This is a genomic window from Nocardiopsis sp. L17-MgMaSL7 (genome assembly GCF_003182025.1).
Taxonomy (GTDB): Bacteria; Actinomycetota; Actinomycetes; order Streptosporangiales; family Streptosporangiaceae; genus Nocardiopsis; species Nocardiopsis prasina.
On sequence record NZ_QGTF01000016.1, the window covers coordinates 5425 to 63095 of the forward strand.

Sequence of the window (57671 nt, forward strand, 5' to 3'; positions counted from 1 at the left end):
GACGGCGTTGGGTGACGTGGTCGAGCGGCACGAGGTGTTGCGGACGGTCTACGGGGAGAGCGGGGGCGAGCCCTTCCAGCGGGTGTTGGGGCTGGCGGAGGGGTTGCCGGGGTTCGAGGTGGTGGAGTGCGCTCCCGATGGGGTGGACGCGCTGGTGGGGGAGTTCGCGCGAACGCCGTTCGACCTCGCGGTGGACCGGCCGGTGCGGGTCCGCTACTTCGGCTGTGGTCCCGGTGGGTCGGTGCTGGTGGTGCTGATGCACCACATCGCCACGGACGGTTGGTCCGAGGGCGTGCTCGTGCGGGACCTGGGGCGGGCCTACGCCGCGCGCCTCGCTGGCGGGGCGCCCGAGTGGGAGCCGCTGCCGGTGCAGTACGCGGACTTCGCCCTCTGGCAGCGGGACGTCCTGGGCTCGCCCGAGGACCCGGACAGTCTCCTGTCACAGCAGACGGACTTCTGGCGGGACGCGCTGGAGGGGGCGCCCGGATCCCTGGAGCTTCCCTTCGACCGTGTACGTCCGGACACGCCCACGGGCCGGGGCGCGCAGGAGGCCCTCGACCTCGACGCGGACCTGCACGCACGCCTGCTGGAGGTGGCCGGGGCGCACGGTTGCACCCTGCTGATGGTGGTGCAGGCGGCGCTGGCGGTCGCGCTCTCCAAGGCCGGTGCGGGGGACGACGTGCCGTTGGGCACCCCGGTGGCCGGTCGTGACGAGGAGGCCCTGGAAGACCTGGTGGGGTTCTTCGTGAACACCCTGGTGCTCCGCACCGGGGTCCGACCGGACCAGACGATCTCAGAGCTCCTCGCGCAGGTGCGCGAGGCCGACCTGCGCGCCTACGCTCACCAGGACGTCCCCTTCGACCTGCTGGTCGAGGCCCTCAACCCGGAGCGCGTGCCCGGACGCCACCCGCTGTTCCAGGTCACGGTCGCCGTGAACGGGGCCCGGGGGGAAGGCGCGGACCCGGAGTTCGCCGGGGCGGTGACGACGGAGCTGGTCCCCGTGGACACGGGTGTGGCCAAGTTCGACTTCGCGGTGGGCTTCGTGGAGCGCCGGGACGGCTCGGGTGGGGCGGCGGGGCTGTCCGGTGTTGTGGAGTACGCGTGTGACCTCTTCGACGCCGCCACGGTCCGTGCCCTGGGCGCGGTCCTGGTGCGGGTGTTGCGCGCCATGGCCGGGGACCCGGAATCGACCGTGGGCGAGTGCGTCGAGCTGACGGAACCGGAGCGGGTGGCTCTGACCGATCGCGGTACGCCCGCGGTGAGCGCGGTGGCGACCGTCGGCGACTCACCGTCCGGCCCGCTGACTCCGCGTCAGGAGATCCTGTGCGGGTTGTTCGCGGAACTGTTGGGTCGGGAGTCGGTGGAGCCGGGGGAGAACTTCTTCCGTTCGGGTGGTAACTCGCTGCTGGCGCTGCGTCTGGTGTCGCGGGTGCGGTCGGTGCTCGGGGCCGAGGTGAGGGTGCGCGACTTCTTCCGTGATCCGACGGTGGCGGGTGTGGACCGGGTGATCGCTCGGGGGCGGGCGGTGGCGTTCCGGCCGGGGTTGGTCTCCGTGGAGCGTGGGGAGCTTTCTCCGTTGTCCTTCGCGCAGCGGCGGCTGTGGTTCGTGAACCGGCTCGAAGGGGCGAGTTCGACCTACAACGTGCCGTTGGTGGTGCGGTTCGGTGCCGGTCTGGACGCCGCCGCTCTGGAAGCGGCGTTGGGTGACGTGGTCGAGCGGCACGAGGTGTTGCGGACGGTCTACGGGGAGAGCGGGGGCGAGCCCTTCCAGCGGGTGTTGGGGCTGGCGGAGGGGCTGCCGGGGTTCGAGGTGGTGGAGTGCGCTCCCGATGGGGTGGACGCGCTGGTGGGGGAGTTCGCGCGAACGCCGTTCGACCTCGCGGTGGACCGGCCGGTGCGGGTCCGCTACTTCGACTGCGGTCCCGGTGGGTCGGTGCTGGTGGTGCTGATGCACCACATCGCCACGGACGGTTGGTCCGAGGGCGTGCTCGTGCGGGACCTGGGGCGGGCCTACGCCGCGCGCCTCGCTGGTGGGGCGCCCGAGTGGGAGCCGCTGCCGGTGCAGTACGCGGACTACACGCTCTGGCAGAACGAACTCCTGGACGAGCGGGACTCCGAGGGTGTGGCCGCGCGTCAGCTCGACTTCTGGCGGCGGTCCCTCGACGGGGCTCCCGAGGTCCTCGAACTACCCCTGGACAGGACCCGACCCGAGGTCCCCTCGCACCGGGGTGAGAGCGTCCACTTCGAGGTGGACGCGGAGCTGCACACCGCCCTGGCGCGTGTGGCCAAGGAGCACGGCTGCACGCTGTTCATGGTGGTGCAGGCCGCGCTGGCGATCGCGCTGTCCAAGGCGGGGGCGGGCGAGGACATCCCGCTGGGCACCCCGATCGCGGGACGCACCGAGCCCGCGCTGGACGACCTGGTCGGGTTCTTCATCAACACGCTCGTCCTGCGCACCGACGTGTCCGGGGAGAAGACCTTCGCCCAGATCCTGGACGGCGTCCGGGAGACCGCTCTGGCGGCCTTCGACCACCAGGACGTCCCCTTCGACCTGCTCGTGGAGAAGCTCAACCCGGAGCGCTCGACCGCGCACCATCCTCTCTTCCAGGTCACGGTCGCGCTGAATCCCGCCTCCACGGACGCCTCCGGCTTCGACGGTGCGGAGGTCACCTCCGTCACCACGGGTGTGGCCAAGTTCGACCTGGCCGTGGGTTTCGTCGAGTACCGGGACGGCGGAGGCGCACCCGCCGGGCTCGGGGGCACGGTCGACTTCGCTGTCGACCTCTTCGACGACTCGACTGTTCGAGCGCTGGTCGCGATGCTGGATCGGGTGCTGCGAGCGATGGCCGGGGACACCGGGGCGGTGGCGGGTGCCGCGATCGGGTTGACGGACGAAGAGCGCGCGGCCCTGACCAACAGGGGCACGCTGACCGTGTCCGAGCCCGGTGGTGACGACGAGGCTGCGGCCTCTGGTTCGCTGACTCCGCGTCAGGAGATCCTGTGCGGGTTGTTCGCGAAACTGTTGGGCCGGGAGTCGATGGGTCCGGGGGAGAACTTCTTCCGTTCGGGCGGCAACTCGCTGCTGGCGCTGCGACTGGTGTCGCGGGTGCGGTCGGTGCTCGGCGCCGAAGTGGGGGTCCGGGACTTCTTCCGTGATCCGACGGTGGCGGGTGTGGACCGGGTGATCGCTCGAGGGCGGGGGGTGACCTCCCGTCCGGAGCTGGTCCCCGCTGATCGCGGGGAACTGTCTCCCCTGTCCTACGCCCAGCGCCGACTGTGGCTCGCGAACCGGATCGAGGGCGCCTCCGCCACCTACAACGTGTCCGTCGCCCTGCGCCTGCGCGGGCCCCTCGACTCCGGTGCCCTGCGCGCGGCACTCGGCGACACCGTTGACCGCCACGAGATCCTGCGCACCGTCCTCACCGAGCACGGGGAAGAGCTCCACCAGCAGGTGCTCGGAACCGGAGAGGCCCGTGCCCGGCTGGGCTTCGAGACAAGTGAACGCGCCGAGTCCGACGTCCCCGGCGCGATCGAGGAGTTCATCGGCCGGACCTTCGACCTGGCAGAGGACCTGCCGGTGCGTGCCGCGCTGCTCCGTGTCAGCGACCAGGAGTCGGTGCTCGTCGTGCTGATGCACCACATCGCGACCGACGGTTGGTCCGAGGGCGTGCTCGTCCGCGATCTGTGCCAGGCCTACACCGCGCGCCTCGCTGGCGGGGCGCCTGACTGGGAGTCGCTGCCGGTGCAGTACGCGGACTACACGCTCTGGCAGAACGAGCTCCTGGACGAGCGGGACTCCGAGGGTGTGGCCGCGCGTCAGCTCGACTTCTGGCGGCGGGCCCTCGACGGGGCTCCCGAGGTCCTCGAACTGCCCCTGGACCGGCCCCGACCGCCGACCCCCTCGCACCGGGGCGACAGCATCGTGTTCGACCTGGGCGCGGACCTGCGCGACCGACTGGAGGAGATCACCCGCGCCCGCGGCTGCACCCTGTTCATGGCGCTCCAGGCCGCCTTGGCGGTGACCCTGAACCGCTCGGGGGCGGGCGAGGACATCCCGCTGGGCACCCCGATCGCGGGACGCGCCGACCCCGCGTTGGACGACCTGGTCGGGTTCTTCGTCAACACGCTCGTCCTGCGCACCGACACCTCCGGCGACCCGTCCTTCACCGACCTGCTCGAACGCGTGAGGGAGACCGACCTGGCGGCCTTCGACCACCAGGACGTCCCCTTCGACCTGCTCGTGGAGAAGCTCAACCCGGAGCGCTCGACCGCCCATCACCCCCTGTTCCAGGTGATGATGGTCCTCCAGAACAACGCCGTGGTGGAGCCCCGCCTGCCCGGGCTCCGTGCGGACCGTGAGCCCTTCGGCTGGAAGACGGCCAAGTTCGACCTCACCTTCGCCTTCGGGGAGGGGCCCGACGGCCTGACCGCCGTCGTGGACTACGCCACGGACCTGTTCGACCGCCGGACCGCCGAGGACCTCGGCGAACGCCTGATCCGGGTGCTGAACGCCGTCGCCGACGACCCCGAAGCCAGGATCGCCGACATCGCGGTGCTGACCGGGGACGAGTTCCACGCGCTGGTGCACGAGGTCAACGACACCGCGGCGGGTGAACCCTCGGCTCTCGTGCACGCGCTGTTCGAGGAACGGGCCGCGGCGGCACCCGACTCCCTGGCGCTGGTCTTCGAGGGCACCGAGGTCACCTACGCCGAACTGAACACCCGCGCCAACCGGCTCGCCCGACACCTGCGCGAGAACGGCGTCGCCCCGGGCAGCATGGTCGGCGTGCTCATGGAGCGCGGTGTCGAGTACGCCGTCGCGCTGCTGGCCGTGCTCAAGGCCGGTGCCGGGTACACCCCCCTGGACCCGGCCTTCCCCGACACCAGGCTGGCGGCGATGGCGTCCGCGTCGGGGACCCGCCTCGTTCTCACCCGCGCCGGCCTGCTGCGGCGCGAGATCGGGACCCCGCACGCCATCGCGGTCGACACGGTCGGGGCGCAGATCGACGGACACGACGGGGACGACCTCGCCCTGGACCTTTCGCCGCTGAGCACGGCCTGCGTGATGTTCACTTCCGGATCGTCCGGTGTCCCCAAGGGGGTGCTCGCCCCGCACCGGGCCATCGTGTCCACCTTCACCGGTCAGGACTACGCCGACCTGGGCCCCGACCGGGTCTGGCTCCAGTCCGCACCCGTCTCCTGGGACGCCTTCGTGCTTGAGTTCTGGGGAGCGCTGCTCAGCGGATCGGTGTGCGTCCTGCACCCCGGTCAGGTCCCCGAGGCCCCGCGCATGGCCGAGCTCGTCGCCAGGCACGGCGTCGACTCGCTCTTCCTCTCCACGGGGCTGTTCAACCTCGTCGTGGACGAGTATCCCCAGGTCTTCGAGGGCGTGCTCCAAGTCCACGTCGGTGGTGAGAAGCCGTCCGCGGAGCACATGCGCCGCTTCCGCGCCGCCTTCCCCGACACCCGTCTGCGCAACGGGTACGGGCCGGTCGAGAGCATGGTGTTCACCCACTCCCACGAGGTCCGCGACCAGGGGGACGGCCCCGTGCCCATCGGGGGACCGCTCGCCAACCGCCGCGGCTACGTCCTCGACGAGCGTCTGCGCCCGGTACCCGTTGGAGTCCCGGGTGAGCTGTACGTGGCCGGGGACGGACTCGCGCACGGCTACGTGGGACTTCCCGGCCTGACCGCCGAACGGTTCCTGCCCGACCCCTTCGGCGGGCCCGGCTCCAGCATGTACCGCACCGGGGACCTCGTCCGCTGGGTCGAGGCCGGTCGAATCGAGTACCTGGGCCGCGCCGACGACCAGGTCAAGGTCCGCGGGTTCCGGGTCGAGCCGGGAGAGATCCAGGCCGTCGCGGCCGCTGTGCGCGGTGTCGCCCAGGCGTTCGTCACGGCCCGCAGGGACCACAGCGGGGTCATGGCCCTGGTCGCCTACGTCGTCCCCGCGGCGGGCACGGTCCTGGAAGGCGCGCAGGTCCGGGCCGCCGTCGCCGAGGTCCTGCCCGACTACATGGTTCCCTCCGCCGTGATGGTCCTGGATGAGCTCCCGCTGACCGCCAACGGCAAGCTGGACAGGAGGTCCCTGCCCGAACCCGACTTCGACGCCGCGGGTTCCGGCCGTGCCCCCCGCAATCCGCGGGAGGAGATCCTGTGCGGGTTGTTCGCCGAGGTCCTGGGCCTGGACCGGGTGGGGATCGATGATTCGTTCTTCGACCTGGGCGGCCACTCCCTGCTCGCCACCCGGCTCATCGCACGCGTCCGCTCCGTCCTCGGCGCCGACGTCGAGCTGCGCGAGCTGTTCTCCTCACCCACCGTCACGGGCGTCGCCCGCCTGGTCGAGGCAGCCGGGGACCGCCCGGCCCGACCCAGGGCGGTGCCCCAGACGCGGCCTGCCCGCCTCCCGCTGTCCTTCGCCCAGCGCAGGCTGTGGTTCCTGCACCAGATCGACGGCCAGGAACGCGCCTACAACATCCAGACCGTGCTGCGCCTGGACGGTCGACCCGACCCTGACGCGTGGACGGCCGCGCTCGCGGACGTCGTCCAACGGCACGAGGCGCTGCGCACGGTCCTGCCCACCGACCAGGGCGAGCCCTATCAGTACGTCACTGACGGCTCCGCGATCCGCCTCCAGGTGCGCGGAGTCGAGCCCGAGCAGATCCCGGACGTCCTCAGGGAGATCGACACGCACGTCTTCGACCTGGAGGACGGCCCGCTGGTGCGCGCCGACCTGTTGCTCGCGGGGGAGGACGAGTCGGCCCTGGTGGTGCAGATGCACCACGCCATCGGTGACGGCTGGTCGCTCGCGCCACTGCTCCGGGACCTTCAGGAGGCCTACGAGGCGCGCGTCGGGGGGCGCGCCCCCGCATGGAGGGCGCTGCCCGTCCAGTACGCGGACTACACCCTCTGGCAGAACGACCTCCTGGGCGATCCCAGCGACCCGGAATCGGCCCACAGCCGACAGTCCCGGTACTGGGAGCGGGCCCTGAGCGGGTTGCCCGAGGTCGCGGAGTGGCCGCTCGACTTCCCCCGGCCAGCCGAGGCCCGCCACGCGGGCGGCACTGTCACGGCGGACCTGACGGACGAGGTCCACGAAGGGCTCCGGCGGGTGGCCCGCGAACACGACTGCACACTCTTCATGGTGGTGCACGCCGCGCTCGCCGCCCTGTTCACCAGGATGGGCGTCGGCGACGACGTCGCCGTCGGCACACCGGTGGCGGGCCGGACGGACCCGGCGTTCGACGACCTGGTCGGGTTCTTCGTGAACACGCTGGTGCTGCGCACCGACACGTCCGGGTCCCCCACCCTCGCCGACCTGCTGGCCCGGGTCCGCGAGGCGGACCTGGCCGCGTTCGACCACCAGGACCTGCCCTTCGAGCACGTCGTGGAGCTCGTCAACCCCACCCGCAGCACCGCGCACCACCCCCTCTTCCAGGCCATGCTCTCCCTGGCCACGGGCGAGGTCTCGGCCGGACCGGGCGCCTCGGGACAGGACACCGACCGCTACGGGCGGGCGGAGATCGACACCGCCAAGTTCGACCTCGGCCTGACCTTCGCCGACCGTTCCCCGGACGGCACCCGTCCCGCGGTCCTCGCACTGGAGTACGCCACCGGCCTGTTCACGGAACGGACGGCGCGGTCCCTGCTCCTGCGTCTGGTGGCCGTGATGGAGGCCTTCGGCGCCGACACCTCCCAGGGCCTCGACGAACTCGACGTCCTCATGCCGCACGAGCGCGTCGGACGGCCCGCCGAGACGCCCCCTGACCCCGGAGAGCGGCACCCGGCCTTCCTCGAAAGGCTCGCGGAACAGGTGCGACGCACGCCGGACCGCACCGCGGTGCTCTTCGGCGACACCGGACTCACCTTCGGCGAGCTGGACGCGCGGGCCAACCGCCTCGCCCACACGCTGATCGGTCTGGGCGCTGGCGCGGACCGTCCGGTGGCCCTCCTGATGGGGCGTTCGGCCGACCTGGTCGTCGCCATGATCGCCGTCCTCCGGAGCGGCGCACCCTTCCTGCCGCTGGACCCGCGCAACCCCGCGGGACGGATCACCGCCATCCTGGAGGAGGCCGGCGAGGGACTGCTGCTGACGGACGCGCGGAACCGCGCGCACGAGGCGGTGCGGGCGCTCCCCGATTCCACCCACGTACTGGTCGCCGACGAACAGGCGGCCGCGCCGGACGCGCCCGCGACCGACCCCGGTGTCTCCCGGCACGCCGGCTCCCTCGCCTACGTGATCTACACGTCCGGATCGACGGGCCGACCCAAGGGCGTGGCCGTGACCCACGCCAACCTCGCCCACCTGGTCGCCTCTCTGGAGGAGAGCGGCTACCACCTGCCCGAACCCGGGGTCTCGGCCTGGACCGCGAGCGCCGCGTTCGACGCCTCCATCCAGCAGTGGGGCGCGATCTGCCGGGGGGACACGGTGCTGGTCGTCGCCGACGAGATCCGTGACGAACCGGACTCCTTCGTCCGCGAGGTGGCCCGGCACCGTGTCACCTACCTGAACCTGACCCCCACCCACTGGGAACTGGTACGCGACAGGCTTCTCCCCCGACCGGCCGGGGCCTGGCCGCTGCGCCTGGCCCTGGGCGGGGAGGCCGTGCCCGCGCAGACGTGGACCGATCTGGCCGCCGGGGCGGACGACGTCACCGCGTTCAACCTCTACGGCCCCACCGAGACCACGGTCGACGCCACGATGGCCGAGGTGACCGGCGCGCACCCGCACATCGGCCGGGGCCTTCCGGGCACGCTGACCCGCGTCCTGGACGAACGGCTGCGACCGGTGCCGGACGGCGTCGTCGGTGACCTGTACCTGGCCGGTGACGGCGTGGCACGCGGGTACCTGCACAGGCCCGGCCTGACCGCTGGACGGTTCGTGACCGATCCCCACGGCTCACCCGGCTCCCGCATGTACCGGACCGGAGACCGGGTCTCCCGGACCCCCGACGGCGACATCCGCTTCCATGGGCGTGAGGACGACCAGGTCAAAATCCGTGGCTTCCGCATCGAACTCGGCGAGGTCGAGGCCGTGCTCTCGGCGCACCCGGCCGTCGCCCACGCGGTCGCCGTGGTCCGTGAGGACCGGCCGGGCGACCCGCGGCTGGTCGCCTACCTCGTGGCCGAGGACGGCCACGGGATCGACACCGAAGCTGTGGCCGCGCACACCGCGCGATCGCTGCCGGAGTACATGGTCCCCGCGGCCACCGTCGTCCTGGACACCCTCCCGCTGAACTCCAGCGGCAAACTGGACCGGCGGGCCCTCCCCTCGCCCCAGTACACGCCCACCGCCGTGGGACGCGAGCCCCGCACACCCCGAGAAGAGGCCTTCTGCGCGCTGTTCGCGGAGATCCTGGGCCTGGACCGGGTGGGGATCGACGACTCCTTCTTCGACCTCGGCGGGCACTCGCTCCTGGCCGCCCGGCTGGTCGGCCGGGCCGCCGCGGACCTGGGGATCGAGCTCAGGGTCCGGGACGTCTTCCGTTCGCCGACCGTCGCGGCGCTGGCGGGCGAGCCGGGCGGGGGGCAGCAGGTCACCGGCGACGCCCCGGTGGAGAACACCGCGGGCGCGTTGGAGGTCCTGCTTCCCCTGCGCAAGCACGGAGAGCGCCCCCCGCTCTTCGCGGTGCACCCGGGCGCGGGGATGAGCTGGTGTTACGCCAGCCTGGTCCAGCACCTGCCCGGCGACCAGCCCCTGTACGGACTGCAGACGCGGGCGCTCACCGTCCCGGGTGAGCTGCCGAGCAGCGTCGCAGAGATCGCCGAGGACTATCTGGAGCGCGTCCGCTCCGTCCGGCCCCACGGCCCGTACCGGCTGCTGGGGTGGTCGTTCGGCGGCCTCGTCGCCCACGAGATGGCGGTCCGCCTCCAGACCGCGGGCGAGGAGGTGTCCTTCCTCGGACTCATGGACTCCTATCCCGTACCGCCCGGTGCCGAGCGCACCGACTTCTCCCATGACGAGGTGCTGGCCATGATGCTCGACGTCCCATCCGGCGTCGGCTCCGTGGGAGCCCCGATCGACCGCGAGGACGTGGTCCGGCGGGTACGGCAGGGCGATCCCGTCCTGGCCGAGTTCGCCCCCGCCGACCTGGCAGCCCTCGTGGACGCCGCGGCCAACCACGCGGTCGTCATGAACCATCACACTCCCGGAACCTTCACCGGGGACACGGTCTTCTTCCGCGCAACGCGCGGAAGGAACGAGTACTCGCCCGAGGTCGAGTACTGGAAGGAGCACATCGACGGCCGTATCGAGGTCCATGACATCGACTCCACGCACATGGGGATGACCCGCCCGGAGTCGGTGGGACTGATCGGTCGACTGGTGTCCGCCCAGATGGAATCCATCACCTTCGAACAGCTGAGGAGCTGACGATGAACAACCCGTTCGACAACGCCGAGGGCACTTTCTACGTCGTGGTCAACGCCGAGGGCCAGCACTCCCTGTGGCCGTCCTTCGCCGACGTCCCCGCTGGCTGGGACGTCGTCGCGGGGGAGGACACCCGCGAGGCCTGCCTGCGCTACGTCGAGGAGAACTGGACCGACATCCGGCCCCGTAGCCTGGCCGCCGTCTGACCGAGTACCACCGCTGCACCCTCTGGTGCGGGCCCGCGCGACGGGCCCGCACCCGGACACACCGGCGGCCCGGCGGCGCCACCCGCGCCGCCCTTGCCCCTGTCCCCGCCCGCGCCCCTCCTCCCCACCAGCTGGTAGCACCAGGAATCGAGAGTAGAGACCATGTCCGTACAGACCAGACCGGGCAGACCGGTCCGTGGCCTGGGCCGCGACTTCAACCGCTTCTGGGTCGGGAGCATGAGCAGCAGCGTGGCCGACGGCATCATGGCGACGGTGCTTCCGCTGATGGCGGCCATGTTCACCAACGACCCCGTCCTGGTCGCCGGGCTGGCCTTCGTGCGTTTCCTGCCCTGGCTGATCTTCGGACTGTTCGTGGGCGCGCTCGTCGACCGCCTCGACCGGGGCAAGGTGCTGATCGTCGCGAACCTGGTGCGCGCCGCCACCCTGGTGGCGCTCGCGGTGGTCGTCGCCGCGGGCAACGCCACCATCCTCACCCTCTACGCGGTGATGTTCGTCGTCATGTCCTGCGAGGCGTTCTACGACATCGGCGGACGCGCCCTCATGCCCGAACTGGTCGCCAAGACCTCCCTGGACCGGGCCAACAGCCGCATCGTCGGCGGCCGGGTGGTCGTCCAGGACTTCGGTGGGGCTCCCATCGGAGGCCTCCTGATCGTGGTCGCCGCGGCGCTCCCGCTCGCGGTCAACGCCGGCGCCTACCTTCTCGGCGCCCTCATCCTCATCGGCCTGCCGCTGAGCGCCCGACGCCCCCGGGCCGCGGTACGGGACGCCCGGACTCCGGCGGTCTCCATCCTCGCCTCGGTCCGCGAGGGGACCACGTTCCTCTGGAACGACCGGCCCCTCAGGTACCTGGCCCTGCACGGCTCGCTCGTGGCCATGGGCTTCATGCTCCAGTCGTCCGTGCTGGTCCTCATCCTGCGGGTGCACTTCGGGGTACCGGAGGCGCTGTACGGCGTGTTCATCTCCTCCGCCGCCGTCGGGGCGCTGCTCGGAGCGCTCTCGGTCTCGCGCGTGGTCGCCTTCCTGGGGCGCTTCCGTACCCAGGTCATCGCCTTCACGGTCATGGGGGTGGGCTGCATCGGGTTCATCGTGTCGCCCAACGCGTACGTGGCCGGGTTCTTCTGGGCCCTGATCGCGGTGGCTATGGCCCTGTCGAACACCGTCACCATCGGGGTCGCCCAGCTCGCCATCCCCGCCGAACTGCGCGGACGGGTGCTGGGGTCCGTGCAGATCTTCGCGATGACCTTCAACGCCGTGGGTGCCCTCATCGGCGGTTTCCTCGGCCGCGTCGACCTGCGCCTGCCGTCACTGATCGGCGGGGTGGTCGTCATCACCGCCACCCTGCTCCTCCTGCCCGCGTTGCGGACCATGGCACGGCGCGCGGACGAGGCCGAGGACAGGGACCGTCAGGAGGCGGAGAACGGGGAGTAGGCGGGCGTCCCGCACCGGAGCGCCCTGCGGAGAGGGACTCGGACGGCGGCCCCGGTCAGGACTGGCCGGGGTCGAGTGCGGCGTCGAAGGCGGTCACCAGGAAGACGTCGTCGTCCGGGCTGTGGTCGAAGATCAGCGCGGTGCTGCCCGAGGACAGGACCTCCCCGCTGATGGTGCGTACGGGGATGGAGATGGAGGCGCCGCCCGCGGTGGTGATCTCGGCCTGGCCGAAGTCCTCGCGGGCCTCACCGATCCGGATGACGCAGGTGCGCCCGACCAGCTCGTGCTTGGAGTCGCCGCCGCGCGCGGGCAGGAAGCGCTGGAACCCCATGACCACGCCGCTGGTGACCGCCCAGGCGACGACCAGGGCGATGACCAGCACCACGGCGCCGAGGGCGTACAGCAGGGGGGTGGAGGTGGTGTCGACGAGGGTGGTCAAGATGCTTCCCATCATGCTCGCGAACCAGGCGACACAGATCAGCAGAGTGAGGGCCACGGTCACCGGAACCCGGCCGAGTCCCGCCCTGCTGAGGAACGCGCTCAGTCCGACGGCGTCGCCGTTGGAGTCCACGCTGTCGAGCAGCTCGGTGTCGGCGGCGCCGACGATCACGAAGATCCAGTAGCCCAGGACGACGAAGAGCATCGGTGTGAACAGGACCGTGGGGAAACCGAAGGCGGCACCCAGGAAAACGCCCATCCCGTGCCCCCGCCCCCACTGTTCGAACCGTCCCGGAACTCTACCGAACGCCCCAGTTCAGGACGGCCCCCGGGGCCTCTCCTGACCGGTTGTGGTCATGTTCGCGGCCTGTCCTGATCCGGCCACGCGGCGGAGCGCTCGATCCATGGGAGTGCTCGTGAACAGGGCGGAGCGGCGTCCGGGCCCGTCCAGGGGACGTGAACGACGAGGGGCCCGTGACCCGGAGTTGACCGTTGCCCGGGAGCCTGGACCCGGCAGGAGCAGCCCCCACCCTGTGAAAGGGACATCCCCCACGTGAACAGCGCATCCCCCGACCGGGCGTTCCCCGGGAAGAAGGCGAAACCACCGATGGGGCGGGACTTCCACCGCTTCTGGGCGGGAAGTCTGTCCAGCAACCTCGGCGACGGGATGACGCTCGTCGCGTTGCCGCTGGTGGCGGCCATGCTGACCAACGACCCCCTGCTGGTGGCCGGGCTGACCGCCGTCCGCTTCCTTCCCTGGCTGCTGGTCGGCCTGGTCGCGGGAGTGGTGGTGGACCGGGTCGACCGGGTGCGCCTGATGGTCCTGACCAACGTCGGCCGGGGCGGCGCACTCGTGGCCCTGTCCCTGCTGATCGTCACCGGTCACGCCTCGATCTGGGCGCTGTACGCGGTCATGTTCACGGTGATGGTCTGCGAGGTGTTCTACGACCTCGCGGGGCAGGCGATGCTGCCGGACATCGCTCCGGTCGGTGCGCTCGAACGCGCGAACAGCCGCCTGGTGGGCGGGCGGACGGTCACGCAGCAGTTCGCGGGCGGCCCCATCGCCGGCTTCCTGTTCGCGGTGGCGGCGTTCCTGCCGCTGGCCGTGAACGCCGGAGCCTATGTCCTGGGCGCCCTGGTGTTGCTCGGCCTGCCGTTGGCGGTGCGCCGCCCACGCCGCCCCGAGGGCTGTGCCGAGGAGAGGGAGGGGAAGGGTGCGGTGCGCTCGGTTCTCGGTGACATCGGTGAGGGTCTGGCCTTCGTCTTCCGTGGCAGCTCCCTGGGGCCGATCCTGGCGTTCAACGTGGTCATGAACATGGCCTTCGTCGCCCAGTCCTCGGTCATGGTGCTCCTGGTCCGGGACCACTTCGGGGTCCCCGCGGCCCTCTACGGCGTCTTCCTGGGCACCTCCGCAGTGGGTGCGCTGCTGGGCGCGACCACGGTCAGCCGGATCGTGGGTCGACTCGGCCGGTTCCGCACGGAGGTGGCGCTCTTCACCCTGGCGGCCGTGGCCAGCGTCGCCTTCGGCCTCGCCCCCAACGCCTACGCGGCAGCGGTGGCCTGGACGGTGATCGGGTTCGCCCTGACCTCCTCCAACATCGTGATGCTCAGCGCCATCCAGCTCATCGTCCCCGGTGCCCAGATGGGCCGGGTGATGTCCTGCGTCCAGGTGTCCGGTGCGGGCTTCTCCCCGATCGGCGCCCTGCTGGGCGGGGCGCTCGGCCGGGTCGAGCTGTCCTACGTTCCGGTGGCCGCGGGCGTGGTGGTCCTCGTCGCCTTGCTCCTGTCCGCGTCCGCGCTGCGCCTGGTCACTGCCCAGGCCGACGAACACGAGGCCGCTGCGATGGCCGAGGCCTCGGGAAAAGTCGCTGACCTGGGTGAACATGAGCCGGAAGTCGGGCAGGAGAAAAAGTAGGAACAGTTCCGAGGAGTGTGTCGATTCCGGCCCGCCCCGTTCGACGTACGGGTGAGAGCGGGGAACGGACCCCGTTCCACACCCGAAGAGCGGAGAGCACCATGCGCTACCTGATGTCGATCATGAGCACACCCGAGTCCGAGGCCGCCGACTACGAGGTCGGCCCCGAGGTCTACGAGGAGATGGGGAAGTACAACGAGGAGATGCTCCGGGCCGGGGTCATGCTGACCGGTGAGGGGCTCGCGCCCACCTCCGCCGGGGCCGAGGTCGTCTTCCGCGACGGTGAGGCCACCGTGCTGGACGGGCCCTTCACCGAGGCGAAGGAGTTCGTCGCGGGGTACTGGGTGCTCCAGGTGTCCTCGCACGCCGAGGCGCTGGAGTGGGCCAGGAGGTGCCCGCACCCCGCCAAGGGCGAGCCCGGCGAACTCAAGCTCCAGCTGCGCCGGATCGCTGAGCTGGAGGACCTGGAGGACATGCCCGAGGAGGTCAAGGAGCACGAGCGTGAGCGGCGTGCAGAAGAGGAGAACCGCCAGGGCTGAGCTCCGCCCCGGGGTTCCGGACCCCGTCGGAGTCCGTCCGCCCGACCGAACTCGCCCGTAACGAACGCGAACGTGGCCTCCTCCTGGAACGCCCGGGTCTGGACGGTCAGGGGCGGTCCTGTGAGTGGCGGGCCCGGTGGTTCGCGACGTTGAGTCGGTTCCCGCACAGGCTCGGAGTGCAGTAGCGCCGTCGCCCCGCACGGCTGGTGTCGACGAACATCCCCTCGCACAGGGGTGAGGCGCAGTACCGGAACCGGTCGTGGCTCAGGACCTCGAGGACACCGAGGAGCCCGGTTCCGACGAGCACCGCCAGCCGGTCCGCGAACGAGGCGTCCGGCACGATGCCGACGTACCACCGCCACCGGCCGTCACCGTCGCGCTCCAGGGAGGGGCCGCCAGCCGCCCGCGCGACCAGGTCGTTGGCGGCTTCGGCGGTCTCGTCCTCGTCCTCCGTCTCCAGGATGCCGCGGACCCGGCTCCGCAGGGTCAGCACCTCCTTGAGGTCGTCCGGGCTCGGCTCACCCCAGTCGACACCGTTCTCGGCCAGGAACTCCCGAAGCGCCCCGGTGCCGGAGAGCGTGTCTCCGGCACCGCGGACCTGGGGAGAGGTGTTGACCAGGTCGGTGGCCAGGGCCGCCCCGGGGATGTAATCGGTGAAATCTATTTTCAAGCCTTACTCCATGCTAGCGTAAGTGTTGAAAATAGATTACACGCCTTACATGGAGGTTCGCTGTGTCGACCGGCACCGACAACTGGCAGCTCACCGACCGCGTCCGCCTCTCCGGCGGCGAGGTCCTCACCGGGGTCTTCGGGGACGGCGGCCCGCCCGTGGTCCTGGTCCACGGCACCCCGGCGTCGTCCTACCTCTGGCGCGGGGTCGTCCCCGCCCTCGCGCGGGAGCACACCGTCCACGTGTGGGACATGCTCGGCTTCGGAGGCTCCCGCCCCGCACCGGGGGTGGCCCCGTCGATCGCCCGGCAGGCCCGCGCCCTGGCCGAGCTCGTCGAACACTGGAACCTGGAGGCGCCGGACCTGGTCGGACACGACATCGGTGGCGGTGTGGTCATGCGCGCCCACCTCGTCGAAGGGGTCCCCGCGCGCCGCCTCGCCCTGCTGGACGCCGCCGTCATCGGCCCGTGGAACACCCGTTTCACCGAACACATGCAGCGTCACGCGGACGTCTACGCGACCATGGAGCCGAGCGTGTTCGCCGACATCATCACCCCCCGCGTGCACACTGCCACCAGCCGTCCGATGCCCGACGAGGTCGCGGCTGCCTACCTCGCGCCGTGGGCCGGTGAGGAGGGGCAGCGGCGCTGGATTGATCAGGTCGCGGCTGTCAGCTACCGCGACACCGAGGACGTCGTGCGCCGGCTGGGCGAGGTCACCGTGCCCACCCTGGTCCTGTGGGGAGAGGACGACAGCTGGATGCCCACCGCGATGGGCGACGAACTCGCCGCGGCGATCCCGGCCGCCGTCCAGGAGCGAATCGCGGGGGCGGGCCACTTCCTCCCCGAGGACGCTCCGGACGAGACCGCGGAGCGGCTCCTGCGCTTCCTCGGTCCCCGGTGAGGACCGGCGCGGCACCGCCTGACCCCGGTTCTGCTGTGGGCAGGAACCCTGGCGTCGGCCCGGATCACCGTCCAGACTGGCCGCATGACGAGACTTCTGGTTCTGGGCGGTACGGAGTTCGTGGGGCGTGCGGTCGCGGAGGCCGCGGTCTCCCGGGGCTGGGAGGTCACCGTCTTCCACCGGGGGACGCACGCGGCGCCAGCCGGGGCCGAGGTCCGGCACGGTGACCGCACCGAGCCGGGCGGGCTCGCCGCCCTGGAGTCGGGGGAGTGGGACCTGGTGGTCGACACCTGGGCGAAGGCTCCCGTGGCGGTGGCGGACGCGGCCCGTCTGCTGCACGGCAGGGTCGGCCACTACTCCTACGTCTCCAGCCGTTCCGTGTACGTCTCGCCCGCCGCGCCCGGAGCCGACGAGGACGCCCCCGTGGTGGAGGTCTCCGTCGACGACGACGGCACCGACTACGCGCGGGCCAAGCGCGGCGGTGAGCTGGCGGCGGAGGCGGTGTTCGGTGACCGGTCGCTGTTCGTCCGCGCGGGGCTGATCCTGGGCCCGCACGAGAACATCGGTCGGCTGCCGTGGTGGCTCAGCCGGATCGCCAGGGGCGGGCCGGTGCTGGCTCCCGGGCCGAGGGACCTTCCGCTCCAGTACGTGGACGCGCGTGACCTCGCTGCCTGGACCCTCGACGCGGCGGAGAAGGGGCTGAGCGGGCCGTACAACATGGTCAGCCCGATCGGACACACCACCATGGAGGGCCTCCTGACGGCGTGCAGGGAGGTGACCGGCTCTGACGCGGAATTCCGCTGGACCTCACCCGAGGTCATCGCGGAGGCCGGGATCGCCCCGTGGCGGGAGCTGCCGGTGTGGCTGCCCCCGGGCGAGCTGCACGGGTTCCTGCACCAGGGGAACGTCGAGCGTGCTTTGGCCACCGGCCTGCGGTGTCGGCCGGTGGAGGATACGGTCGCCGACACCTGGGCGTGGCTGGAGTCCGTGGGCGGGGAAGCGGAGCAGCGCCCGGACCGTCCCAGGGTGGGCCTGGACCCGGAGGTCGAGGCCCGCGTCCTGGGCCGCTGACCCGCCCCCGAGGGCGGGGTCAGGCGGAGCCCATGCGGGCGGCTGCCATGCGTAGCGCGAGGGGCAACCGCCCGCAGTGGTCGACGATGCCTTCGCTCGACTCGCGTGCCGCAGCCAGTGTCTCCGGCCCCGCGACGAGCTGGAGCAGCTCGATGGACGACTTCTCGGACAGCACGTTGAGGTGGACACGGCGGGCGTCGAACAGCGCGACCATCGAGACCAGTTCGTGTCGGCTGGTCACGAGGACGGTGTTGCTCCGGCCGCCCGGTAGCAACGGAGAGACCTGTTCGACGGAGGCGGCGTCGTCGAAGAGGACCAACAGCCGCAGGTCCGCGGTGATCGAGCGGAAGAGCTTGGCGAGGTCGGGAGAACCGCTGGGCAGATGGCGAGGGTCGGTACCCAGGCTGCGCAGGAGCTGACGGAGCGCGTCGTCGGAATCGACTGGCCCTCCGCGGCGGCCTGATCCGTCCAGGTCCACGTAGAGCTGTCCGTCGGGGAACCGGTCCCGGATCTCGTGGCCCCAGTGGGCCGCGAGTGTGGTCTTTCCGACCCCGGCGACTCCGGTGACCAGGAGGAAGGGGGCGGGCCGTCCGTTCAGTTCGGCGTCGAGCGCGCCGAGTTCCGAGGCCCGGCCCACGATGCCGTGGGCGCAGCGGGGCAGTTCGGCGGGCCGTACCCGGGGCGGGGTCTCGGAGCGTTGGCCCGGTGGGTCCTCCGCATGACCGGTCACCACACCCCTGGTCGAGGTGAGTTCCCTGTGGAGCCGTTGGACCGGTGCGCTGGGTTCGACCCCCACGCGAACCCGGAGCAGGTCGCGCAGCTCCGCGTAGACCTCCAAGGCCTCTCCTGCGCGGCCGCGGGAGTGCAGAGCGGACATGAGCAGTCCCGCAAAACGTTCCCTGGTGGGGTGTTCCGCGCAGAGAGTGCGCAGTTTGGGTATGGCATCGAGTGCGCGGCCTCGCTCGACCTCCACCTCGTACAGCGCCTCGAGCGCGTTCAGGCGTTCCTCCTCCAACGCGGGTCGCAGGTGGGTGACCAGCGCTGGCTCAACACCGCTGAGCGCGGGTCCTGTCCAGAGTGAGACCGCCGCGCGCAGGTCCCGGGCCGCGTCGTCGAGCCGCCCGGCGGCGTGGCCCGCCCTGGCCTGATCGAGGAGGCGTTCGAACAGAGCCACGTCGACCGCCTCCGCCCCGACGAGGAGTCGGTACCCGAAGCTCTGGCGGACGATGGTGTCCGCTCCCAGGCGTTTCCGTAGCTCGTGCACGTGGCCGTGGATCTGGGAACGCGCGCTGCGCGGTGGATCCTCGCCCCAGACCAGGTCGATGAGCCGTTCGTCGGGGACCACGGTGTTCGGCTGGAGCAACAGGGCCGCGAGCACCGTACGGCGCTTTCGCCCGCCGATGTCCACGCTTCCTTCCCCGATGAGGGCCTCTACCGGGCCCAGCAGCCGGTACCGGATACCGGAAAGGTTGGTTTCCAACCGATTCCCCCTTTGTCCGCGCAGATTTCCGCCCCCGCGGTCACAGCGGAGCATAGGTCAGGCGAATCAACGAGTCCATGGGTATTCGGATGAAGAAGGGTATTGTCCGAGATTGGCCAGGGCTTGTATATCGAATTTTGGATCTTTTGGTCTCTCTTTCGCCTGAAAAGTACTTGTATAACCCATGCGAAGGGCGGCGCGGTGCACATGCCCCGGGCCGCCCATCCTCGTGTGGATCAGCCGCAGTTCGTGTTCGTGGCCTTGCCTTCGGTACCCGAGATGCGTCCCATCCAGCTCACGCACTTGCCGGCCGCGCTCAGGTAGATCGGTCCGGCGTAGCTGGTGAAGTGCCCAGCCTCGTACTTGTCGTAGTGGTTGCCCGACGAGCCGATCTTCAGGCCCGCCTCGATGAGTACGGCGGCGCCGGTGCTGACCCGCTTCGTCACGACGCAGTTGTTGCCGTTGGCGGAGTTGTAGGTCAGGAAGACCGTGCCCTTGCTTCCGATGTTCCTGTGGTTGACGACCTTGTAGCCGCTGCCGCACTCGTTTCCGTAGGTGGCGATGGCAGAGGCGGCGGAGGCTGGGGCGGCGGTGGCGAAAACGCCGCTGACGCCGATCCCCACCGCCAGTGCGACGGCTGCGGTCTTCCTGAGGGCGTTCTTCATGGATCTCCCCTGGTGTCTCGGTGAATACGGGAATGTATGAGGAGGATCGAGGTTCAGCCGCAGTGGTGGTCCGGGCTCTCGATCGTCGCCGTGCCGATGGTGCCGCCCCAGTCGATGCACGTAGCGGGTGCCGACACGTAGACGGGTCCCGCGTAGGTGGTGTAGTTGCCCTTGTCCCGCTTCCATGTGGAGGAGGAGGACAGTTTGATGAACGCGTCCATGGGAGCGGCGGCGCCCGGTGAGGTGCGCACGGTCACGACGCAGTTGTTGCCGTTGGAGGAGTTGTAGGTGAGGAACGTCGTCCCGCGGTTGTTCGGGAACTCGATCTTGTTGATGACCGTGTAGCCGCTGCCGCACTGGGCGCCGTAGGTGGCGGCGGATGCGGGGGTCGCGGTGGCCACCATGCTCGCGGTGGCGACGCAGGCAGCGGCGGCGGCCGCGGCGGCCTTCTTCAGAACGTGCATCATGGCTCTTCCCGTCGTGCGTCCGTGCGCCGCCCGTTGCGGCGCGGGGCGTGGATCAGCCGCAGTTGGTCCCGTTGCGGTTCTCGTTGGTGCCGCTGATGTTCCCGTACCAGTCGACGCACTGCCCGGCTGCTTCGCGGTAGACCGGTCCGGCGTAACTGGTGTAGTTGCCCTCGTCCTGCACGGCCTGGCTCGGGGAGTCGCTGGTCCGCTTCAGTCCGACGACCATCTGAATGGCCGAGCCCGACCCCTTGCGCACGGTGACGGCGCAGTTGAAGCCGTTGGAGGAGTTGTAGGTCAGGAAGACGGTGCCCTTGTTCCCGATGTTTGCGTGGTTGACAACCTTGTAGGCGCTGCCGCAGACGCCGTTGTAGGCCACGATGGGGGCGTCCGCGGCAGCGGCCGGCGTCGCCATGGCTGCGGACCCCAGCGCGAGGGCCGCCGAGAGCAGCATGACCGACCGGAGGTTCTTGATCATGTGGGTGTTCGCTCCTTGTTTTCCCGAGCCCGCAACGAACGGGCACGGGAGGGATGGTGGCAGCCGCGGCTTCGAGCTGACTTCGAATCCGCTTTCCTCCGGCTTCGGAAGGCACACGTGTGGGGGCCGTGTCCCATCGGACACGGCCCCCACCTGCGATGATGTTCTCTCCTCCTGAGGCCCCTTGACCGGATCCGGTCAGGCCTCCAGGTCGGGTTCGCCCACGTCACGGGTGGCGGCCGGGAGCCGCTCCCGGTTGTCCTCCGCGTCCACCCGGTGGGAATCCCTCTCGGTCAGCTCAACCCGGACAGCAACTCGCTGGCGAGCGGGTCGCCGAAGCTGAACCGCACTAGGCCACGGGAGCACGAGCGTTTCACCGTCGCGGCGGTGGCTGCGAGCCCGTCCCAGGGTGGGCCTGGAGCCCGAGGTCGAGGCCCGGGTTCTGGGGGCTGTGAGGTTCCTGGAAGCTGGCCTTCGGGTTGGGGCGAGGCAGGAAGAGTTCACCCAGGACCCCAGGTGAGAACCGGGGTCCTGCGTCATGCCTCTGGTCAGCTGAGTCGAACTCCGGCGAGGAGCGCGCGCCACTCCGACGACGCGAACGCCAGGTGACCACGTTCCCTGTTTTGGTGTCGCGGACGGCGGCGCCGGTGGGGAGGTCCGCGACCTCGACGCAGTTCTGAGGATTGCTGTAACTGGACTTGTGGAAGGTGAGTTCGGTGGTGTGGGGGTACAACGTCGGAACCTCCGCTGGGGGTGGGGCAGTGACTGACTCATACTCGGTCCCACCCGCTTCTACACCCGTGGCAGAGGAAAAGCCCCGATCCCCTGTACACCTAGAACTACATACGCACATCCGCGTGCGGGGCAGCGAGGCACCGTGTTCGCGGGATGCTTCTGGTAGGAACGCCAGTGGCCCCCGGTCAACTGACCGGGGGCCACTGGCGTTACCGCTACGGGCGGATCGCAGTGGACAGCAATGCCGCCCACTCCTGGGCGGGGAACTCCAGGTGTCCAGCTTCCTGGTTCTGGGTGTCACGCACGGCGGACAGACCAGGGACGTCAGCGACCTCGACACAGTTCTGCCCGGTGGCGCTGCTGTAGCTGCTCTTTCGGAATGCCAGTTGGGATGCGGCAGGCATGACGGTCCTCTACTCGATCAGGTTCTTCAGGAAGTCGCGCGACGCTTCGACGCTCAGCGCCTGGGCGTGCACTCGGTCGTACAGCATCTCGTAATGGTCCAAGACCACGGGGTCCTCCGGGAACAGGCCGCTCACCGACTGCTCCAAGTACACCGTGGACGGGTCCGCTGGGAAGTCCAGGATGACAAACTGGCCCGTCATCGCTGCGTGCGGCCCACTGCTGTACGGCAGGATCTGAATCTGAACCCGGGCATCGGGCTTTTGGACTTCAAGAAGGTGTTCCACCTGGCTGGGGAGGACAGCGGCGGGAATTCGGTGAAAGGCGGCTTCATCAAGGATCGCCCACAGCTTCGGTCCTGCATCAGGGCTGAGGAGCGCTTGCCGCACCATCCGAGCCTCCACGCGCCGTTCAATTTGGCGGGTGTCGGTGACACCGGCGCTGATGACGGAGCGGGCGTACTCCTCTGTCTGGAGCAGACCTGGAATGTAGAAGGCCTCGTATGTGCGGATGCGGGAGGCCTCAGTCTCCAGGTCAACGTAGGCGCCAGAGCCGAGGATGTCGGAGTAGTTCACCCACCAACCCGTCTGTGATGCCTCGGTGGCGGTGCGCACGTAGGAGGCCCGCTCCGCCTTGTCAGTGACGCTGTAGACGTCCAGAAGTGCGAGCAGGTCATCGGTGTGGAGCCGCTTCCACTGCTGAGTTTCCAGCCGAGTGAGCTTGGCGGCAGACCACGGCCGGTCGGGTCTCAACGCTTTCGCCTTCTTTGCGACGGCGTCCACAGTGAGGCCGCTCTCCGCCCTGAGTGCATTGAGCTGCCGTGACAGGCGCTTTCTTCGCAGTGTGGGGCTGGCGGCCAAAGTGTCGTCCCTCCTACGGACGTGGGGTGGCTGGGCTCCTGATCCTACGCTCCGTGCATGAAAACCCGACATTTGTCGCACCATTCACATTGTGTGGTTGATTCACGCTGATCTTATTATCCATGTGACGTGGATATTGCAGATTTGCTCTTCATGGGTCAGCATGGGAGGCACCAAGCTCCCCGCTGGGCTTCCCACCCGGCACGGTCCTTACCGGAGGTGTGCGCCCATGGCGCCCCGATCCCTGAAGCTCTCCGCGCTGGCATGCATGTGCCATCTCGCGTCCGGAGCGTTCCATCGCCGTCGTCCCAGGCAGGCCGCGCGTGTGCGTGCCTTCGCCGCGAACCCCGGCCGCACCACTTCTCGCTCTCAGGGGCCGCTGATCCCCTCGCCGCGGCGGCCGATCGATTCCGCCCCCATGCAGGTCCTGGAGGCTGTCATGGCCGGGTTGCGGCGCTGGGCGGTTGCCCTGTGAGTGCGCTCTCTCCCGAACTGACCCACCGTGAGTCGACGGTCCCCCTGGCCATCTGCATCAAGCCGTTCCACGCCCACTACTTCTCCCGAACCGTGGGAACGCCCTTCCGAAGGCGCAAGGACGCCTTCGCCGGACTCCCCGGCCTTATGCCTCTAGTGCGGGCGGTCCTGGACACCAGCGCCGCCGAACGCAGCAAGGACCACCAGTTCCTGTTCACCCTCCTGGGCTCGGTACTGGCCAACAACGCCCTCGCCCACGCTCTGTCGAGTGAGCACGGCAGCACCTACTCACTCACCGTGGACAGGGGCGCGACCGGGACGACGCTGACCTGCCAGGACCAGGACACCCGTCACCTCATGGCCCCCGGCCCGCTCACCGCCAGCAACTTGGACCCCCTCGGCCCCACCACTGGCCAGGGGATCGGTTTGGGGCTGATCAACGCCTTGGCGGACCGGTGCGGAGACAACGACGACTCGAAGCTCCGGCAGGTCTGGTTCCACCTGTCCCACTCCCTGGCTGACAGCCCCCGGACGCGGATCAACACCGAAGAAGCTGAGGTGGAGTGCTGATGTTGGACGTCGACACCAGGGACATGCTGGCCGTTGCCGAGGACGCCCTGACCGCGCCCACCCATCTCACTCCCGCGCAGCTGGATGTGTGGCACAACCACACCCTTCGCAACCGCATCCCCCTGGTACTGGAGGCCCTGCGGATCGCCCGGGAGGAGAGCGACGCCGAGGTGGCGATGCAGCTGATCGACCAGGCCATCCACGACCACCCCGCACCCACCCGGGTTCCCGGCAACAGGCCGGTAGCGAGCGCGGTCCCGAAGCAGAGCGACCCCTGCGAGAGTCTCCCGGTTCCCGAACACGTGCTCTGCGCCCTGCTGCACAAGCACTGGAACATGACCATCGAAGGCAAGCACCCGAACGAGGTCTACGTGGCGCGCCGTCCCTTGGGTTGGACCGGTGACGGTGACCCCTTTGAACGCATCACCGCACCCAATCGCACCGAACTCCTGCGGCTCCTCGCCCACCGGCACCTGGGCGTCCACAGGAGCGATCCCGAACCTCCGCCCGCTGCCTGAGAGCCCCCGAAGCCCTTCCATGAAAAAGCTCTGGCGGGTGCGACAACACCCCCAGAGCAGGCCGACAAGCACCACCCCGTTGAAGAGAAGAGATTGCCGACATGCCCATTGTGCCGCACACCCATGCCCCCAACCACTCGATCACCCCACCCGCCGTGCCTCGGTGGGAGTGCCGCGTCTACCCGGGCCAGCTCACCCAGATCCGCCAGGTCCGCGCCGACCTTGCCGTGGACCTCAACCGGATGACCAGCCTTCCGGTCGAGGCGCGGGAGGAGATGGTGTTGTGTCTGAGCGAGATGTTCGCCAACGCCTGCGAGCACTCCCGTTCGGGGCAGGACCCCGACGGACAGGTCGTGCGGACCCTGGAACTGCCCCGTCCGGGCACGGTCCGTGTCTCGATCATCGATGACGGCACCCGCACCAACACCACCTCGGACTCTTCTCCGAAGGTTCCGCGTCGTCGTACGCGCAAGGGGTGGAATCAGGCCGAACGTGGCCGGGGCCTGCTGCTGCTCGGTCACCTCGCCACCCGGTGGGGGATCCGGCCGGTGCTGGACTTCCCGTTCTGCGCCGGGCTGGGCACTGTGATCTGGGCCGAGTTCACCCACCCCGCACTGGCCTGCGGTGGGGACACCTGTGGCGGGGCTGCACGATGAGCGGATCTCAGGTCAGCGCGCAGATCCGGTCGGTCCTGACCGCACCCCGAGGCCACCGCTTCCCCCGGACGAACGCACGTTCACCCCGGCCCGCCGTCCCGGCCCTGCAATCAGAGTCCGCCTGGACCGAGACGCATCAGGACCGCCAGGAACGCCTTCTACGCCAGATGGGCGACAACCCCCGGGGGGCCTACATGCTCGAACACGGCCCCGTCCCGCACTGGGTGCGCGTGGCTCGCCAGCACCGCGAGCAGGCCGCGCAAAAAGCGGCCGAGGCCGCATCCCTTGCCGAGCCGGAACCCGCTTTGCCCCGGGGCCGCCACAGGGCACCTCGCCCGTGGTGGGGATGGCCCGCCACCGCCATCGGTTCCACCCTCCTCCTGGGCCTGAACACCCTGGAAGTCCTGGGTCAGAACCTCACCCACCACACCGGCATCCTGACCTGAACCGACCGGAGGTCGGGGCCCGGAACTCACCGGGCCCCGACCGTCCCCGCTTGCGAGAAGCAGAACGGCCCCCAGAGAGTTCTGAGGGCCGCCGGGTCCCCCACAGGCGCGGGGGCAGTCTCGTTGGCCTGCGCGTTCACGAGCGCTGAGGCGTCATTTCCGCGCGTAACTGAGAATCAGCTGTTACACCCAATCCCACATGTGCACCTCCACAAGTCGACGGAATCATAGCCCAACTCCGTCAGACTAACTACTTCTCGCGAATGTGGGCAATCGCGGCTATCAGAAATAGAGGCGCATTTTCTGGGTGATTGCCTCGGTGTCCGCTCGGCTGGTATCGGTAAGCTGCGGCTTTCCACTCTGTGAGGAAGCGACGGCCCCGAGCATTTTCGGCCACGTGGTCGCAGCTGAAGGAGCACTGCGGAGGGAGCTCGCTCCGAGGGTCGCCCCCCGCGTTACCCTCCACGCCATGCTCTTGGACTCGATCACCCTCCAGGCCGACGACCCCTCCATCCTGGCCCGCTTCTGGTCGCATGCCCTGAGGGTGCCGATCGTGCGTGGAGAGCCATTCGGCCTGCTGCTCCCGACCTCGGGTGTGCCGCTACGCGTCATGGCGGTCCCGACCTCCACACCTCGGTCCGCGACGGCCATCACGCGGCTGCACCTCGACCTCAACGGCGGGAGCGACCACCGGTCCTGGGCCCGAACCCTGTGCTCCCTGGGCGCCTCCCCCTGCGACGTGGGGCAGGGGGACGCTGCATGGGAGGTGCTGGCCGACGTCGAGGGAAACCTGTTCTGCGTGATGCCCGGCGATCGCTATGAGCAGGCAGGAGCCGGACTGGGATCACTGCCAGTGGACTCCGCGCGCCCTCGGTCTGATCGGGACTTCTGGGCCCGGATCACCGGCTGGACACCCGCCGAGGGGAATGCACCGGAGCTGCGTCCCCCGCACGGTCTCGGCATCCACTTGGCGTTCTGTGACGAGCTCGGCCCCAAGCCCGCGGCCGAACCGAACCTCATGGGCCTGGCCCTGCGTCTCGACGAGGACGAACGGGAGGCCGACGCCCTGGAACTGTTGGTGAAAAGGGGCGCGGTTCGTGTGGAAACCGAGGACGAGGCCCCCTGGCATCTGCTGACCGATCCTTCGGGGAACGAGTTCAGGCTTCTGAAAGCGCCGATCTGAGTTCTCGTGTTCGGGCCGTGAGTGGGCGATCGGTATCGGATACCCGCGATGCCGTATTCAGCCTGATGAGCGGTGTACTTCGCCGACAGTGCTCGAACGAAGGGGCCAATGATATCTGTGTCCGTTTTCCGGCAACGTGCAGAAATGACAGGTCGTCCCCGCAAACCACCGAGCCCCCGAGGGCATCCCACGGAGTGACATCCCCCGACCTTGGAGCACCCATGGCCCACACGTCCTCCGGTGACAGCAGCCCCGGAGCCGCCCTCACCGTCGCCATCCTCACGCTCGTGTGCTGCAACCTGATCGGCGGCGTCGTCGGCGTGGCCTTCGCGGCGGTGGCGATGGGCAAGGAGGACGAGGAGGAACGGGCCCGCTTCACCGGCTACGCCTGGACCGCGATCGTCGTCGGTCTGGTGCTGAGCGGGCTGGGGATCCTCCTGATCCTCTGAACCGGGACGGCGAGGGACCGCGCGCGGTCCCTCGCCGCCGGTCAGGCAGCCTTGCTCGTGCTCACCGTCAGCCGTTCGCGGGAGTCGTTGACATCCACCCGGATGGAGTCCCCCTCGGTCAGCTCGCCCGAGAGCAGCTCGCGGGCGAGCGGGTCGCCGATGCTGGACTGCACCAGGCGGCGCAGCGGGCGGGCGCCGTAGTTCGGGTCGTAGCCGGTCAGGGCGAGCCACTCCCGGGCCGCCGGGGTCACGTCCAGCGACAACTGCCGGTCGGCCAGACGCCGGGCCAGCTTGTCCACCTGGAGGTCGACGATCCGGGTCAGGTCCTCCGTGGACAGCGCGTCGAACATGATCACGTCGTCCAGCCGGTTGAGGAACTCCGGCTTGAACGTGGCCCGCACGACGTCCATGACGCGTTCCCTGCGGGTGGCCTCCTCCAGTGACTGGTCCACCAGGAACGGGGAACCGAGGTTGGAGGTGAGGATGAGGATGGTGTTGCGGAAGTCCACCTGACGGCCCTGGCCGTCGGTGAGGCGCCCGTCGTCCAACACCTGAAGCAGGGTGTCGAACACCTCCAGGTGGGCCTTCTCCACCTCGTCCAGCAGCACCACCGTGTACGGGCGGCGCCGCACGGCCTCGGTGAGCTGGCCGCCCTCCTCGTAGCCCACGTACCCGGGGGGCGCGCCCACGAGCCGGGACACCGAGTGCTTCTCCGAGTACTCGCTCATGTCGATACGCACGATCGCGCGCTCGTCGTCGAACAGGAACTCGGCCAGGGCCTTGGCCAGCTCGGTCTTGCCCACACCGGTCGGGCCGAGGAACAGGAACGAACCCGTGGGGCGGTCCGGGTCGGAGATGCCCGCCCGGGCCCGACGCACCGCGTCGGACACCGCCTGCACGGCGTCCTTCTGGCCGATCAGCCGCTGCCCCAGCTCGACCTCCATGCGGAGCAGCTTGGAGGTCTCGCCCTCCATCAGCCGACCCACGGGGATGCCGGTCCACGCGGAGACGACGTCGGCGATCTCGTCGGCGCCCACCTCGTCCTTGACCATGGTGTCGCCGGTGGTGGCCTCGGCGTTCTCCTCGGCCTTCGACGCCTCCTCAACCTGCTTCTCCAGCTGCGGGATGTCCCCGTACATCAGCCGGGAGGCCTCCTCGAAGCGGCCCTCGCGCTCGGCCAGCTCGGCCTTGGTGCGCATCTCGTCCAACTGGCCCTTGAGGTCACCGACCCGGTTCAGCCCGGCCTTCTCCTGCTCCCACCGGGCCACCAGCCCGGTGAGCTGCTCCTGGCGGTCGGCGAGGTCGGCGCGCAGCCGCTCCAGCCGCTGCTGGCTCGCGGGGTCGGACTCCTTGTCGAGCGCCATCTCCTCCATCTTGAGGCGGTCCACCGTGCGGCGCAGTTCGTCGATCTCCACGGGGCTGGAGTCGATCTCCATACGCAGCCGGGACGCCGCCTCGTCGATGAGGTCGATCGCCTTGTCGGGCAGGAACCGCGCGGTGATGTAGCGGTCGGACAGAGTCGCGGCGGCCACCAGGGCGGAGTCCGAGATCTGCACCTTGTGGTGCGCCTCGTAGCGCCCCTTGAGGCCGCGCAGGATCGCGATGGTGTCCGTGGCCGACGGCTCACCCACCATGACCTGCTGGAAGCGGCGCTCCAGCGCGGGGTCCTTCTCGATCTTCTCCCGGTACTCGTCCAGGGTGGTGGCGCCCACCATGCGCAGCTCGCCCCGGGCCAGCATCGGCTTGAGCATGTTGCCCGCGTCCATGGCGCCCTCGGCCGCGCCCGCCCCCACCATGGTGTGGAGTTCGTCGATGAACGTGATGACCTGGCCCTCGGACTCCTTGATCTCCGAGAGCACCGCCTTCAGCCGCTCCTCGAACTCGCCCCGGTACTTGGCGCCCGCCACCATCGCGGACAGGTCGAGGCTGATCAGGCGCTTTCCGAGCAGCGACTGCGGGACGTCACCGGCCACGATGCGCTGGGCCAGGCCCTCGACCACGGCGGTCTTGCCCACGCCGGGTTCGCCGATGAGCACGGGGTTGTTCTTCGTACGCCGGCTCAGGACCTGGATGACCCGGCGGATCTCCCCGTCACGTCCGATGACCGGGTCCACCTTGCCCTCCCGGGCGCGCTCGGTGAGGTCGACACCGAACTTCTCCAGCGACTGGTAGGTGTCCTCGGGGTTCTCCGAAGTGACCTTGCCGGTGCCGCGCACCCGCTCGAAGGCCTCCAGCAGCGTGTCCGGCGCCGCCCCGGCCTCGTTGAGCAACCGGGCCGCCTCACCGCCGTCGGTGGCCAGACCGACCAGCAGGTGCTCGGTGGAGACGTACTCGTCCTCCATCTGCTGCGCGCGCTGGGCCGCGGTGTTGATGGAGACGATGAGCTGGCGCGAGGAGGTCGGGGAACTGACCGTCGAACCGGCCGCCTTGGGCAGGGCGCCGATGGCGGACTCGACCTTGTCCTTGAGCTGGTCGGGGCTGGCGCCGACCTCCTTGAGCAGCGGTCGGGTGATGCCCTCGGCCTGGTCGAGCAGGGCGTTCAGCAGGTGCAGCGGCTCGGTCTGCGGGCTGCCGTCGGCGGTGGCCTCACGGATCGCCGCGGCCAGGGCCTCCTGGCTCTTCCGCGTGAGCTTGTAGTTCACGTCCGGTTACTCCTTCCACATAAATAGTTACTCAGAGTGATCACTTGGGGCCGAACTCGCCGGGTCCCGCATCGCGGTTCCCGTCTGTCAGCCCTGGGCCGGACCGCCCGTCTCGGGTTCGTCCCGGCCGCCGGGGCCACTCTGGCCGCCCGCCCCGCCCTGGCGGCCCTGGTCCGGGTGCTCGCCGTCGGGCTCGGCGGTGTTGAAGATCGTGACGCGGGTGCGGCGCACCAGCTCCCCGCGTACCGGCCCGCCCTCGGGACGGGCCGGACGGCCCCGCCGGGACACCGCCCGGCGGGCCGCCTCAAGCTCGTTGGCCAGGTGGAACGCCTGCTCGCGCAGCTGCTCCACCTCGTGCTGCAACTCCAGGATCCGCTTGATGCCGGCGAGGTTGATGCCCTCCTCCTGCGACAGGCGCTGCACCTCGCGCAGCGTCCGTACGTCGCGCATGGAGTACCGGCGGCCCCGGCCGGAGGTACGGCCCGGAGACACGATCCCGAGCCGGTCGTACTGCCGCAGCGTCTGCGGATGCATCCCGGCCAGCTCAGCGGCCACCGAGATCACGTAGACCGGTGCGTCGGCGCCGAAGGCAGGATCGTTCACGTTGTTCACGCGCCCTTCGCCCGCGCCTCGAGCCCGTCGCGCGGGTCGTAGTCGGAGGTCGCCGCGCGGAACTTCTCCAGAGCCTCGCGGGCGTCGCCGTTGAGTGTCTTGGGCACGTCCACCTCGAAGGTGACGAGCATGTTGCCCGTGGTGCCGTCCTTGCGGGTGGCGCCCTTGCCGCGGACCCGCAGCGTGTGCCCGTTCTGGGTGCCCGGCGGCACCTTCACGGTCACGGGGAAGCCGCTGAGGGTGGGGACCCGGACCTCGGCGCCCAGGGCCGCCTCGGGGAAGGTCACCGGGACCGTGATGGTGACGTTGTCGCCGTTCCTGCCGAACACCGGGTGTCCCTTCACGTGGACGACGACGTAGAGGTCACCGTTGGGGCCGCCGTGCTCGCCGGGGGCGCCCTTGCCCTTGATACGGATGCGCTGGCCGTCGCTGACCCCGGCCGGGATGCGGGTCTGTATGGTGCGGGTGCTCTTGCCTCGCCCGCTGCCGGTGCAGGTGGGGCAGGGGTCGTCGACCACGAGGCCGCGTCCCTTGCACTCGCTGCACGGCTCGGACAGCGAGAAGCCACCCAGGTTGGTGCTGTCGTGTCCGGTGCCGCTGCACTTGGGACACATGCGCGGGGCCGTGCCGGCGCGCGCTCCCGTGCCCTTGCACGTGGGGCACGGGGCCTCGCTGCTCAGCTGGAACGAACGGGTCACCCCGTCCGCGGCCTCGCGGAAGGTCAGTGTCGCCTCGGTCTCGACGTCGGCGCCCCGCCTGCTGCGGGTGGCGGTGCCGCCCCGCCCGCGGTTGCCGAACAGTCCGCCGAAGATGTCGCTCAGGCGCTCGCCGCCCGCGGCCCCTCCGCCGGAGCTCTGACCGAAGATGTCGCTCATGTCGAACCCGCCGGGACCGGCGCCGCCGGGCCGGTACGACCCGCCGAACATGGAGCGCGCCTCGTCGTACTCCTTACGGCGCTTCTCGTCCGACAGGACGTTGTACGCCTCGGAGATCTCCTTGAAGCGGTCCTCGGCCTTGGGGTCGTCGGTGTTCGCGTCCGGGTGGTTCTCCCGGGCCAACTTGCGGTAGGACGACTTGATCTCGTCCTTGGAGGCCGTCTTTGAGACTCCCAGGACCTTGTAGTAGTCCTTCTCCAGGTAGTCCTTGGTGCTCATCGACTGGTGCCTTCTCCCGCTGGTGCCGGTTGCGTCCGATGTTTCCACGTGGCCCCGCACCGCTGGGGTGCCGGGGGCGGCCCGGGGCCGTGACCGACGCTCTCACGTCGGCCACGGCCGGGTCCATGCCTGCCTGCTCGAGGCAGGCGTTACTGCTTGTCCTCGCCGTTCTCGGCGGTGGAGTCGTCGGCGTCCGAGGATGGGGCGGCGGACTCGTCGTCCCCCGCGCCCTCCAGCGGCTCGCCGACCACCACGCGGGCGGGGCGCAGAACCCGCTCACCCATGCGGTACCCAGGCTGGAACACCTCGATCACCGTCTGGACGGAGATGTTCGGAACCGGGACCAGGGTGAGCGCCTCGTGGACGTTCGGGTCGAACTCGTCGCCCTGCTCGGCGTACTTCTCCAGGCCCAGCTTGGTGGCCGTGGCCTCCAGGGCCTCACCCACCGCCTTGAACCCGCCGTTGAGCTCGTCGTGCTCACGGGCCCGACCGATGTCGTCCAGGATCGGCAGGAGTTCTCCGACGACCTGGGCGGTGGCGACCTCACGGACGGCCACGCGGTCGCGCTCGACACGCTTGCGGTAGTTGGCGTACTCCGCCTGCACCCGCTTGATGTCGTTGGTGAGCTCGATGACCCGCTCGTCCGCGTTGATCGCCTCGGTCACCACGGACTCCGGGGTGTCCGGAACCTCGGGGACGTCCTCGATCTCGACCTCGACGACCTCGGGCTCCTCCTCGGCGGCCGTGGTCTCCTCGGCGGACGCACCCTCGGGGGTGCGGGCCTCGCCGGTCTCCGGGTCGACCTTGCGGTTGTCCCGGATCACCGGACCCTGGTTCTCGTCACCCGAGTCGGGGTTGTTCTTGTCCTTGTCCGACGGCGCCATGTCCGACGTTCCCTCCTTCCTCGCCTCTCACCGGTCCTCGGGGGTCAGGACCCCTGGTTGCCCTTGCCGTTGTCCTCGTCGACGATCTCGGCGTCGACGACGTCCGCGTCCTCGGTGGAGGAGTCGGCGTTCTCGGAACCGGGCTGAGCGGCGCCCTCACCCTGCTGGCCCTGGCTGTAGATCGCGGAACCGATCTTCTGGCTGGCCAGCGCGACCTTCTCGCTCGCGGAGCGGATGGCCTCGGTGTCGGTGCCCTCCAGGGCGGTCTTCAGCTCGGCGACGGCGGCCTCGGTCTCGGAACGCACGTCCGCCGGGACCTTGTCCTCGTTGTCCTTGATGACCTTCTCGGTCTGGTAGACGAGGGACTCGGCGTTGTTGCGGACCTCGGCCTCCTCGCGGCGCTTGCGGTCCTCCTCGGCGTACTGCTCGGCGTCGCGGACCATCTGGTCGATGTCGTCCTTGGACATCGCCGAACCACCGGAGATGGTGACGGACTGCTCCTTGCCGGTGCCCAGGTCCTTCGCGGTGACGCTGACGATGCCGTTGGCGTCGATGTCGAAGGCGACCTCGATCTGCGGGACGCCGCGCGGCGCCGGGGGCAGACCGGTCAGGTCGAAGACGCCCAGCTTCTTGTTGTACTGGGCGATGTCACGCTCGCCCTGGTACACCTGGATCTGCACGGACGGCTGGTTGTCGTCGGCCGTCGTGAAGATCTCGGAGCGCTTGGTCGGGATGGTCGTGTTGCGCTCGATGAGCTTGGTGAACACGCCGCCCTTGGTCTCGATGCCCAGGGAGAGCGGGGTGACGTCCAGCAGCAGGACGTCCTTGACCTCGCCCTTGAGCACACCGGCCTGGAGCGCGGCGCCGATGGCCACGACCTCGTCCGGGTTGACGCCCTTGTTGGGGTCCTGGCCGCCGGTCATCTCCTTGACCAGCTCGGCGATGGCGGGCATACGGGTCGACCCGCCGACCAGGACCACGTGGTGGATCTGGTCCAGGCTGATCCCGGCGTCCTTGATGACCTGCTGGAACGGGGTCTTGGTCCGCTCGACCAGGTCGGCGGTCAGGCGCTGGAACTCGGCGCGGGTGAGCTTCTCGTCCAGGTGCAGCGGACCCTCGGCCGAGGCCGTGATGTAGGGCAGGTTGATCTGCGTCTCGCTGGAGCTGGAGAGCTCGATCTTGGCCTTCTCGGCGGCCTCGCGCAGACGCTGGAGCGCCATCTTGTCCTTGGCGAGGTCGACGCCGTTGGAGTTCTTGAACTTCTCGACCAGCCAGTCGACGATCGCCTGGTCCCAGTCGTCGCCGCCGAGGTGGTTGTCGCCGTTGGTCGCCTTGACCTCCACGACGCCGTCGCCCACCTCGAGGAGGGAGACGTCGAAGGTGCCGCCACCGAGGTCGTAGACGAGGATCGTCGCCTCGTCCTCCTTCTCCAGGTGGTAGGCGAGCGCGGCCGAGGTGGGCTCGTTGATGATGCGCAGGACGTTCAGGCCCGCGATCGTGCCGGCCTCCTTGGTGGCCTGGCGCTGCGAGTCGCTGAAGTAGGCCGGGACGGTGATGACCGCGTCGGTCACGTCCTCGCCCAGGTAGGCCTCGGCGTCGCGCTTGAGCTTCTGGAGGATGAAGGCGCTGATCTGCTGCGGGTTGAAGGTCTTGTCGTCGATCTGCACCGACCAGTCGGTGCCGATGTGACGCTTCACCGAGCGGATGGTCCGGTCGACGTTGGTGACGGCCTGACGCTTGGCCACCTCGCCGACGAGCACCTCGCCGTTCTTGGCGAAGGCCACGACCGAGGGGGTGGTGCGGGAGCCCTCGGCGTTGGTGATGACCGTCGGCTCGCCACCCTCAAGGACCGCGACACACGAGTTCGTCGTACCGAGGTCGATTCCGACCGCACGTGCCATGGTTGTTTCCTCCGTCAAAGTTGAGTCGTTCAGGCGTAATTTTGCTTCGTCGGGTTGGGGCTGTCAAGTCAGTTGAGTCGACCCCACTCAAGTTGCTTCCTACGCCCTGACAACGGGTGGCCGCGCGGGGATGTTCCCGACCTGGGCCGATTTCACGAGGGGAACGGATGAACCCCGGGAGAACTCGGGGACATCCTTGACCTGGAAACCAGGGATGCCGGGGGCGTCTCGGGGTCGCCTCCGGGGGTCTCGGCGGGGCGGGCGGAGTGGCGTGCCGCGACACGGCGGGGGGTTCTCCCGGGGGTCGGGTGGCCCGTGTCGTGCCCCCGGTCCGCTTTGATGGGGGTGTGCGGTGTGTTCGGGGTGTCCGGTTCGCACCCGCGTGAACCGGGTCGCGTCGCGACTGGCTACCGTGGGCACCCGCCGCCGCGCGGGTGGACTCCGGGTCGGTGGCCGCCGTGCTATTACTCGCTAGTAACATCAATAGGGACCACCGGTGTGTGGCGCACCGGTAGACGGAAGCAGGATGGGAGGCCACGGACGATGCATCCTCTGTACTTGACGCTGGGCATCATCACCTCGGTCTTCGCCGTGGTCGCGTTCACCTTGTTCGGTCTGGCCATTCGCCAGATCGTGCGAACCGTGGGTGTCGGCCGAACGGTGGAGCCGGAGCGGAAGGGACCGTTCGGACAACGGTTCACGATGACGCTCATCGAGATCCTCGGACACACGAGGATGCTGAAGCGGCCGTGGGTCGGTGTGGCCCACTGGTTCGTGATGGTCTCCTTCCCGCTGCTGGTCTTCACGGTGATCGAGGCGCAGGGTGAGGTCTTCTACCCGCACTTCAAGCTGCCGCTGATCCACGACTGGGTCCTCTACGGCCTGGCCATCGAGGTCATCGCCGGGGCCAGCCTCGTCAGCATCATCGGTCTGACGGTCTACCGCCTGCTGAACGGGCCCCACCGCAAGGGCCGGGACTCCCGCTTCTACAACTCCAAGACGTGGACCGCGTACTACGTCGAGGCCTACCTGTGGGCCCTGCTGATCTCGATCTTCGTGATCCGCGGTCTCAAGGTCGCCATCGAGGACTTCCCGTTCCCGGTCTGGGCCACCCCGATCTCCCACGCCGTCGGAGCGATCCTGCCGACCGACGTCGCCGTGGCCGAGCCCGCCATCGCCCTGGTCGCCGCGTTCAAGCTGATCATCAGCTACGCGTTCTTCGCGATCCTGTACTTCAAGCTCACCATGGGCATCGGCTGGCACCGTTTCATCGCGCCGTTCAACATCTACTTCAAGCGCAACGCCGACGGCACCCCGACCCTCGGCGCCGCCAAGCAGATGATGGACAAGTCCGGCACCAAGCCCCTCGACTTCGAGGAGGCCGACCCGGACGAGGACCCGTTCGGCGCGGGCAAGCTGGAGGACTTCACCTGGAAGGGCCTCCTGGACTTCACCAGCTGCACCGAGTGCGGCCGCTGCCAGTCCCAGTGCCCCGCCTGGAACACCGGCAAGCCGCTCTCTCCCAAGAAGGTCATCCTCGACCTCCAGAAGCACACCTACGAGAAGGCCCCCTACCTCCTCAAGGGCATCACCGAGGAGACCATCGCCGAGGGCGCCGACGACAGCCACGCCGGAGTCGACGTCCTCGCCCTCCTCAACAAGCCGCTGGTCGGCACCGAGGAGGAGGGTGGCGTCATCCACCCCGACGAGCTGTGGGCCTGCACCAACTGCGGTGCGTGCGTGGAGCAGTGCCCGGTCGACATCGAGCACATCGACCACATCCTGGACATGCGCCGCTACCAGGTCATGGTCGAGTCCAACTTCCCGTCCGAGGCCAACACCCTGCTCAAGAACCTTGAGAACAAGGGCAACCCGTGGGGCATGGCCGAGGACCGGCGCATGGACTGGATCGAGGAGCTCGCCTCCCAGGAGAACCCGGTCGAGGTCCCGGTCGTCGAGGACAAGCTCCCCGAGGGCACGGAGTACCTGTTCTGGGTCGGCTGCGCCGGCGCCCTGGAGGACCGCGCCAAGAAGACCACGAAGGCCATCGCCGAGCTGCTGGACATCGCGGGCGTGAAGTTCGCCGTCCTGGGCGGCATGGAGGCCTGCACCGGTGACCCGGCGCGCCGCCTCGGCATGGAGTACGTCTTCCAGATGCTGGCCCAGCAGAACGTCGAGACGCTCAACGAGGCCGGGGTCACGAAGATCGTGGCCAGCTGCCCGCACTGCTTCAACACGCTGGCCAAGGAGTACCCGCAGCTGGGCGGCACCTACGAGGTGATCCACCACAGCCAGCTCCTGGCCAAGCTGGTTGAGGAGGGGCAGCTCACCCCGGTGAACTCGATCGACGAGAACATCACCTACCACGACCCGTGCTTCCTGGGCCGCCACAACAAGGTGTACACGCCCCCGCGCGACATCATGGCGCAGGTGCCCGGCGTCAAGACGCAGGAGATGCACCGCCACAAGGAGCGCGGCTTCTGCTGTGGCGCCGGTGGTGCCCGCATGTGGATGGAGGAGCGGATCGGCAAGCGCATCAACACCGAGCGTGTGGACGAGGCGCTGACCACGAACCCGGACACCGTCTCCACCGCTTGCCCGTTCTGCCAGGTCATGCTCGGTGACGCGATCAACGAGAAGAAGTCGTCGGGCGAGGCCAAGGAGTCGCTGGAGGTCGTCGACGTCTCCCAGCTGCTGCTGCGTTCGGTCAAGGGTGAGAACCCGGCCCCGGGCGAGGAGAAGGAGACCGCCGACGCCCAGTAGCCGTCCTTCGCCGGGGTGGGTCCCGGTGCGGTGAGGGCCGCGATCAGAGTTCGGGAGGGGGCGGGGTGCCACGCGCGCACCCCGCCCCTTCGCGTGTCCGGGTCGGGTGGCCAGGCCCCGGTCCGACCAGCCCGTTTCCGGTGGCCTCCCAGGGGTCCTCCAGTCGATACGGGTGTATCAAAAAAGCGGGGGTGTGCCAGAATGACCCCGTGCCGAAGGTCGTAGACAGGGAAGCCCGACGGGATCGGGTCGCCGAGGCGATCCACCGCATCGCCGCCCGGGAGGGGCTCGAAGGGGTCAGCGTGCGGGTGGTCGCCGCCGAGGCGGGGCTGTCCGTGGGCGCCGTGCAACGGGAGTTCGCCACCAAGGACGAACTGCTGCACTTCGCGCTGCGTGCCTCCGTCGAGGAGGTGTCCGCGCGCTTCGGCCGGTTCCGGGTCGGTCCGGTGGCCCTCACCGTCGCTGAGGGGCTACGGCAGGTGCTCCTGGACCTGCTTCCCACCGACGAGCGGCGCCGGGCCCAGACGCGGATCTGGGCCGCCTTCTACGCACGCGCGGCCGTGGACCCGGTCTTCGCCGGAGTGCTGGCCGAACTGGACACCCAGGCCAGGGGGCACCTCCGCGTCGCCCTGGAGTACGCGAGGGACCAGGGTGAGCTCGCCCCGGGGCAGGAGCCGGAGGCGGCGGCGGAACTGCTGATGGTGCTCATGGACGGCCTGTGGCTCACCTGCGCGCGCCTGCCCGAGGGGGCCGACCTGTCACCGCAGCGCGCCGCGGTGGAGTCGGCGGTCCGGCTGGTCACCGCCTGAGCCAAGCGGCGGGAAACGGTCGGGACGTGATTGGTGTCCTTGGTCCCGGAACGGGTTCACGACGGGATCGTCCCTTCCAGTCGTGGTCCTGACCAGCGTTTTTCTTGGAGTGGAGGAATTCCTGGGAGGTGTCGGTAAAACCTTTCCCGGATCGTGTGTTCGGCGGGGGGTCGTATTTCCGAGGGGTCGGTGAGGATTTCCGTCTTCCCTGATCAGTGCGGGGTTCTCGGTGTCCGGAGGTCGTGGGGTGGTGTCATTCGTACCAGCGTTCGGTCTGCGCCCGACTCGGGATGGCGTCCTCGGGACGATGTTTCCCAAGAAGAAAGCAACCAATGCTCGCGGTGTCGGGAATCCACTCGTCGGAATTGCCGTATTCCACCGGCGCGCCCGGTCCGAGTCGTGTAGAACGTTGGTGACCGCCGAGGGGTCGCGCCCGGCATCGCGTTGTGAGGGGACGGGCGCGCCCCCGACCGGCGGCGACGGCCGCGCTCGTACGTGAGTTGACGAAGGGGCACGCACGAACGCGGCCGTGTTCCCGCGGTCCGGCGGAGGGGCCGGAACCGTGGGGCGGAACGCGGACGGGCCCCGGGATGACATTTGTCAGCGACGGGGGCGGATGAAGTGTCATCGGCGAGGGGTGACAGCGGCGTCTGTCAGCCGGGGCCCGGTTCGCGGGACTCTGGTGGCATGACGACGACAGAGCACACCGGACCGGCCGCCGCGACCCAGGACCCCACGTCGACCACGGGGCCCTCGGTGGTCGTCAGCGACCTCCACCAGCACTACGGCGACTTCGAGGCGGTCCGGGGTGTCTCCTTCGAGATCCGGCCCGGCGAGCTCTTCGCCCTGCTCGGGACCAACGGCGCCGGGAAGACCACCACCATCGAGACGCTGGAGGGTTTCCGGCGGCCCAGCTCCGGGACGGTCCGTGTCTTCGGACAGGACCCCTTCGGTCAGCCCCCCGGCGTGCGGGAGCGGGTCAACGCCGTCCTCCAGGGCAGCGGGCTCCTGGAGGATCTGAGCGTGGACGAGAGCCTCAGGCTCACCAGCGACCTCGCCGCCTCGCCCCGGGACGTCGAGGAGATCCTCCGCCTGGTCAACCTCACGGACAAGCGCGGCCTGCGCGTCCGGCAGCTCTCCGGCGGTCAGAAGCGCCGTCTCGACCTGGGCTCGGCGCTGCTGACCCGGCCCGAGGTCCTCTACCTCGACGAACCCACGACCGGTATGGACCCCGAGGCGCGGCACGAGACCTGGCGGATCATCAACGACCTCAAGGAGAGCGGGGTGGCGGTCCTGCTCACCACGCACTACCTGGAGGAGGCCGAACGCCTCGCCGACCGGCTCGCCATCATGCACCGGGGCGAGATCCGGGTGGAGGGCACCCTGGCCGGGGTGCTCGCGGGCTGGGGCGACCGGGTGAGCTTCCTGCTCCCCGGCGACGTGCGCACGGCCGACCTGCCCGACGTGGACGGAGCCACGATCGAGGTGGAGACCCGCGACCAGGAGTTGTGGGCCACCTACACCGTCACGGGCGGGGACGTGGCCGAGCGCGCCCACCGCGCGGTCGCCGCGCTGGTCGCGTGGTCGGCCGAACAGGGGGTCGTCCTCCAGCACCTCCAGGTGCGCGGCGCCTCCCTGGAGGACGTCTTCCTCCAGGTCGCGGACGGCGCCGCGGACCTCGTCACCCCGTGAGGAGGCGGGTCCGGCGCGTGCCGCACGGACCCCGGCGGCACCAGTGGCCGTCCCCTTCCGACCCCGCCCCGTCACCGGGACCACGCGCCGCCGCGCGACCCCGGCACCAGAACCCAGGAGACACCATGACCACGACCACCACCCGGCCCCCGGCCCCGAGCGTTGACCGGACCTCTCCCAGCACCCTGAAGCGGACCCTGCGCCTGGCCCGCACGGAGTTCACCCTCTTCGTGCGGTACAAGACAGCTCTGATGTACCTGGTGATGCCGCTGATCCTCTTCATGCCGCTGCTGTCCACGCCCAGCGCTCCGGTCTTCGGGGACTTCACCACCCACGACCTCACCCTGGCGTCGGCCGTCATCGGCATCGGCCTGATGCTGGGGATCGGACACCCCTCCAACGTGTTCGCCGCCCGCCGTGAGGCCCTGGTACTCAAGCGGCTCCGGGTGAGCGGGATCCCGCAGACGGCGATCTTCGGCAGCGTGACGGTGGTCGTCGTCCTGTTCTCCCTGGCGATGTCGGTCCTGATCCTCGGCGCGGTCGCCGCGCTCGGCGGGAGCCTGCCCGCCGACCCCGTGATGCTGGTGGCCGCGGTGCTGCTGAGCGCGGTCGCGATGAGCCTGGTGGGCCTGCTGATCACTCCCATGGTGCGCAGCGCCGAGTCGGCTCAGATGTTCTCCGTGGTCCCCATGATGGGGCTCCTCCTCACGGGCGGTGTCTTCTTCCCGCTCGACCTGATGCCCGAGCCCGTCCGCCTGGTCGCCCAGTTCCTTCCGGTCGCCCCGGCGGCCGAGATGGCGCAGGCGGCCTACACCGGCTATGACGTGTTCGGCGGGTACGAGGGCGCCGAGGCGGTGGGCGCCGCCGCCCTGTGGGGCAGTGCGCTCCCGTCGCTCGCCGTGATGCTGGCCTGGATCGTGGTGCTGTCGCTGCTGGTGCGGCGCTACTTCAGGTGGGACCCCCGCCAGCCGTAGGCAGCGGGTCGAGGGGGCGGAGCCGGGAGGCCGGGACGGGGCCACCCGGCTCCGCCGCGCATGGGGCCCGGAGGAGATCCGGCCTGTGGACAACGGTCGTGGAGGGGTGCTCCGCCCTTACGTTGGAGTCCGGTGAAAAGCGCCGGGGGAAGCGGGAGGCGGACGTGGGGGAGCAGGGCGGGCGCGCGGCGTCCGTGGCGGCGCCGGAGAACGGTGGTGCCACGGCTCCGGCGGGCCGGGGCGCCGAGACGCCCGCGCCACCGGGGATGAGCGCGGGTTTCGCGCGCAGGATCCGGCGGGCGCGACTGTACTGCCTGTACAGCATGGCGGCGTTCCCGTTCCTGGTTCCCTTCTGGGCCGGGACCGGGCTCCTGGTGGACCTCTCCTACGCCGGGGGCGTCCTCGACGGCCAGCCTGACTACGTCCTCGGGCTCGCCGTGGTCCGCACGGTCGCACTGTTCGTTGCCTCGGTCCTGTGCGCCCTGGCGATGTTCCGCATGATCCGGGAGCGGTTGGACGGCAGAGTCCGACCGAACCGGATCCTGTACTGGAGCACCGTCGCCCTGCTCCTGGTCGTGTTCCTGTTCCTCTGGCACACCCCGAGCGTCCTCGGGATAGCCGCCTCGGCCTGGGTGCTGCTCGCCTTCCTGTCCTCCCGGCGCGAGCTGCTGTACCTCACGGGTGGCGGGATCGCCGTGACGGTGGTGAACGCGCTGGTCACGCCGATGCGGACAGCGCTGTTGCCCGGACCGGGCGGTCTCGGCGGCCCCCTGGGGATCCTCGGCAGTCTGGCGGGGCACGGCCTGATCATGCTCTTCTGGGCGGGCTTCCTGTGGATCGGCTGTCTCTACACGATCTGGCTGTGGGACGGCATCCGGCGGGTGACCGAGGGCCAGCAGGCCCGCGCCCAGCTGGCGGTGGACGGGGAACGGCTCCGCTTCACCAACCAGATCCGTGAGCTGCTGTGGCACCGGCTCGACGCGCTGCGCATCGGCGCCGGTCAGGCGGGACGGCACGTGCGGACCGACCCGGAGGCGGCCGAGCGGGAGATCGGCCAGGTCCACGAACTGGCGCGGACCACGCTGAGACAGGTGCGCTCGGTGGTCCGGGGGTACCGGGACATCGACCTCGACGCGGAGGTGAACTCGGTCCGCGCGGTCCTGGAGGCCAACGGGACCGTCACCGCTGTCACCGGCCTGACGGGCCTGAACCCGCCAGCGGACACGGCGGCCCTGGCCGCCTGGGTGGTGCGGGAGGGCGGAACCAACGTCCTGCGGCACAGCCGCGCCCAGAACTGCCGGATCGCCTTCGCGGAGAAACCCGGATCCGCTCCCGGCCTCGGCGAACTGGTCGTGGAGCTGAGGAACGACCGGGCGCGGGAGGGTGCCCCGTCCGGGGTGGGGTCCGACAGCGGTCTGGCAGGTCTGGCCGAGCGGATCGCCGGTGGCGGCGGCACGCTGGAGGCGACCCGGACGGACGACGGCGGCTTTCTGCTGCGGGCCACCCTTCCCTTGGCGGACGGTCCGGCACCCCGCCTGGTCGGCGCGAGCGAGAACGGGGCGAGCGAGAACGGGGCGAATCCGGCGCCGAGCGGCCCCGTGCCCGCGACGGCCCTGGTCGTGCCCGAGCCCTCCGAGGAGACGACACCGCAGGAAGCCGACACGGAACTGCTGAACGAACTGGCCAACGACCGGCGGGTCCGCCTCTCCCGGCGGATCACCATGGCTCTGATCGGTTTCAACAGCCTGCTGCTCGTGGTGCTGGCCCTCATGGATCTCGTCGCCAGCGCCGAGTACGGTCTTCCACTCTGGTCCTCGGTGGTCGGCACGCTCCTCACCGTGGTGGTCGCGGGTCTGCTCATCCGCCTGCTCCGGGAGCGGCTGGATGGTAACCGCAGACCCAGTCCGGGCCTGTTCTGGCTCTCCGTGGTGCTGCTCCTGATGGGCGCGGTGTTCCTGAACAACCCAGCCGTGGCGCTGATCATGATGGGCGCCTGGTGGGGGACCGGAGTCCTCTTCACCACGCGTTGGCCCGGCGTGGTGGTCACCGTCCTGTTGTTGTTCGCGCCGCTGCCACTGATCCCGACCTTCTCCGCGGTCCTCGAACCGAACGGATTCAACCCCCTCGTCTACGGACTGGTCTGGCTGCTGGCGGTGATCGTGGCCCTGACCTTCCTCTTCAGCACCTTCGGCACGATCTGGCTCTGGGACATCAGCCGGGAGGCGGTCGCCGGACAGAGGGCCCGCGCCCAGCTCGCGGTGACCCAGGAACGGCTCCGCTTCGCGCGGGACATGCACGACCTGCTGGGCCACAGCCTCTCCGCGCTGGCGGTCAAGGCGCAGCTGGCCGGGCGGCTCGTGGACCGGGCCCCGGACCGGGCCCTCACCGAGATCGCCGAGGTCCAGGGGCTGGCGGGGCAGGCGCTCCAGCAGATGAGGTCCGCGGTGAGCGGTGACCGGGAGGCCGACCTGGAGGGGGAGGTGGCAGCGGTCGGCGCCGTCCTGGACTCGGGTGGAACGCGGACCGTGGTCACCGGCCTGGAGGGCCTGGAACTCCCGTCGGAGGTCGCCGGGCTGGCCGCCTGGGTGGTCCGCGAGGGCGCCACGAACGTCCTGCGGCACAGCGACGCGCGGGAGTGCCAGATCAGCTTCCGGCTCACCAGGGACGGCGCGAACGTGTCGAGGGGACTGGTCGTGGAGGTGCACAACGACAGCGCGAGGGCGCGGACGCCCGGGGGCAGTGACGGCAACGGACTGGCGGGGCTCTCCGAGCGGGTCGCCCTGGCCGGGGGGACTCTGTCCCGGGCCAGGACCAGGGACGGCGGCTTCCTTCTCCGCGCCGTGATCCCGTTCTGACCGACCCTCGAACGGTGCTCCGGGGACCGCGTCCGTGCGGAGCCGCGTGCCGGGTCACGGGCGGCTTGTCCGAGGGCCTCCCTGTCCCGCGGCGCCCTGGACCGGGGCACCGCGGAACGTCCGGGGGGCCTTGCGGGGGAGTGGTCAGACGGTGCCCAGGGAGTCGAAGGCCGTGTCGATCCCGGCTGTGGCGTCCTCGCCGCCGCTGGTGTTGAGGCCGAGCATGAACGCGCCCCGGTCGTCGGTCACCTGGACCACCAGGAACCGACCGTAGCCGCCGTCCTCGTCGGAGGCGTCGCCCAGGGTGGCGCCGAAGGCGGGGCGGTCGTCCAGGGTGGTCTCCCCGGAGGGCTCGATGCGTAGGTCCGCGCCCCCGGTGACCAGCTCACCGACCATCTCCGTGGCCAGGGACAGGCCGGTGGCCGCGATGGGCTCCAGGGGGCCGAGATCCTCGGTGCCGGTGACGATGATGGCGTCCGGATCGTCCTCGGAGCCGTACACCGTGTACGAGGAGTACTCCGCCGGAACCTGGTCGTCGCCGAGCCGGGCCCACCCCTCGCCGGGCAGGAGGTAGGCGAGCCCCGCCCTGGAGTCGGTGACGGTGCCCTCGCCGCCGGGCGGAGGCCCGGAGCCCGTGGTCGGCTCCGTCTCCCCGGCGGTGCCGTCCGAGGCGGTGTCCTCCCCGGGTCCCGTCCCGTTCCCGGTGCCGTTGGCCAGGAACCAGCCGATGCCTCCGGCCGTGACCAGGAGGAAGAGGAAGGTCACCACGAGGGCGACAGTGAGGGTGACGCGGCGCGCGTTGTCGGGTTCGCCCACGCGGCGGGGATGGCGGTCGGCGGGGGCGCGTGAGTCCGGGCGCTCCACCTCGCGTTCCGGCCTGTCGGGTCCTGCGTGCATCTCGGCTCCTGAAGGGGCTGCTGGCCGTTCTGTGGGCTGAGGGGCCCTGAAGGAGCAGTACCCAGTACGAGTCGGCGCGGAGCGGGACGAACGTGGCCGGATCAGGCCGATTTCGGATGGTTCTGTTTCCGAAACGGAGGCTGTGGGGGCGGGTGTGACCTCAGAGGTGCCAGGCCCGCCAGGGGACGAAGTGCGGCAGGACCACGTCACACAGCGGATGCGATGCCGAGGAACCGCCCTGGACGCCGCCCTGGACCGGCATGACGAAGGTGGGCGGGCGATGGCCGTCACGGGCCGGGGGCACCGGACCGGCGTACCTGACCTCGGACGGCTGCTCGGGAACGGCTCCGCGACGCGGCCGTTTCCTCCTGACGGGAGCGGTGCCGGTGGGGCCGGGCGCGGCGTGCCGGACACCCTTGTCCGACCCGCTGGTTTCGGTCGGCGAGACCGGTGGTTTCTCGGCGGTGTCGGTCTCCCGGACACCGTCCCCGCCGGGCTGGTCGCCGACCAGGTAGCGCCCGGTCAGGCCCAGTGCCCGGTCGATCTCGGCTGGACTGAGCCTGTGGTCGGTGTCGGCCACCGCGATGAGGACCTCGGCGTACAGCTCGATCTCGTCGAGCGCGACGTGGTCGTGGAGCCGGTCGCACACACTCAGCCCGTTCGCTCCCAGGCCGTTCACCACCACTCACCTCCCGGGGCACCGGTGTCGCAGGACAGGACGGCAACCCCGTGCGCTGGGGCGATGCGGGCGCGGCGCGACGGAACCGATCCCACAAGGAGAGAGGACTACCAGGCTACGGCCGCGGGACCCCGGAGCGCATGACTCTTGTGGGCCAGTACCGGGATCATCCGGGTTAGCCAGTGCCCCACATCCCCTTGGGGGGAGGGGATGTGGGATCTCACCCAGGCGAGTCACGGTCGGCCGGGCGCCGTCCGCCGTTCCGACGGCGGGGGGAGCCACAGGTCCGGCGTCCCCAAGGCGTCGGTGCGCGGTGTTGGGGGCGTCGTCCGAGGACCCGGGAGGACAGGACAGAGGCTTCGAGGACCGCTCCCCCGGCTCGCGGGCTCTTCCCCTCCCCGAACCCGGTCCACGGGCGAGGAGCCTCGTCCGAAAGGGCTCCGGCCGCATCCCCGCACGCCCGAGCCCGGTACGCGGCTCCCTCCGCGCACCGGGCTCCGCCGCGTCCGGAGGAATCAGCGCCAGGCCACGTCCTGGTGCTGCACGGCGTAGGCGGCGTAGGCGGTGGGGGTGTGCTCCAGCACGAGGCGGTCGTCGTCGTTCAGCTCCCGGACGACCTTGCCGGGGAGCCCGGACCACAGGGTGTTCGGGGGAACGACCTTGCCCGGGGCGACCAGCGAACCCGCCGCCACCAGCGCGCCCCGGCCGACCCTCGCCCCGCCCAGGACGATCGCGCCGATGCCGATGAGCGCACCCTCCTCGACGACGGCGCCGTGCACCATCGCCTTGTGCCCCAGGCTCACGTCGTCATGCAGGACGGCGGGCTGTCCCGGGTCGGAGTGGAGGCCGCACTGGTCCTGGATGTTGACCCGATCGCCGACCACGATGTCCTCGGTGTCCGCGCGCAGGACCGATCCGTACCAGACGCTGCTCTCGGCGCCCAGACGGACGCGTCCCACCACCACCGCACCCGGGGCGATCCAGGCTGTGGGATGGATCTCCGGCTCACCGAAGGGCGCCCCGCCGATCCTCGCGCCCGGGCGCGGCTCCATGCCGAATCCGTCCGTCTCGCTGTCCATGCGTGGGTCCTCTCGCTTTATGTCCCCTGGGGCGAGAGGGCAGGAAGTTGACCGCTACGCCCCCGTACGGGGATGATCGCGCATACCTTAGTAAGAACGTGACCAGGGTCCGCACGGCGATGTACGCGCCGGGGCTCTTGACGCCTCGGCGCAGCGCGTGTCTACCTTGGTCGTTTGGACGGTGTCCACGGCTTCACGCTCCGCTCTCGGCCGGTGCCCCTCATCGTGCCGAGCCGGAGCTCGACAACGGACATCCGCGGGCGAACCAGACCGAACGGTTCGACGGGTGCTTCGACGACACATGGGCACGGGGCAACTCTCACCATCTCTCACCACCTGCGACGCGCAGCAACGGTGTTAAGGACATGAAAGGCACATGAGCGATATGTTGCCGGGCGGCGGACTGCAACAAGACCGTTTTCCGACGGTGCGCAAGGGCGGCTACGACAAGGCGCACGTCGACGACTACTACGTCCGAATGGACAACCAGTTCAAGGATCTCCGTGAGCGCCTCCAGCGCATGGACGACGAACTGGAGCAGTACAAGCGCGACCTCGCGATCGCCCGCGAGAAGGCCCAGGTCAAGCCTGAGCACGAGCAGATCAGCGAGCGCATGGCGGAGATCCTCCGCATCGCCGAGGAAGAGGCCAAGGAGCGTCGCTCCCGGGTCGAGTCCGAGGTGAAGGAGGCCCAGAAGAAGGCCCAGGAGGAGGTCACCAAGCACCGCAAGGACGCCGAGGAGCACGCCGAGCGGATCGTCTCCTCCGCGCGTTCCGAGGCCAACGAGATGGTCGGCGGTGCCAAGAAGGAGGCCGACCAGCTCCGTGAGCAGGCCAAGCAGGAGGGTGACCGCCGCCTGAGCGAGGCCGAGGCCCGCGCCAAGAAGATCCACGACACGGCCGACCGTCGTCTGGCCACGCTGACGGCCACGCACGCCGAGGCGCTGCGCCGCCTGAAGGACATGCACTCCACGCTGGCCGACCTGGTCGCGGCCGAGGACAAGGCCGGTGCCCTGGAGACGGGGCTGTCCCGCGAGGAGACGGCCCCCGCTCCGGCCGAGGCCCCCAAGGGTCAGCCGAACTCGGGCCCGCAGAACCCGGTGCGGCCCAAGCCCGCGGTCAAGCCGGAGAACAGGGCACCCGAGGCCAAGGCTCCGGAGGCCAAGGCCGCCGAGGCCCCCAAGGCTCCCGAAGCCCCCAAGCCCGCCCAGCCGGAGAAGAAGGAGGAGGCCACCACCAAGCTTCCCCCGCTCCAGCAGGAGCCGGACCACGCCACCGTGCGCATCCAGCCGCTGCCCAAGCCCGAGCAGGGACAGCAGGAGTCTCCCGAACCGGAGGTCCAGCAGGGACCGAGGCGTGACGAGGGCAAGGGCGGCGAGCCCAGGGTCGCCGCCCCGCAGCCCCCGCAGGGTGCCCGCTTCGACGCCCCGGCCCCGGGGCAGCAGGCGCACCAGCAGCCGAGCGGCCCGCAGCAGGCGCCGTCGGCTCCGCCCGCCGAGGAGGCCGGGGGTGACCCGGGTATCACCGGCGTGTACCGTCGCCCCGAGGGCGGACAGCAGCACCCGCCCGCGAACGACGAGGGCGTGCGGGTCATCCGCAAGCCCTGACACGGCGCCGTACCGGGCTCCGCACCGGCGTCGTCAGGTGTGTCACCAGGGCGGGACCGGCCGGTCCCGCCCTTGGTGTTTTGTGGTGAGTTGTAGGGTGACGTCCGCCTTGTCGCAGGCCGTCGGCTACGATGCCGACAGCCATGATTATCCGCGCGGCCATTCGGTCCGACCTCGGTGCGATTCTGCGTCTCCTGCGCGAACTCGGTGACACCACCCACACGCAGAGCGCTCATGTTCGCATGTCCTCCGCCGCCGTACGCGCCTGGACCCGCATGGAGAACGACCCCGACCGCACCGTCCTGGTGGCGGAGCGCCGGGGCCAGATCATCGGGACCCTGGACCTGCTGACGGTGGCCAACCTGACCCACGACGCCCAGCCCTGGGCGGTGGTCGACAACCTCGTCGTCGACCCCGACACCAGGCTCCAGGGCATCGGCCGGGCGCTCATGGAGGACGCTCTGGACCGTGCCACGCGCGCGGGCTGCTACAAGGTGGAGCTGCTCTCGCACGAGAGCCGCCAGGGGGCGCACCTCTTCTACGCCGCCCTGGGCTTCGACACCTCGGCCGCGGGCTTCCGCCGCTACCTCTGAGCCCGCGGGGCCCGCTTCGGCCCGCCACCGCGCAGTGGCACGCCCTTCATGAACGAGACCGCGACCAGACCCAGCACGGCGATGGGAACACCGGCCACGAACACCCCCTGCATGGCGTGGTCGAAGGCGCCCACGACCACGTCGCGGACGGGGCCGGGCAGCGAGTGCACCAGCTCAGGGGAGCCCTGGGCGGACTCCGCCGCCTGCTCCAGCCCCACCGTCAGCTCCCGGGCACCCGAGTCGGTGCCGTTGGCGGTGTCCAGGGCCAGGGCCTCCTGCGCGGAGGTCGCGGCCGAGGCGAGTTCGGCGTTGAGACGGCTCACCATGACGGCGCCGAAGGCCGCCACCCCCATGGCCCCGCCCAGGTTGCGGAAGAAGGTGACCGAGGCGGTCCCGGAGGCCATGTCCCTCACCGGCAGCGCACTCTGGGTGGCCAGCAGCAGGATCTGCATGTTGAGGCCGAACCCGAGGCCCACGAGCATCTGTCCCACGACCACCGTGGTCAGTCCCGGGTCGAACTGGGCCAGGCTCAGCACGGTGAACCCGATCACGCAGAGCACCATGCCGACGACGGGGTAGACCTTCCACCGGCCGGAACCGCTGATCGCGAATCCGGAGCCGATCGAGGTGAGCAGGAACGAGGCCACCAGCGGCAGGGTCATCAGCCCGGAGACGGTCGGGCTCATGCCGTGCACCATCTGGAGGTACTGCGGCATGTAGATGATCAGGCCGAACATCATCATGCCCACGGTGACGGAGCCCGCCGAGGCCAGCACGAACGTGCGGTCGCGGAACAGCCGGGTGGGGATGATCGGTTCCTTGGCCCGGCTCTCGACCAGGACCGCCGCGACGGTCAGCAGCACCGCGGCGGCACCCATGGCGTACGCGGCCGGGGAGTTCCACGGGATCTGTGTGCCGCCCAGGCTGAGCAGGACGATGACCGTGCTGGCGGCGCTGAAGATGAGCCCGGCGCCGAGCCAGTCCACGGTGGGCCGCTGGCGCGGCGTGAACGGCATGCGGAACATGAACTGGATGACGCCGAAGGCCACGACCGCGAGCGGCACGGTGATGAGGAAGCACCAGCGCCAGCCGAGGGGGCTGTCCACCAGGAACCCGCCGACCAGCGGCCCGAGCACCGTGGAGACACCGAAGACCATGCCGATCAGGCCGCTGTAGCGACCGCGTTCACGGGGCGAGACGACGTCGCCGAGGATGATGTTGGGCAGCGTGGCCAGGCCGCCGACGCCGAGGCCCTGGAGCGCCCGGGCGGCGATCAGCCAGTTGATGTCCTGGGCGAATCCCGCCGCGAGCGAGGCGACGATGAAGATGCCGAGGGCGATCTGGAAGAGGAGCTTGCGCCCCCAGATGTCCGAGAGCTTGCCCCACACGGGAGTGGAGGCGGTCATGGTCAGCAGGGCGGCGGTCGCCACCCAGGCCAGCCGGTCCTGTCCGCCGAGCTCGCCCATGATCGTGGGCAGCGCCGTACCGATGATCGAGTTGGTGAGCATCGAGGTGAGCATCGCCAGGACGAGCCCGACCATGATCCGCCGTACGACCGGGCGCGAGGGGTACTCGGGTGTGGGTTCGGGCAGTGGTGCGGGGGCCGGGAGGTCCTGGGGGGAGGCGGTCCCGGGGGAGGAGCCCCGGGTGGTGGATGTCCCTTGTACTGACTGTTCCATGAGGCCCCCGATTCCGGACGCACGAAAGCCCCACGGCACGCACACCGGGGGCAAGCATCCACGTCAGGTATATGTAAACGCTGTTGACCTGTCAAATCGGTATCTCTCGGGCGCTTCCGGTATGCGTGGGGTGTACCGAGGTGTCAACCTGGAGTACTGAAAGCCCGATCGCGGCCGCCAAGGGGTGTGCAGATGGAGCGTCCGGAACAGACCGGAGCCGGCGCGGAGGCGCCGACGCGTGGCCGTGAGGCGACACGGGAGCGCATTCTCGCCAGCGCCAAGACACTGTTCACCAGTGAGGGGTACGGCGCGGTGTCCTCGCGCAAGATCGCGTCCCACGCGGGGGTGAACGTCGCGCTCATCAACCGCTACTTCGGCTCCAAGGCCGGCCTGCTCACCGAGATCCTGCGCGAGGACGGCGTGTTTCCCCGGCTCATCGAGGAGGGCTCCCCCGAGGACCTGACCGAACGGCTGGCGGAGCACTCGGTGGGCCGTCTGCACGGCGAGGGCACCCCGTTGCAGCTGTCACTGGACGACTCCGCCGGGGATCCCGACCTCCAGTCGGTCTACCAGGGGCGGCTCAAGAGCGCGCTGATCGACCCCCTCGCCGTCTACCTGGGCGGCCCCGACGCGCGCGTGCACGCGTCGCTGGTCGCCGCGGTCCTGTTGGGGGTGGGCCGGGTGCGGCGCGTGGAGGGGGCGGCGGCGCTGCGCGCGCACGACCGCGAACAGCTCAAGGAACGGGTCCTGGCCCTGCTGGAGCTGTGCCTGAGGGACTTCGGCGAGCCGGAGCCGGAGGCTTACTGAAGAGGTGCCCCCGCCCCTCCCAGGCAGGGGAGGGGCGGGGGCGTTCCCGGACCGGGGGGCGACCCGGGGGTTCACGGGGGTGTCAGAGCGGGAAGGCCGTGGCGGCGATGCCGACGGCGACGACCGGCAGGATGAACGCCCAGTACTGCATCGGAACGAAGAAGAGCGTGTGCGCGTTGCGGTGTCGGACGGGCTGTCCGGTGGCCGGGTCGAAGGCCTGCTTGGGGGCGTTCAGCCTCTGGCCGACGAAGTAGACGGCCACGGCGGCCAGGACGCAGCCCACGGCTCCGCCGAGGCCGGAGGCCTGGGAACCCATGAGGTGCCCGGCGACGATGCCACAGGGAACGGCGATGGCCGCAGCGATGAGTAGGACCAGAATGCCCCAGCCGCGCCAGATGATCATTTCTGTTGTTCCTTGAGGTCTCAGTGGGGGAATTGTGGACGTCACGTGGGATACGTGCGAATAGGGATCAGTTCTGACATTCCTGTGAATATCCGGACCGTCTTCTCATCCCCTTTTGTGTGACTCCTTTGCGGGTTCGGCAAGGGAACTCGCATCACCGCACCGCGCTGAGCAGAGTGGGGGAGGAGGTGGTCGACACATGACCGACGAGTACGGTTCCCTGCCCGAGGAGATGGGCGAGGACTTCTGGAACGACCGGTACCGCTCCGAAGACCGGATCTGGAGCGGACGGCCCAACCGGCACCTGGTCAGCGAGATCGAGGGCGTCCAGCCCGGGCGGGCGCTGGACGTCGGCGCCGGTGAGGGCGCGGACGCCCTGTGGCTGGCCGCGCGGGGCTGGCGGGTGACGGCCGTGGACATCTCGTCCGTGGCGCTGGACCGTGCGGCCGCGCACGCGGTGGAGGCGGGCGCTGGGGTAGCGGACCGGATCACCTGGCTGCGCGCGGACGTGACCCGGTGGGCCCCGCCGACCCCCGAGTACGAGCTGGTCACGGTCCAGTTCATGCACCTGTATCCGAACCCCCGGGCGCTGCTGTTCGCGGACCTGGCGGCGGCGGTGGTGCCAGGCGGGGAGCTCCTGGTGGTCGCCCACCACCCGAGGGACCTGGAGACGGGGGTGCCGCGTCCGCCGTACCCGGAGCTGTTCTACGAGGGTGACGCGGTGACCGCCGCTCTCATGGAGGGGGAGTGGGACGTGATCGTCAACGAGGCGCGGCCCTCGGAGCAGACGCTGGACGGGACCGTCCACACCGTCCACGACCTCGTGGTGCGGGCACGCCGTCGTGGCCCGGTCCGTGGCGGCCTCGCGGATTGATGACACAGGGAGGGCCTGGGAGGGCGTCCGGCGCGGACGCTCTGGCAGCCGCGCGAAGGGGCCGACACGGTGGAACCGGCCGCCCCCGGGGAGCCGGTGTCGGGGGCGGCCGGTCGACGAGGTGCGTCCCGGGGGACCGTGCACCGTGCGGTGAACGGGTGGCCGGGGCGCGGATCGGGCCGCGACCGGGAGGCGGACCGAGGCGACCGGTCAGTCGCGGAGCTTGGCGACGACGTCGATCTCGACCAGGATGTTGGCCAGGTCGGAGCCCACGGTGGTGCGGACCGGGTAGGGGGCGGTGAAGTGCTGTTCGTAGACGGCGTTGAACTCCGGGAAGTCCGCCTTGAGGTTCTCCAGGTGGACCGTGGCCTTGACGACGTCGTCCAGGGTCAGGCCGTGCTCGGCGAGTACGGCCGCGACGTTGGCGAGCACCCGAGTGGTCTGCTCGCCCACGGTCGGCGCCACCTCGCCGGTCTCGGGGTCCTGCGGGCCGAACCCGGCCGTGTACAGGAAGCCGCCCGCGACGACGCCCTGGCTGTAGGCACCGGCGGGAGCGGGGGCCTGGTCGGTCTGGACCGCCTTCTTGGACATGCGTCTCCTTCGGTCGAGTCTCGCGTGCTCCTGCGCGCGCCGGGGATCGTGTGGTCACGCGGGTCCGCGAACACATTTATTGGCAACAAAGTTACCAATTATCTTTGCTGAAGCGTATCTTGGGCCACACTGACACTCCGACGGCGGAGACGCCGAACCGGGTGTCGGGGACCCCGAACGGAGGAACAGTGCAGCCCGAGACCGTACTCGCCGGGGGACGGGTGATCGACGGCACCGGCGGTCCCTCCCGCCTCGCCGACCTCGTCCTGCGTGACGGCCGCATCAGCCACATCGTCCCACCCGGGAGCGCCAGGAGCACCGGCGAGATCATCGACGTGAGCGGCCTCGCCGTCTCCCCGGGGTTCGTGGACATGCACGCCCACTCCGACCTCGCCCTGCTCGCCGACCCCGCCCACGAGGCCAAGGTCCTCCAGGGCGTCACCCTGGAGGTGCTCGGCCAGGACGGACTCGGCTACGCGCCGGTCACCGACGCCACCGTCGACGCCGTCCGTGAACAGATCGCCGCGTGGAACGGGACGCCCGACCTCGACTACTCCTGGCGCGGTGTCGGCGAGTACCTGGACCTCATCGACCTGGGGTCCCCCACCAACGCCGCCTACCTCGTCCCCCAGGGCAACGTCCGCATGGCGGTCGTGGGCAACGACGACCGCCCCGCCACCGAGGCCGAGACCGACCGCATGCGCGCGATGATCGCCCAGGGCATGGCCGAGGGCGCGCAGGGGCTCTCCGCAGGGCTCACCTACACCCCCGGGATGTACGCCAGCGACGACGAGATCGTCGCCCTCCTCGAACCCGTCCGCGCGGCGGGCGGTTACTACTGCCCCCACCATCGCAACTACGGTTCGCGGGTGGTGGAGTCCTACCAGGAGTGCCTGGAGGTGGCCCGCCGCGCCCAGGTGCCCCTCCATCTGGCCCACTGCCACGTGAACTTCCCGCAGAACCGGGGCCGCGCCCCCGAGGTGCTCGACGCCATCGACGAGGCCACCGTCCGCTACGGCCTCGACGTCACCCTCGATTCCTACCCGTACCGGGCCAGCGCCACCTACCTCGCTGCCCCCCTGCCCTCCTGGGTCCAGGAGGGCGGGACCGCCGCCACCCTCGAACGCCTGCGGGACCCCGCCATCCGCACCCGCGTCCTGCGGGAGATCGAGGTGGAGGGCACGGACGGCAACCACGGCGTCCCCATGGACTGGACGACCCTCGTGGTCACCGGGACCGCCGACCCCGCCCTGTCCTGGGCGGTGGGTTCCTCCGTCTCGGACCTCGCTCGGGCTCGCGACGAGGCCCCAGGGAAGGTCTTCGTCGACCTCCTGATCGCCGACGAGCTGCGCAGCGGCTGCCTCCTCCATGTCGGCAACGAGGAGAACATCCGCACGATCATGCGCCACGGTTCGCACACGGCGGGCAGTGACGGCATCCTCGTCGGGAACCGCCCCCACCCTCGCGGCTGGGGCACCTTCCCCCACTACCTGGGCCACTACGTCCGCGAACTCGGGCTGCTCAGCCTGGAGGAGTGCGTCCGGCACCTCACCTCGCGGCCCGCCCTGCGCCTCGGCCTCGTCGACCGGGGGAGCATCCACGTCGGAGGCGTCGCCGACCTGGTCGTGTTCGACCCCGACACCGTCCACGCCCGGGCCACCTACGAGGAACCCCGTCAGACCCCGGTGGGCATCGAGCACGTCATGATCGCCGGAGAGTTCACCGTCCGGGACGGGCGCCGCACCGACCGCCTCCCCGGCCGATCCCTTCGGAGGAACACCCGATGACCAGGATCGACGCGGTCTGCGTGGGGGAGACCATGGCGGTGCTCACCTCCCCCGAGGCTCTTGCTGAGGGCGCCCGCCTGACGGTGGGCACCGGTGGCGCCGAGTCGAACGTGGCCATGGCGCTGGCCCGGCTCGGCCACCGCTCCGCCTGGGTGAGCCGGGTGGGGGCGGACCCCTTCGGACGGATGGTCACCGACTCCGTCGCCCGCTGCGGGGTGGACGTGCGCGGCGTGGAGGTGGACCCGGTGCTCCCCACCGGGCTGTACGTGAAGGACACCGCGCCCGGCGGCGCCGGGGTCCTCTACTACCGGAGGGGGTCGGCCGCCTCGACGATGTCCGTGGTGGACGCCGAGAAGGTGTGGTCACGGGGGCCCAGGCTGGTGCACCTGTCCGGGATCACCTCAGCGCTCTCCCCACGCGCCGCCGCGCTGGTCCGGGAGCTCCTCGACCGCAGGTCCGGGAACGGGGCGCTGCGCTCCTTCGACGTCAACCACCGGCCCGCCCTGTGGGAGGCCCGCGAGGCCGGGCCGGTCCTGCTGGACCTCGCGCGCCGCGCCGACGTGGTGTTCGTCGGCCGCGACGAGGCCGAACGCCTCTGGGGCACCCCGGCGGCGGAGGACGTCCGGGCGATCCTCCCGGAGGTGCCCACCCTGGTGGTCAAGGACGCCGAGCACGGGGCGACGAGCTTCGACGGGGCGGACACGGTGTTCGTGCCCGCCCCGCCGGTGGACGTCGTGGAGGAGGTCGGGGCGGGCGACGCCTTCGCCGCCGGCTTCCTGTCGGGGCTGCTCGACGACCTCGCACCAGACCGGCGGCTCAGCCTGGGACACGCCGCGGCCGGAGAGGTGCTGCGCTCCCGTGGGGACGTCCTCGACCGCGTTCCGGACGAGGTCCCCGGCATCCGTGCGGGGAACGCCTAACCGATCACGATGGCCCCGGCCAGGACCGGGGTGCCGAAGCGGACGGATCCCTGACCGGAGGCCAGGGTGCGGCTGCCCTGGCAGCTGGTGCCCGCGAAGAGCGCGAACCGGGACTCGCCCTCGATCTCGACCACCCCGCCCTGACCGGTCTCCAGAACACGGCAGCCGCCGTTCTCCACGGACTGCTCGTGGCCGGACTCGAAGGTGACGAGGACCGGGGCGGTCTCCTCCTTGCTGGCCATCCCCGAGATGGCCCCGGCGATGGTCGCGGACATGGTGGCGAGGTTCGCAGGGCGGATCGGCACGGGATTCCCCTTTTCACCGGGCTCGCACGAGCCCTTGGGACACAGGTACTGGAGACCCGGCCGGGCACCGAAGAGTGCTGCCGAGTGCAGAGATGGTTACTCTGTGTCATTTAGCTACAGGATCACGCGAAAGGTGGGGAGCCGCAACGGAGTGTCGGCGGATTTCTCGCGGGGTGAAGGGGCCCTTCGCCGGCCTGGTGGCGACTGGGTACCATGAGTGCCATCGGACGGGAAGGGAGGGCGACGCGTGCAGTACCTGCTGCCCTTCTTCGAGTTCCTCACCCTCGGCTTCCTCCCCGTCGACCTCCCGCTCCCCGGCATGGAGAGCGGCGCCCTGACCCTGCTGGTCGTGGCGGTCGGCGTGGCCCTGACCTGGCTGGCCCTGCGCGGCACGGCCCTGTGGCCGGTGGGCGACACCGCCACCGGCTCGGCGCACGCGATGCGCCGCAGAGCCAGGAAACTCCCCGTCCTCACCCTGTGCGACCCCGACGCGGCGGGCAGACCGCGTCCCCGAGCACCCGGCGCGGCCCTCCCGGCCGCTCGCTGACCACGCCCCGACGCGTGCCCACGCACGCCGCTGTGCCCACGCACGCCCGTGCCGTGGCTCGGCTCCGAGCGGCCTGACGTCTGAACTTCCCACCCAGACGAAGGGTCCCGACCTTGTACACCTTCGGGCCGATCGCGGCCGTCATCAGCATGCTCTCGGCGGTCCTCGCCGCCCTCACCACCACGCTCACACCGCTCACGGGCGCCCTGGCCGCAGGACTGGCGATCGTCGGCCTGACCGTCGCCGTCCGCCTCCTGCTCCTGCCGCTGGGGGTGGCCCAGGTGCGCGCGGAGAAGCAGCGCGCCCGGATCGCGCCCAGGCTCGCGGAGATCACCAAACGCCACGGCAAGAACCCCGAGCGGATGCTCGCCGAACAGCGCCGGGTCTACACGGAGGCGGGCACCTCGCCGCTGGCGGGCTGCCTGCCCGGCCTCGTGCAGATCCCGCTGGTCGTGGCCCTGTACGGGCTGTTCATCGGTGCCGGACCGGGGGAGGAGCCCCTGCTCGCGCACACCTTCGGCGGTATCGAACTGGGTTCCACCCTGGTCGCCAGCGTCGAGGGGCTCCTGGTCCCGCCGGTCTTCGCGGCGCTGCTGGTCCTCCTGGCGCTGGTGGCCTGGGCCAACCGCCGCTACGTGGTGCTTCCGATGATGCGGGAGAACCCCGCGCAGCCCCCGATGCTCGCGGCGCTGTCCTACATGCAGTACATGACCGTGGTCATCGCCGCGTTCGTGCCGCTGGCCGCCGGGATCTACCTGTTCGCCTCCACGACCTGGGCGCTCGCGGAGAAGGTGGTGCTGCGCAGGGTGCTGCCGGACTGAGCCCCGCCGCCGGGGCCGACCGCGGGCGTCAGAACTCGACGGTCACGCAGGCGAGGCGGTCCCCGGCGGTGCCCGCGTGCCCCTCGTGGGTGGCGGTGTGCTCGTCGTGCAGCACCAGGGAGTGCGCCTCGCCCTCGCGGAACTCCCAGTCCACCGTCGAGGTGACGAAGGCGTTGCCGCTGTTGTCGGTGGTCATGTCCAGCCAGACCTCGTTCTCCGGGTTGGCGTACTCGGGGTCCGTGGAGGGCTCGTCGTCCTTCGCCGCCGGGTCGACCTCGTTCTGGTAGTGCGGCCCCGCGTCGGCGGGGTCGTCACCGCAGGGGCGGGTGTGCACGTGGGCGCCGAAGTCCCGGTCCGCCTCCAGGCCGGTCCCGGTGAACTGCACGAACGTGGAACCGTCCTGGACACGGACCTGGACGTCGGCGGTGGCGCCCTCGGGTACCGCGGTCTCGTCGTAGGTGATCGCCCCGGCGCTCTCGCCCGGCGGGAGGAAGATCGAAGCGGTCACGCTCGGGGCGGTGGTGGGCTGGGCGGCGGGGTTGTCCGTGGAGGTCGCCCCGTCACTTGTGGAGGGCGCGCCCTGAGCGCACCCGGTGGCGAGAAGGGCGGTCAGGACCAGACCGACGACGGGTGGCGTGGTGCGCATGTCGGGACTCCCCGGGGATCAGTGCTGTGGCTGTCCGCAACGTTACCCAAAGTGCATGTGGGATAACTACGAGTGCGGCAACTGTGGTGTGGGCGGAGGGTCGGCGCCGCCCTCGTGAGGGCGCGCCCGTGCGCCCGGCCCCCGCTGTGCGGGCTCTCCCGGCGCTCCTGGGCCCCTCCGGTGAGGGGACCGTACCAGCAGACCGTGCGGGA

General features: G+C 70.3%; 47 protein-coding genes and 1 pseudogene. 26 read left to right on the forward strand and 22 right to left on the reverse strand.

Annotated elements, in window-relative coordinates; translation table 11 throughout:
- The first annotated feature begins 7 nt into the window (after nucleotides 1-7).
- The 3 genes from BDW27_RS23150 (at nucleotide 8) to BDW27_RS23160 (ending at nucleotide 12024) form a co-directional block, all read left to right on the forward strand.
- Nucleotides 8-10372, forward strand: a complete 10365-nt coding sequence (locus BDW27_RS23150) for a non-ribosomal peptide synthetase (RefSeq protein WP_255421509.1) — start codon at nucleotides 8-10, stop codon at nucleotides 10370-10372.
- Nucleotides 10373-10374: 2 nt separating this feature from the next.
- Entirely contained in the window at nucleotides 10375-10575 is a 201-nt protein-coding gene (locus tag BDW27_RS23155; protein ID WP_049566754.1) for an MbtH family protein, read from the forward strand.
- A 162-nt stretch (nucleotides 10576-10737) separates the two neighbouring features.
- The gene (locus BDW27_RS23160; RefSeq protein ID WP_110051695.1) at nucleotides 10738-12024 is read left to right on the forward strand and encodes an MFS transporter; all 1287 of its coding nucleotides are present in this window, start codon (nucleotides 10738-10740) and stop codon (nucleotides 12022-12024) included.
- A 55-nt stretch (nucleotides 12025-12079) separates the two neighbouring features.
- Here BDW27_RS23160 and BDW27_RS23165 read toward each other — a convergent pair whose 3' ends face one another.
- The gene (locus BDW27_RS23165) at nucleotides 12080-12721 is read right to left on the reverse strand and encodes an OB-fold-containig protein (protein WP_110051696.1); all 642 of its coding nucleotides are present in this window, start codon (nucleotides 12719-12721) and stop codon (nucleotides 12080-12082) included.
- A gap of 348 nt (nucleotides 12722-13069) precedes the next feature.
- On the opposite strand from BDW27_RS23165, the gene BDW27_RS23170 reads away from it, so the two are divergent.
- Both BDW27_RS23170 and BDW27_RS23175 read left to right on the forward strand, forming a co-directional pair.
- Nucleotides 13070-14377, forward strand: a complete 1308-nt coding sequence (locus BDW27_RS23170; RefSeq protein ID WP_110051698.1) for an MFS transporter — start codon at nucleotides 13070-13072, stop codon at nucleotides 14375-14377.
- Nucleotides 14378-14478: 101 nt separating this feature from the next.
- Nucleotides 14479-14916 carry a YciI family protein gene (locus tag BDW27_RS23175; RefSeq protein WP_110051699.1) on the forward strand — a complete coding sequence of 146 codons (438 nt, stop codon included), beginning with the start codon at nucleotides 14479-14481 and terminating at the stop codon, nucleotides 14914-14916.
- A 106-nt stretch (nucleotides 14917-15022) separates the two neighbouring features.
- Here the strand turns inward: BDW27_RS23175 and BDW27_RS23180 are convergent, their stop codons facing one another.
- Nucleotides 15023-15586, reverse strand: coding sequence for a CGNR zinc finger domain-containing protein (locus tag BDW27_RS23180; protein WP_110051701.1), 564 nt, complete (start codon nucleotides 15584-15586; stop codon nucleotides 15023-15025).
- Nucleotides 15587-15648: 62 nt separating this feature from the next.
- On the opposite strand from BDW27_RS23180, the gene BDW27_RS23185 reads away from it, so the two are divergent.
- Together BDW27_RS23185 and BDW27_RS23190 are read left to right on the forward strand one after the other, a co-directional pair.
- On the forward strand, nucleotides 15649-16488 hold the full coding sequence (locus BDW27_RS23185) for an alpha/beta fold hydrolase (protein ID WP_110051703.1): 840 nt from the start codon (nucleotides 15649-15651) through the stop codon (nucleotides 16486-16488).
- 84 nt (nucleotides 16489-16572) lie between these two features.
- The gene (locus tag BDW27_RS23190) at nucleotides 16573-17559 is read left to right on the forward strand and encodes an NAD-dependent epimerase/dehydratase family protein (protein ID WP_110051704.1); all 987 of its coding nucleotides are present in this window, start codon (nucleotides 16573-16575) and stop codon (nucleotides 17557-17559) included.
- A 19-nt stretch (nucleotides 17560-17578) separates the two neighbouring features.
- On the opposite strand, the gene BDW27_RS23195 is transcribed toward BDW27_RS23190, so the two are convergent.
- The 7 genes and pseudogenes from BDW27_RS23195 to BDW27_RS23225 all read right to left on the reverse strand — a co-directional run bounded on the left by BDW27_RS23195 (nucleotide 17579) and on the right by BDW27_RS23225 (nucleotide 22643).
- On the reverse strand, nucleotides 17579-19039 hold the full coding sequence (locus BDW27_RS23195; protein ID WP_233515894.1) for an AfsR/SARP family transcriptional regulator: 1461 nt from the start codon (nucleotides 19037-19039) through the stop codon (nucleotides 17579-17581).
- Between the two features lie 236 nt (nucleotides 19040-19275).
- On the reverse strand, nucleotides 19276-19704 hold the full coding sequence (locus BDW27_RS23200) for a spore-associated protein A (RefSeq protein WP_110051708.1): 429 nt from the start codon (nucleotides 19702-19704) through the stop codon (nucleotides 19276-19278).
- 53 nt (nucleotides 19705-19757) lie between these two features.
- Nucleotides 19758-20168, reverse strand: a complete 411-nt coding sequence (locus tag BDW27_RS23205) for a spore-associated protein A (RefSeq protein ID WP_370446546.1) — start codon at nucleotides 20166-20168, stop codon at nucleotides 19758-19760.
- Between the two features lie 55 nt (nucleotides 20169-20223).
- Nucleotides 20224-20646 (reverse strand): spore-associated protein A, encoded by a 423-nt coding sequence (locus tag BDW27_RS23210; protein WP_110051711.1) that lies wholly within the window; start codon nucleotides 20644-20646, stop codon nucleotides 20224-20226.
- 548 nt (nucleotides 20647-21194) lie between these two features.
- A pseudogene (locus BDW27_RS27885) lies at nucleotides 21195-21379 on the reverse strand (DUF397 domain-containing protein).
- Nucleotides 21380-21596: 217 nt separating this feature from the next.
- The gene (locus tag BDW27_RS23220; RefSeq protein ID WP_082206260.1) at nucleotides 21597-21785 is read right to left on the reverse strand and encodes a DUF397 domain-containing protein; all 189 of its coding nucleotides are present in this window, start codon (nucleotides 21783-21785) and stop codon (nucleotides 21597-21599) included.
- A gap of 9 nt (nucleotides 21786-21794) precedes the next feature.
- A complete protein-coding gene (locus tag BDW27_RS23225) occupies nucleotides 21795-22643 on the reverse strand; it encodes a helix-turn-helix transcriptional regulator (RefSeq protein WP_049566729.1) in 849 nt (282 codons plus the stop codon).
- 471 nt (nucleotides 22644-23114) lie between these two features.
- On the opposite strand from BDW27_RS23225, the gene BDW27_RS23235 reads away from it, so the two are divergent.
- The 6 genes from BDW27_RS23235 (at nucleotide 23115) to BDW27_RS23260 (ending at nucleotide 26939) form a co-directional block, all read left to right on the forward strand.
- Nucleotides 23115-23687 (forward strand): ATP-binding protein, encoded by a 573-nt coding sequence (locus tag BDW27_RS23235; RefSeq protein ID WP_110051715.1) that lies wholly within the window; start codon nucleotides 23115-23117, stop codon nucleotides 23685-23687.
- The gene (locus BDW27_RS23240; RefSeq protein ID WP_110051717.1) at nucleotides 23687-24205 is read left to right on the forward strand and encodes a hypothetical protein; all 519 of its coding nucleotides are present in this window, start codon (nucleotides 23687-23689) and stop codon (nucleotides 24203-24205) included. Before BDW27_RS23235 ends, BDW27_RS23240 begins: the two co-directional genes overlap by 1 nt.
- 101 nt (nucleotides 24206-24306) lie before the next feature.
- On the forward strand, nucleotides 24307-24861 hold the full coding sequence (locus BDW27_RS23245; protein ID WP_110051719.1) for an ATP-binding protein: 555 nt from the start codon (nucleotides 24307-24309) through the stop codon (nucleotides 24859-24861).
- A complete protein-coding gene (locus tag BDW27_RS27890; protein ID WP_233515895.1) occupies nucleotides 24858-25307 on the forward strand; it encodes a hypothetical protein in 450 nt (149 codons plus the stop codon). The genes BDW27_RS23245 and BDW27_RS27890 overlap by 4 nt, the downstream gene beginning before the upstream one ends.
- 469 nt (nucleotides 25308-25776) lie before the next feature.
- Complete coding sequence (locus tag BDW27_RS23255; RefSeq protein WP_110051722.1) at nucleotides 25777-26490, forward strand: VOC family protein; 714 nt, start codon at nucleotides 25777-25779, stop codon at nucleotides 26488-26490.
- Between the two features lie 221 nt (nucleotides 26491-26711).
- Entirely contained in the window at nucleotides 26712-26939 is a 228-nt protein-coding gene (locus tag BDW27_RS23260; RefSeq protein ID WP_049566710.1) for a hypothetical protein, read from the forward strand.
- Nucleotides 26940-26980: 41 nt separating this feature from the next.
- Here the strand turns inward: BDW27_RS23260 and clpB are convergent, their stop codons facing one another.
- From clpB to dnaK, 5 genes are all read right to left on the reverse strand, one after another.
- The gene (gene clpB / locus BDW27_RS23265; protein ID WP_110051724.1) at nucleotides 26981-29581 is read right to left on the reverse strand and encodes an ATP-dependent chaperone ClpB; all 2601 of its coding nucleotides are present in this window, start codon (nucleotides 29579-29581) and stop codon (nucleotides 26981-26983) included.
- An 87-nt stretch (nucleotides 29582-29668) separates the two neighbouring features.
- Nucleotides 29669-30193 (reverse strand): heat shock protein transcriptional repressor HspR, encoded by a 525-nt coding sequence (locus BDW27_RS23270; RefSeq protein WP_017544278.1) that lies wholly within the window; start codon nucleotides 30191-30193, stop codon nucleotides 29669-29671.
- Complete coding sequence (gene dnaJ, locus BDW27_RS23275; protein ID WP_017544277.1) at nucleotides 30190-31347, reverse strand: molecular chaperone DnaJ; 1158 nt, start codon at nucleotides 31345-31347, stop codon at nucleotides 30190-30192. The genes BDW27_RS23270 and dnaJ overlap by 4 nt, the downstream gene beginning before the upstream one ends.
- Before the next feature lie 149 nt (nucleotides 31348-31496).
- Nucleotides 31497-32231, reverse strand: a complete 735-nt coding sequence (gene grpE / locus BDW27_RS23280) for a nucleotide exchange factor GrpE (RefSeq protein ID WP_017544276.1) — start codon at nucleotides 32229-32231, stop codon at nucleotides 31497-31499.
- A 44-nt stretch (nucleotides 32232-32275) separates the two neighbouring features.
- The gene (gene dnaK, locus BDW27_RS23285; RefSeq protein WP_017544275.1) at nucleotides 32276-34132 is read right to left on the reverse strand and encodes a molecular chaperone DnaK; all 1857 of its coding nucleotides are present in this window, start codon (nucleotides 34130-34132) and stop codon (nucleotides 32276-32278) included.
- 543 nt (nucleotides 34133-34675) lie between these two features.
- On the opposite strand from dnaK, the gene BDW27_RS23290 reads away from it, so the two are divergent.
- The 5 genes from BDW27_RS23290 to BDW27_RS23310 all read left to right on the forward strand — a co-directional run bounded on the left by BDW27_RS23290 (nucleotide 34676) and on the right by BDW27_RS23310 (nucleotide 43225).
- On the forward strand, nucleotides 34676-36895 hold the full coding sequence (locus tag BDW27_RS23290) for a (Fe-S)-binding protein (RefSeq protein ID WP_017544274.1): 2220 nt from the start codon (nucleotides 34676-34678) through the stop codon (nucleotides 36893-36895).
- Nucleotides 36896-37104: 209 nt separating this feature from the next.
- Nucleotides 37105-37704 carry a TetR/AcrR family transcriptional regulator gene (locus tag BDW27_RS23295; RefSeq protein ID WP_110051726.1) on the forward strand — a complete coding sequence of 200 codons (600 nt, stop codon included), beginning with the start codon at nucleotides 37105-37107 and terminating at the stop codon, nucleotides 37702-37704.
- Between the two features lie 687 nt (nucleotides 37705-38391).
- Nucleotides 38392-39396 carry an ABC transporter ATP-binding protein gene (locus tag BDW27_RS23300; protein WP_110051728.1) on the forward strand — a complete coding sequence of 335 codons (1005 nt, stop codon included), beginning with the start codon at nucleotides 38392-38394 and terminating at the stop codon, nucleotides 39394-39396.
- 125 nt (nucleotides 39397-39521) lie between these two features.
- A complete protein-coding gene (locus tag BDW27_RS23305; protein ID WP_110051729.1) occupies nucleotides 39522-40370 on the forward strand; it encodes an ABC transporter permease in 849 nt (282 codons plus the stop codon).
- 164 nt (nucleotides 40371-40534) lie between these two features.
- Complete coding sequence (locus tag BDW27_RS23310) at nucleotides 40535-43225, forward strand: sensor histidine kinase (protein ID WP_110051731.1); 2691 nt, start codon at nucleotides 40535-40537, stop codon at nucleotides 43223-43225.
- Nucleotides 43226-43369: 144 nt separating this feature from the next.
- Here BDW27_RS23310 and BDW27_RS23315 read toward each other — a convergent pair whose 3' ends face one another.
- The 3 genes from BDW27_RS23315 to BDW27_RS23325 all read right to left on the reverse strand — a co-directional run bounded on the left by BDW27_RS23315 (nucleotide 43370) and on the right by BDW27_RS23325 (nucleotide 45880).
- The gene (locus tag BDW27_RS23315; protein ID WP_199560747.1) at nucleotides 43370-44122 is read right to left on the reverse strand and encodes a hypothetical protein; all 753 of its coding nucleotides are present in this window, start codon (nucleotides 44120-44122) and stop codon (nucleotides 43370-43372) included.
- Nucleotides 44123-44282: 160 nt separating this feature from the next.
- Nucleotides 44283-44801 carry a hypothetical protein gene (locus tag BDW27_RS23320; protein ID WP_146223294.1) on the reverse strand — a complete coding sequence of 173 codons (519 nt, stop codon included), beginning with the start codon at nucleotides 44799-44801 and terminating at the stop codon, nucleotides 44283-44285.
- A 515-nt stretch (nucleotides 44802-45316) separates the two neighbouring features.
- Nucleotides 45317-45880: a gamma carbonic anhydrase family protein gene (locus tag BDW27_RS23325; RefSeq protein WP_199560748.1), complete on the reverse strand. Its 564-nt coding sequence runs from the start codon at nucleotides 45878-45880 to the stop codon at nucleotides 45317-45319.
- A gap of 385 nt (nucleotides 45881-46265) precedes the next feature.
- Here BDW27_RS23325 and BDW27_RS23330 point away from each other — a divergent pair, with 385 nt between their 5' ends.
- Both BDW27_RS23330 and BDW27_RS23335 read left to right on the forward strand, forming a co-directional pair.
- The gene (locus BDW27_RS23330) at nucleotides 46266-47486 is read left to right on the forward strand and encodes a cell division protein DivIVA (RefSeq protein ID WP_110051734.1); all 1221 of its coding nucleotides are present in this window, start codon (nucleotides 46266-46268) and stop codon (nucleotides 47484-47486) included.
- A 143-nt stretch (nucleotides 47487-47629) separates the two neighbouring features.
- Nucleotides 47630-48079 (forward strand): GNAT family N-acetyltransferase, encoded by a 450-nt coding sequence (locus tag BDW27_RS23335; protein ID WP_110051736.1) that lies wholly within the window; start codon nucleotides 47630-47632, stop codon nucleotides 48077-48079.
- Here BDW27_RS23335 and BDW27_RS23340 read toward each other — a convergent pair.
- Complete coding sequence (locus BDW27_RS23340; protein WP_026129200.1) at nucleotides 48070-49758, reverse strand: MDR family MFS transporter; 1689 nt, start codon at nucleotides 49756-49758, stop codon at nucleotides 48070-48072. The genes BDW27_RS23335 and BDW27_RS23340 overlap by 10 nt on opposite strands.
- Nucleotides 49759-49950: 192 nt before the next feature.
- Here BDW27_RS23340 and BDW27_RS23345 point away from each other — a divergent pair, with 192 nt between their 5' ends.
- Complete coding sequence (locus tag BDW27_RS23345) at nucleotides 49951-50565, forward strand: TetR/AcrR family transcriptional regulator (protein WP_026129199.1); 615 nt, start codon at nucleotides 49951-49953, stop codon at nucleotides 50563-50565.
- 82 nt (nucleotides 50566-50647) lie between these two features.
- Here the strand turns inward: BDW27_RS23345 and BDW27_RS23350 are convergent, their stop codons facing one another.
- Nucleotides 50648-50968 (reverse strand): hypothetical protein, encoded by a 321-nt coding sequence (locus BDW27_RS23350; RefSeq protein ID WP_017544262.1) that lies wholly within the window; start codon nucleotides 50966-50968, stop codon nucleotides 50648-50650.
- Between the two features lie 199 nt (nucleotides 50969-51167).
- On the opposite strand from BDW27_RS23350, the gene BDW27_RS23355 reads away from it, so the two are divergent.
- Nucleotides 51168-51842, forward strand: coding sequence for a bifunctional 2-polyprenyl-6-hydroxyphenol methylase/3-demethylubiquinol 3-O-methyltransferase UbiG (locus BDW27_RS23355; RefSeq protein ID WP_017544261.1), 675 nt, complete (start codon nucleotides 51168-51170; stop codon nucleotides 51840-51842).
- A 210-nt stretch (nucleotides 51843-52052) separates the two neighbouring features.
- Here the strand turns inward: BDW27_RS23355 and BDW27_RS23360 are convergent, their stop codons facing one another.
- Nucleotides 52053-52433: a RidA family protein gene (locus tag BDW27_RS23360; protein WP_049566653.1), complete on the reverse strand. Its 381-nt coding sequence runs from the start codon at nucleotides 52431-52433 to the stop codon at nucleotides 52053-52055.
- Between the two features lie 188 nt (nucleotides 52434-52621).
- Between BDW27_RS23360 and BDW27_RS23365 the strand changes: the two genes are divergently transcribed.
- Together BDW27_RS23365 and BDW27_RS23370 are read left to right on the forward strand one after the other, a co-directional pair.
- Nucleotides 52622-54220, forward strand: a complete 1599-nt coding sequence (locus tag BDW27_RS23365; RefSeq protein WP_110051738.1) for an amidohydrolase family protein — start codon at nucleotides 52622-52624, stop codon at nucleotides 54218-54220.
- The gene (locus BDW27_RS23370; protein WP_110051739.1) at nucleotides 54217-55140 is read left to right on the forward strand and encodes a sugar kinase; all 924 of its coding nucleotides are present in this window, start codon (nucleotides 54217-54219) and stop codon (nucleotides 55138-55140) included. The genes BDW27_RS23365 and BDW27_RS23370 overlap by 4 nt, the downstream gene beginning before the upstream one ends.
- Here BDW27_RS23370 and BDW27_RS23375 read toward each other — a convergent pair.
- Nucleotides 55137-55445: a hypothetical protein gene (locus tag BDW27_RS23375; RefSeq protein ID WP_017544257.1), complete on the reverse strand. Its 309-nt coding sequence runs from the start codon at nucleotides 55443-55445 to the stop codon at nucleotides 55137-55139. The genes BDW27_RS23370 and BDW27_RS23375 overlap by 4 nt on opposite strands.
- A 247-nt stretch (nucleotides 55446-55692) precedes the next feature.
- Between BDW27_RS23375 and BDW27_RS23380 the strand changes: the two genes are divergently transcribed.
- Complete coding sequence (locus BDW27_RS23380; RefSeq protein ID WP_110051741.1) at nucleotides 55693-55992, forward strand: DUF6412 domain-containing protein; 300 nt, start codon at nucleotides 55693-55695, stop codon at nucleotides 55990-55992.
- A 113-nt stretch (nucleotides 55993-56105) separates the two neighbouring features.
- A complete protein-coding gene (locus BDW27_RS23385; protein WP_110051743.1) occupies nucleotides 56106-56813 on the forward strand; it encodes a membrane protein insertase YidC in 708 nt (235 codons plus the stop codon).
- Between the two features lie 28 nt (nucleotides 56814-56841).
- Here BDW27_RS23385 and BDW27_RS23390 read toward each other — a convergent pair whose 3' ends face one another.
- Entirely contained in the window at nucleotides 56842-57459 is a 618-nt protein-coding gene (locus tag BDW27_RS23390) for a superoxide dismutase family protein (protein ID WP_017544254.1), read from the reverse strand.
- Nucleotides 57460-57671: the final 212 nt, after the last annotated feature.

Bases quoted from the DNA above. Each gene is read 5' to 3' on its own strand.
- BDW27_RS27890 (WP_233515895.1), top strand. From the start codon at position 24,858: ATGAGCGGATCTCAGGTCAGCGCGCAGATCCGGTCGGTCCTGACCGCA.
- BDW27_RS23345 (WP_026129199.1), top strand. From the start codon at position 49,951: ATGGAGCGTCCGGAACAGACCGGAGCCGGCGCGGAGGCGCCGACGCGT.
- BDW27_RS23190 (WP_110051704.1), top strand. From the start codon at position 16,573: ATGACGAGACTTCTGGTTCTGGGCGGTACGGAGTTCGTGGGGCGTGCG.
- BDW27_RS23170 (WP_110051698.1), top strand. From the start codon at position 13,070: ATGGGGCGGGACTTCCACCGCTTCTGGGCGGGAAGTCTGTCCAGCAAC.
- BDW27_RS23350 (WP_017544262.1), bottom strand. From the start codon at position 50,968: ATGATCATCTGGCGCGGCTGGGGCATTCTGGTCCTACTCATCGCTGCG.
- BDW27_RS23200 (WP_110051708.1), bottom strand. From the start codon at position 19,704: ATGAAGAACGCCCTCAGGAAGACCGCAGCCGTCGCACTGGCGGTGGGG.
- BDW27_RS23205 (WP_370446546.1), bottom strand. From the start codon at position 20,168: ATGCACGTTCTGAAGAAGGCCGCCGCGGCCGCCGCCGCTGCCTGCGTC.
- BDW27_RS23325 (WP_199560748.1), bottom strand. From the start codon at position 45,880: ATGGACAGCGAGACGGACGGATTCGGCATGGAGCCGCGCCCGGGCGCG.
- BDW27_RS23210 (WP_110051711.1), bottom strand. From the start codon at position 20,646: ATGATCAAGAACCTCCGGTCGGTCATGCTGCTCTCGGCGGCCCTCGCG.
- BDW27_RS23260 (WP_049566710.1), top strand. From the start codon at position 26,712: ATGGCCCACACGTCCTCCGGTGACAGCAGCCCCGGAGCCGCCCTCACC.
- dnaJ (WP_017544277.1), bottom strand. From the start codon at position 31,347: ATGAGCACCAAGGACTACCTGGAGAAGGACTACTACAAGGTCCTGGGA.
- BDW27_RS23335 (WP_110051736.1), top strand. From the start codon at position 47,630: ATGATTATCCGCGCGGCCATTCGGTCCGACCTCGGTGCGATTCTGCGT.
- BDW27_RS23315 (WP_199560747.1), bottom strand. From the start codon at position 44,122: ATGCACGCAGGACCCGACAGGCCGGAACGCGAGGTGGAGCGCCCGGAC.
- BDW27_RS23160 (WP_110051695.1), top strand. From the start codon at position 10,738: ATGTCCGTACAGACCAGACCGGGCAGACCGGTCCGTGGCCTGGGCCGC.
- BDW27_RS23255 (WP_110051722.1), top strand. From the start codon at position 25,777: ATGCTCTTGGACTCGATCACCCTCCAGGCCGACGACCCCTCCATCCTG.
- BDW27_RS23360 (WP_049566653.1), bottom strand. From the start codon at position 52,433: ATGTCCAAGAAGGCGGTCCAGACCGACCAGGCCCCCGCTCCCGCCGGT.
- BDW27_RS23305 (WP_110051729.1), top strand. From the start codon at position 39,522: ATGACCACGACCACCACCCGGCCCCCGGCCCCGAGCGTTGACCGGACC.
- dnaK (WP_017544275.1), bottom strand. From the start codon at position 34,132: ATGGCACGTGCGGTCGGAATCGACCTCGGTACGACGAACTCGTGTGTC.
- BDW27_RS23355 (WP_017544261.1), top strand. From the start codon at position 51,168: ATGACCGACGAGTACGGTTCCCTGCCCGAGGAGATGGGCGAGGACTTC.
- BDW27_RS23370 (WP_110051739.1), top strand. From the start codon at position 54,217: ATGACCAGGATCGACGCGGTCTGCGTGGGGGAGACCATGGCGGTGCTC.
- BDW27_RS23390 (WP_017544254.1), bottom strand. From the start codon at position 57,459: ATGCGCACCACGCCACCCGTCGTCGGTCTGGTCCTGACCGCCCTTCTC.
- BDW27_RS23330 (WP_110051734.1), top strand. From the start codon at position 46,266: ATGTTGCCGGGCGGCGGACTGCAACAAGACCGTTTTCCGACGGTGCGC.
- BDW27_RS23240 (WP_110051717.1), top strand. From the start codon at position 23,687: ATGTTGGACGTCGACACCAGGGACATGCTGGCCGTTGCCGAGGACGCC.
- BDW27_RS23165 (WP_110051696.1), bottom strand. From the start codon at position 12,721: ATGGGCGTTTTCCTGGGTGCCGCCTTCGGTTTCCCCACGGTCCTGTTC.
- grpE (WP_017544276.1), bottom strand. From the start codon at position 32,231: ATGGCGCCGTCGGACAAGGACAAGAACAACCCCGACTCGGGTGACGAG.
- BDW27_RS23340 (WP_026129200.1), bottom strand. From the start codon at position 49,758: ATGGAACAGTCAGTACAAGGGACATCCACCACCCGGGGCTCCTCCCCC.
- BDW27_RS23220 (WP_082206260.1), bottom strand. From the start codon at position 21,785: ATGCCTGCCGCATCCCAACTGGCATTCCGAAAGAGCAGCTACAGCAGC.
- BDW27_RS23290 (WP_017544274.1), top strand. From the start codon at position 34,676: ATGCATCCTCTGTACTTGACGCTGGGCATCATCACCTCGGTCTTCGCC.
- BDW27_RS23155 (WP_049566754.1), top strand. From the start codon at position 10,375: ATGAACAACCCGTTCGACAACGCCGAGGGCACTTTCTACGTCGTGGTC.
- BDW27_RS23245 (WP_110051719.1), top strand. From the start codon at position 24,307: ATGCCCATTGTGCCGCACACCCATGCCCCCAACCACTCGATCACCCCA.
- BDW27_RS23300 (WP_110051728.1), top strand. From the start codon at position 38,392: ATGACGACGACAGAGCACACCGGACCGGCCGCCGCGACCCAGGACCCC.
- BDW27_RS23175 (WP_110051699.1), top strand. From the start codon at position 14,479: ATGCGCTACCTGATGTCGATCATGAGCACACCCGAGTCCGAGGCCGCC.